The organism is Amycolatopsis sp. NPDC049868 (assembly GCF_044461365.1).
Lineage (GTDB): Bacteria > Actinomycetota > Actinomycetes > Mycobacteriales > Pseudonocardiaceae > Amycolatopsis.
In genome coordinates this window covers 516,697-573,253 of sequence record NZ_JBITKV010000005.1, presented here as the reverse complement: position 1 = coordinate 573,253, position 56,557 = coordinate 516,697, and the positions used below count along the sequence as shown (strand labels likewise).

Annotated in this window: 52 protein-coding genes (1 of these 52 cut by a window edge); 23 read left to right on the top strand and 29 right to left on the bottom strand. The window is 69.2% G+C overall.

The window, feature by feature from the left end; all coding sequences use genetic code 11:
- The 3 genes from lpdA to pip all read right to left on the bottom strand — a co-directional run.
- A protein-coding gene (lpdA, locus tag ACIBTM_RS24210; RefSeq protein WP_395879353.1) for a dihydrolipoyl dehydrogenase crosses the window boundary here: on the bottom strand, positions 1-710 show its 5' portion. 676 nt of this gene lie to the left of the window's left edge; 710 of the gene's 1,386 nt are visible here — the first part of the coding sequence; its start codon is at positions 708-710; the stop codon falls past the left edge of the window.
- A gap of 47 nt (positions 711-757) precedes the next feature.
- On the bottom strand, positions 758-1,528 hold the full coding sequence (locus tag ACIBTM_RS24205) for a lysophospholipid acyltransferase family protein (RefSeq protein ID WP_395879352.1): 771 nt from the start codon (positions 1,526-1,528) through the stop codon (positions 758-760).
- Between the two features lie 63 nt (positions 1,529-1,591).
- Positions 1,592-3,001: a prolyl aminopeptidase gene (gene pip, locus ACIBTM_RS24200; RefSeq protein ID WP_395879351.1), complete on the bottom strand. Its 1,410-nt coding sequence runs from the start codon at positions 2,999-3,001 to the stop codon at positions 1,592-1,594.
- Positions 3,002-3,039: 38 nt separating this feature from the next.
- Between pip and ACIBTM_RS24195 the strand changes: the two genes are divergently transcribed.
- From ACIBTM_RS24195 to ACIBTM_RS24175, 5 genes are all read left to right on the top strand, one after another.
- The gene (locus ACIBTM_RS24195) at positions 3,040-4,080 is read left to right on the top strand and encodes a LacI family DNA-binding transcriptional regulator (protein ID WP_395879350.1); all 1,041 of its coding nucleotides are present in this window, start codon (positions 3,040-3,042) and stop codon (positions 4,078-4,080) included.
- Positions 4,081-4,158: 78 nt separating this feature from the next.
- The gene (locus tag ACIBTM_RS24190) at positions 4,159-5,310 is read left to right on the top strand and encodes a dihydrodipicolinate synthase family protein (RefSeq protein ID WP_395879349.1); all 1,152 of its coding nucleotides are present in this window, start codon (positions 4,159-4,161) and stop codon (positions 5,308-5,310) included.
- Positions 5,310-6,116, top strand: a complete 807-nt coding sequence (locus tag ACIBTM_RS24185; protein WP_395879348.1) for a sugar phosphate isomerase/epimerase family protein — start codon at positions 5,310-5,312, stop codon at positions 6,114-6,116. The genes ACIBTM_RS24190 and ACIBTM_RS24185 overlap by 1 nt, the downstream gene beginning before the upstream one ends.
- A gap of 69 nt (positions 6,117-6,185) precedes the next feature.
- Complete coding sequence (locus ACIBTM_RS24180; protein WP_395879347.1) at positions 6,186-7,658, top strand: apolipoprotein N-acyltransferase; 1,473 nt, start codon at positions 6,186-6,188, stop codon at positions 7,656-7,658.
- A 76-nt stretch (positions 7,659-7,734) separates the two neighbouring features.
- Entirely contained in the window at positions 7,735-8,436 is a 702-nt protein-coding gene (locus ACIBTM_RS24175) for a response regulator transcription factor (protein WP_395879345.1), read from the top strand.
- Positions 8,437-8,444: 8 nt separating this feature from the next.
- Here ACIBTM_RS24175 and ACIBTM_RS24170 read toward each other — a convergent pair whose 3' ends face one another.
- Genes ACIBTM_RS24170 through ACIBTM_RS24160 form a run of 3 tightly spaced genes read right to left on the bottom strand, consistent with a single transcriptional unit; the run spans position 8,445 to position 10,728 of the window.
- A complete protein-coding gene (locus tag ACIBTM_RS24170) occupies positions 8,445-9,548 on the bottom strand; it encodes an ABC transporter permease (RefSeq protein WP_395879344.1) in 1,104 nt (367 codons plus the stop codon).
- 8 nt (positions 9,549-9,556) lie between these two features.
- Positions 9,557-10,216, bottom strand: coding sequence for an ATP-binding cassette domain-containing protein (locus tag ACIBTM_RS24165; protein WP_395879343.1), 660 nt, complete (start codon positions 10,214-10,216; stop codon positions 9,557-9,559).
- Positions 10,213-10,728, bottom strand: a complete 516-nt coding sequence (locus ACIBTM_RS24160; protein WP_395879342.1) for a lipoprotein ABC transporter ATP-binding protein — start codon at positions 10,726-10,728, stop codon at positions 10,213-10,215. Before ACIBTM_RS24160 ends, ACIBTM_RS24165 begins: the two co-directional genes overlap by 4 nt.
- A 77-nt stretch (positions 10,729-10,805) precedes the next feature.
- Here ACIBTM_RS24160 and ACIBTM_RS24155 point away from each other — a divergent pair, with 77 nt between their 5' ends.
- Positions 10,806-12,170, top strand: a complete 1,365-nt coding sequence (locus ACIBTM_RS24155) for a sensor histidine kinase (protein WP_395879341.1) — start codon at positions 10,806-10,808, stop codon at positions 12,168-12,170.
- Positions 12,171-12,390: 220 nt separating this feature from the next.
- The gene (locus ACIBTM_RS24150) at positions 12,391-13,011 is read left to right on the top strand and encodes a TetR/AcrR family transcriptional regulator (RefSeq protein ID WP_395879340.1); all 621 of its coding nucleotides are present in this window, start codon (positions 12,391-12,393) and stop codon (positions 13,009-13,011) included.
- Between the two features lie 101 nt (positions 13,012-13,112).
- Here ACIBTM_RS24150 and ACIBTM_RS24145 read toward each other — a convergent pair whose 3' ends face one another.
- A complete protein-coding gene (locus ACIBTM_RS24145) occupies positions 13,113-13,850 on the bottom strand; it encodes a TetR/AcrR family transcriptional regulator (RefSeq protein WP_395879339.1) in 738 nt (245 codons plus the stop codon).
- Positions 13,851-13,911: 61 nt separating this feature from the next.
- Here ACIBTM_RS24145 and ACIBTM_RS24140 point away from each other — a divergent pair, with 61 nt between their 5' ends.
- Together ACIBTM_RS24140 and ACIBTM_RS24135 are read left to right on the top strand one after the other, a co-directional pair.
- Positions 13,912-14,781, top strand: coding sequence for an alpha/beta fold hydrolase (locus tag ACIBTM_RS24140; RefSeq protein WP_395879338.1), 870 nt, complete (start codon positions 13,912-13,914; stop codon positions 14,779-14,781).
- 91 nt (positions 14,782-14,872) lie between these two features.
- Complete coding sequence (locus tag ACIBTM_RS24135; protein WP_395879337.1) at positions 14,873-15,355, top strand: hypothetical protein; 483 nt, start codon at positions 14,873-14,875, stop codon at positions 15,353-15,355.
- On the opposite strand, the gene ACIBTM_RS24130 is transcribed toward ACIBTM_RS24135, so the two are convergent.
- Complete coding sequence (locus ACIBTM_RS24130) at positions 15,304-16,779, bottom strand: carotenoid oxygenase family protein (protein WP_395879335.1); 1,476 nt, start codon at positions 16,777-16,779, stop codon at positions 15,304-15,306. The genes ACIBTM_RS24135 and ACIBTM_RS24130 overlap by 52 nt on opposite strands.
- 130 nt (positions 16,780-16,909) lie before the next feature.
- On the opposite strand from ACIBTM_RS24130, the gene ACIBTM_RS24125 reads away from it, so the two are divergent.
- Positions 16,910-17,875 (top strand): winged helix-turn-helix transcriptional regulator, encoded by a 966-nt coding sequence (locus tag ACIBTM_RS24125; RefSeq protein WP_395879334.1) that lies wholly within the window; start codon positions 16,910-16,912, stop codon positions 17,873-17,875.
- Positions 17,876-17,949: 74 nt separating this feature from the next.
- On the top strand, positions 17,950-18,138 hold the full coding sequence (locus tag ACIBTM_RS24120) for a DUF5302 domain-containing protein (protein WP_005162443.1): 189 nt from the start codon (positions 17,950-17,952) through the stop codon (positions 18,136-18,138).
- Positions 18,139-18,235: 97 nt separating this feature from the next.
- On the opposite strand, the gene ACIBTM_RS24115 is transcribed toward ACIBTM_RS24120, so the two are convergent.
- The 4 genes from ACIBTM_RS24115 to ACIBTM_RS24100 form a co-directional block, all read right to left on the bottom strand.
- Positions 18,236-19,306 (bottom strand): Glu/Leu/Phe/Val dehydrogenase, encoded by a 1,071-nt coding sequence (locus tag ACIBTM_RS24115; protein ID WP_395879333.1) that lies wholly within the window; start codon positions 19,304-19,306, stop codon positions 18,236-18,238.
- A 159-nt stretch (positions 19,307-19,465) separates the two neighbouring features.
- Positions 19,466-20,659, bottom strand: coding sequence for a kynureninase (locus tag ACIBTM_RS24110; RefSeq protein WP_395879332.1), 1,194 nt, complete (start codon positions 20,657-20,659; stop codon positions 19,466-19,468).
- On the bottom strand, positions 20,656-21,441 hold the full coding sequence (locus ACIBTM_RS24105; protein WP_395879331.1) for a tryptophan 2,3-dioxygenase: 786 nt from the start codon (positions 21,439-21,441) through the stop codon (positions 20,656-20,658). Before ACIBTM_RS24105 ends, ACIBTM_RS24110 begins: the two co-directional genes overlap by 4 nt.
- A complete protein-coding gene (locus tag ACIBTM_RS24100) occupies positions 21,438-22,259 on the bottom strand; it encodes a PaaX family transcriptional regulator C-terminal domain-containing protein (RefSeq protein ID WP_395879330.1) in 822 nt (273 codons plus the stop codon). Before ACIBTM_RS24100 ends, ACIBTM_RS24105 begins: the two co-directional genes overlap by 4 nt.
- Positions 22,260-22,307: 48 nt before the next feature.
- Between ACIBTM_RS24100 and ACIBTM_RS24095 the strand changes: the two genes are divergently transcribed.
- The 4 genes from ACIBTM_RS24095 to ACIBTM_RS24080 are packed head-to-tail and all read left to right on the top strand — an operon-like array spanning position 22,308 to position 26,045.
- Positions 22,308-23,033, top strand: a complete 726-nt coding sequence (locus ACIBTM_RS24095; RefSeq protein WP_395879329.1) for a creatininase family protein — start codon at positions 22,308-22,310, stop codon at positions 23,031-23,033.
- Positions 23,030-24,532: a benzoate-CoA ligase family protein gene (locus ACIBTM_RS24090; protein ID WP_395879328.1), complete on the top strand. Its 1,503-nt coding sequence runs from the start codon at positions 23,030-23,032 to the stop codon at positions 24,530-24,532. Before ACIBTM_RS24095 ends, ACIBTM_RS24090 begins: the two co-directional genes overlap by 4 nt.
- Positions 24,529-25,221 (top strand): SDR family NAD(P)-dependent oxidoreductase, encoded by a 693-nt coding sequence (locus ACIBTM_RS24085; protein ID WP_395879327.1) that lies wholly within the window; start codon positions 24,529-24,531, stop codon positions 25,219-25,221. The genes ACIBTM_RS24090 and ACIBTM_RS24085 overlap by 4 nt, the downstream gene beginning before the upstream one ends.
- Complete coding sequence (locus ACIBTM_RS24080) at positions 25,218-26,045, top strand: enoyl-CoA hydratase family protein (protein ID WP_395879326.1); 828 nt, start codon at positions 25,218-25,220, stop codon at positions 26,043-26,045. Before ACIBTM_RS24085 ends, ACIBTM_RS24080 begins: the two co-directional genes overlap by 4 nt.
- A gap of 147 nt (positions 26,046-26,192) precedes the next feature.
- On the opposite strand, the gene ACIBTM_RS24075 is transcribed toward ACIBTM_RS24080, so the two are convergent.
- A complete protein-coding gene (locus tag ACIBTM_RS24075) occupies positions 26,193-27,446 on the bottom strand; it encodes a DUF222 domain-containing protein (RefSeq protein ID WP_395879325.1) in 1,254 nt (417 codons plus the stop codon).
- A gap of 125 nt (positions 27,447-27,571) precedes the next feature.
- Positions 27,572-28,522, bottom strand: a complete 951-nt coding sequence (locus tag ACIBTM_RS24070; protein ID WP_395879324.1) for a helix-turn-helix transcriptional regulator — start codon at positions 28,520-28,522, stop codon at positions 27,572-27,574.
- A 62-nt stretch (positions 28,523-28,584) separates the two neighbouring features.
- Between ACIBTM_RS24070 and ACIBTM_RS24065 the strand changes: the two genes are divergently transcribed.
- The gene (locus ACIBTM_RS24065; RefSeq protein ID WP_016332146.1) at positions 28,585-29,055 is read left to right on the top strand and encodes a VOC family protein; all 471 of its coding nucleotides are present in this window, start codon (positions 28,585-28,587) and stop codon (positions 29,053-29,055) included.
- Here the strand turns inward: ACIBTM_RS24065 and ACIBTM_RS24060 are convergent.
- The 5 genes from ACIBTM_RS24060 to ACIBTM_RS24040 all read right to left on the bottom strand — a co-directional run bounded on the left by ACIBTM_RS24060 (position 29,047) and on the right by ACIBTM_RS24040 (position 33,796).
- Positions 29,047-29,964 (bottom strand): SMP-30/gluconolactonase/LRE family protein, encoded by a 918-nt coding sequence (locus ACIBTM_RS24060; protein ID WP_395879323.1) that lies wholly within the window; start codon positions 29,962-29,964, stop codon positions 29,047-29,049. The two genes, ACIBTM_RS24065 and ACIBTM_RS24060, sit on opposite strands and share 9 nt — an antisense overlap.
- A gap of 12 nt (positions 29,965-29,976) precedes the next feature.
- The gene (locus ACIBTM_RS24055) at positions 29,977-30,633 is read right to left on the bottom strand and encodes a histidine phosphatase family protein (protein WP_395879322.1); all 657 of its coding nucleotides are present in this window, start codon (positions 30,631-30,633) and stop codon (positions 29,977-29,979) included.
- A complete protein-coding gene (locus ACIBTM_RS24050) occupies positions 30,634-31,695 on the bottom strand; it encodes a phosphotransferase family protein (RefSeq protein ID WP_395879321.1) in 1,062 nt (353 codons plus the stop codon).
- Positions 31,692-32,444 (bottom strand): SDR family oxidoreductase, encoded by a 753-nt coding sequence (locus ACIBTM_RS24045; protein ID WP_395879320.1) that lies wholly within the window; start codon positions 32,442-32,444, stop codon positions 31,692-31,694. The genes ACIBTM_RS24050 and ACIBTM_RS24045 overlap by 4 nt, the downstream gene beginning before the upstream one ends.
- Before the next feature lie 101 nt (positions 32,445-32,545).
- Positions 32,546-33,796: a S8 family peptidase gene (locus ACIBTM_RS24040; protein ID WP_395879319.1), complete on the bottom strand. Its 1,251-nt coding sequence runs from the start codon at positions 33,794-33,796 to the stop codon at positions 32,546-32,548.
- A 259-nt stretch (positions 33,797-34,055) separates the two neighbouring features.
- On the opposite strand from ACIBTM_RS24040, the gene ACIBTM_RS24035 reads away from it, so the two are divergent.
- Complete coding sequence (locus ACIBTM_RS24035; RefSeq protein WP_395879412.1) at positions 34,056-35,012, top strand: hypothetical protein; 957 nt, start codon at positions 34,056-34,058, stop codon at positions 35,010-35,012.
- Here the strand turns inward: ACIBTM_RS24035 and ACIBTM_RS24030 are convergent.
- A complete protein-coding gene (locus ACIBTM_RS24030) occupies positions 35,009-36,643 on the bottom strand; it encodes an acyl-CoA synthetase (RefSeq protein ID WP_395879318.1) in 1,635 nt (544 codons plus the stop codon). The genes ACIBTM_RS24035 and ACIBTM_RS24030 overlap by 4 nt on opposite strands.
- A 154-nt stretch (positions 36,644-36,797) precedes the next feature.
- Here ACIBTM_RS24030 and ACIBTM_RS24025 point away from each other — a divergent pair, with 154 nt between their 5' ends.
- Positions 36,798-38,504: a bifunctional 3'-5' exonuclease/DNA polymerase gene (locus ACIBTM_RS24025; protein WP_395879317.1), complete on the top strand. Its 1,707-nt coding sequence runs from the start codon at positions 36,798-36,800 to the stop codon at positions 38,502-38,504.
- A 158-nt stretch (positions 38,505-38,662) separates the two neighbouring features.
- Here ACIBTM_RS24025 and hrpA read toward each other — a convergent pair whose 3' ends face one another.
- From hrpA to ACIBTM_RS23995, 6 genes are all read right to left on the bottom strand, one after another.
- Entirely contained in the window at positions 38,663-42,592 is a 3,930-nt protein-coding gene (gene hrpA, locus ACIBTM_RS24020; RefSeq protein ID WP_395879315.1) for an ATP-dependent RNA helicase HrpA, read from the bottom strand.
- 69 nt (positions 42,593-42,661) lie between these two features.
- Positions 42,662-43,825, bottom strand: a complete 1,164-nt coding sequence (locus ACIBTM_RS24015) for a lactate 2-monooxygenase (protein WP_395879314.1) — start codon at positions 43,823-43,825, stop codon at positions 42,662-42,664.
- A gap of 13 nt (positions 43,826-43,838) precedes the next feature.
- Positions 43,839-45,017 (bottom strand): cation:proton antiporter, encoded by a 1,179-nt coding sequence (locus ACIBTM_RS24010; RefSeq protein ID WP_395879313.1) that lies wholly within the window; start codon positions 45,015-45,017, stop codon positions 43,839-43,841.
- Between the two features lie 42 nt (positions 45,018-45,059).
- Positions 45,060-45,371: a hypothetical protein gene (locus tag ACIBTM_RS24005; protein ID WP_395879312.1), complete on the bottom strand. Its 312-nt coding sequence runs from the start codon at positions 45,369-45,371 to the stop codon at positions 45,060-45,062.
- Between the two features lie 49 nt (positions 45,372-45,420).
- On the bottom strand, positions 45,421-45,981 hold the full coding sequence (locus ACIBTM_RS24000) for a GNAT family N-acetyltransferase (protein ID WP_395879311.1): 561 nt from the start codon (positions 45,979-45,981) through the stop codon (positions 45,421-45,423).
- Positions 45,978-47,450 (bottom strand): APC family permease, encoded by a 1,473-nt coding sequence (locus ACIBTM_RS23995; RefSeq protein ID WP_395879310.1) that lies wholly within the window; start codon positions 47,448-47,450, stop codon positions 45,978-45,980. The genes ACIBTM_RS24000 and ACIBTM_RS23995 overlap by 4 nt, the downstream gene beginning before the upstream one ends.
- Positions 47,451-47,651: 201 nt before the next feature.
- On the opposite strand from ACIBTM_RS23995, the gene ACIBTM_RS23990 reads away from it, so the two are divergent.
- Both ACIBTM_RS23990 and ACIBTM_RS23985 read left to right on the top strand, forming a co-directional pair.
- On the top strand, positions 47,652-48,293 hold the full coding sequence (locus tag ACIBTM_RS23990; protein ID WP_395879309.1) for a GPP34 family phosphoprotein: 642 nt from the start codon (positions 47,652-47,654) through the stop codon (positions 48,291-48,293).
- Between the two features lie 123 nt (positions 48,294-48,416).
- The gene (locus ACIBTM_RS23985; RefSeq protein ID WP_395879308.1) at positions 48,417-49,268 is read left to right on the top strand and encodes a chitosanase; all 852 of its coding nucleotides are present in this window, start codon (positions 48,417-48,419) and stop codon (positions 49,266-49,268) included.
- Positions 49,269-49,352: 84 nt separating this feature from the next.
- Here ACIBTM_RS23985 and ACIBTM_RS23980 read toward each other — a convergent pair whose 3' ends face one another.
- Genes ACIBTM_RS23980 through ACIBTM_RS23970 form a run of 3 tightly spaced genes read right to left on the bottom strand, consistent with a single transcriptional unit; the run spans position 49,353 to position 51,526 of the window.
- Positions 49,353-50,345: a PHP domain-containing protein gene (locus tag ACIBTM_RS23980; protein ID WP_395879307.1), complete on the bottom strand. Its 993-nt coding sequence runs from the start codon at positions 50,343-50,345 to the stop codon at positions 49,353-49,355.
- Positions 50,346-50,363: 18 nt separating this feature from the next.
- Positions 50,364-50,867, bottom strand: a complete 504-nt coding sequence (locus tag ACIBTM_RS23975; protein ID WP_395879306.1) for a metallophosphoesterase family protein — start codon at positions 50,865-50,867, stop codon at positions 50,364-50,366.
- Positions 50,867-51,526: a GntR family transcriptional regulator gene (locus ACIBTM_RS23970; RefSeq protein ID WP_395879305.1), complete on the bottom strand. Its 660-nt coding sequence runs from the start codon at positions 51,524-51,526 to the stop codon at positions 50,867-50,869. Before ACIBTM_RS23970 ends, ACIBTM_RS23975 begins: the two co-directional genes overlap by 1 nt.
- Before the next feature lie 35 nt (positions 51,527-51,561).
- Between ACIBTM_RS23970 and araD the strand changes: the two genes are divergently transcribed.
- The 3 genes from araD (at position 51,562) to ACIBTM_RS23955 (ending at position 56,531) form a co-directional block, all read left to right on the top strand.
- On the top strand, positions 51,562-53,280 hold the full coding sequence (araD, locus tag ACIBTM_RS23965; protein WP_395879304.1) for an L-arabinonate dehydratase: 1,719 nt from the start codon (positions 51,562-51,564) through the stop codon (positions 53,278-53,280).
- 150 nt (positions 53,281-53,430) lie between these two features.
- Positions 53,431-55,233 (top strand): VanW family protein, encoded by a 1,803-nt coding sequence (locus ACIBTM_RS23960; protein ID WP_395879303.1) that lies wholly within the window; start codon positions 53,431-53,433, stop codon positions 55,231-55,233.
- 86 nt (positions 55,234-55,319) lie between these two features.
- Complete coding sequence (locus tag ACIBTM_RS23955) at positions 55,320-56,531, top strand: MFS transporter (RefSeq protein ID WP_395879301.1); 1,212 nt, start codon at positions 55,320-55,322, stop codon at positions 56,529-56,531.
- The last annotated feature ends 26 nt before the right edge of the window (positions 56,532-56,557 follow it).

Genomic DNA, 56,557 nt, shown 5'->3' with positions numbered 1-56,557 from the left:
TCGATCGCTTCGACCTTGGTCGAGGTCAGCACCTCGATGCCGAGCTTCCGGTAGCGGCGCGCGAGCTCCGCGGAGACCTCGGCGTCTTCGAGCGGGACCATCCGGTCGAGGTATTCGACGATGGTCACCTTCACGCCGTAGTTGTGCAGCACGTAGGCGAATTCGACGCCGATCGCGCCCGCGCCGGCGATGACGATGCTCTCCGGCAGCTCGTTTTCCATGATCTGCTGTTCGTAGGTGACCACGCGGTCGCTGCGCGTGGTGCCCGGCAGCAGGCGCGCGGTCGCGCCGGTGGCGATCACGCAGTTGTCGAAGGTGATCCGCTCGCCGTTGACCTCGATGGTGTTGGCGTCGAGGAAGGTGCCGTGCCCGTCGTATTCGGTGATCTTGTTCTTCTTCATCAGGAAGTGCACGCCCTTGACGCGACCGTCCGCGACCTTGCGGCTGCGGTCGAAGGCGGCCTGGTAGTCGAAGCTGACCTTCCCCTCGACCTGGATCCCGAAGGACTTCGCCTCTTTGGTCACGATGTGCGCGAGTTCGGCGTTGCGCAGCAGTGCCTTCGACGGGATGCAGCCGACGTTGAGGCAGACACCGCCCCAGTATTTCTCCTCCACGACGGCCGCGCTCAGCCCCAATTGCGACGCCCGGATCGCCGCCACGTAACCGCCGACACCGGCCCCCAGGACAACGACGTCATAGTGTGCACTCATACCCCGAAACCTACCCCTCACCGGGACGGTCCGAAGGGTGAGACTGCCTACTCGGGACGGGAGCCGCGGATCTCGATCAGCAGCTCGGTCACCGCGGTCATGATGCGCTTCGTGGCCTCCTCCAGCACCTCGCGGGACGGCGAGGGCGTCATGAGGTCCGAGAGGTCCACCGGCGGACCGGCGATCAGGTTCACCGTCTTGCGAGGGAAGGCGCGCGGGAGCACGGCGTCCGACGGCAGCAGGTGGTGCGTGCCCCAGTTCGCCAGCGGGATCACCGGGACCCCGGTCTCCAGCGCGATTCGCGCGATCCCGGTCTTGCCGCGCATGGGCCACCCGTCCGGGTGATCGGTGAAGGTGGCCTCCGGGAAGATCACGACGCATTCACCCTCACGGACGGCGCTGACGGCGTCGCGGTACGCGTCCGACGCCGTGGCCGCCCCGCGGTAGACCGGGATGTGCTTGCCGGAGCGCATCACCGAGCCGATGACGGGCGCGTCCCACAGGCTCGCCTTCGCCAGGTAACGCGGCACGCGCCCATGAGCGAGGCAGTACGCCGTCACCGTCGTCGGGTCGGCGAACGAAAGGTGGTTCGAGGCCACCAGGAAGCCGCCCGACGAGGGCAGGTGCTCCCCGCCGCGCACCCGGAACCGGGTGAACAGCACCAGGAACGGCCACACGACGTTGATCGCGAAGGCGAACCAGGCGCCCCGGCCGGCGCGGGCGAAGCGCCGGCCGAAGGCGATCATCTGGCGGAACGTCAGCAAGTCCCCTGAAGCGGGGCTCAGCGCGGTCCAGCGTTCACGGGGTCTCAGCACCATGGACGTAATTCGTAGCCGAACCCGCTCCGGTTCGGCTGAAACCACGCGCGAACGCGGTGCGGATCACACGCGCTCGAGCACCACCACGGGGATCTCGCGGTCGGTCTTCTTCGCGTACTCGTTGTAGTCCGGCCACACGGCGGCGAGCTTCTCCCACAGCTTCGCGCGCTCGTCGCCTTCGAGGGTCCGGGCGCGCGCGGTGAACTTGTCCGCCTTGACCTGGGCCTTGACCTCGGGGTTGGCCTGCAGGTTCTTGTACCAGCCCGGGTCCTCCGGCGCGCCGCCCTTGGAGGCCACGATCACCGGGTTGCCGGCGTCGTCGAACTGGTAGATCAGCGCGAACTTGCGGTCCTCGCCGGTCTTGCGGCCCTTGGTGGTCAGGATGAGGCAAGGGGCGCCCTTCTCCCAGTCGTGGCCCACCTCGCCGTCGGTCTCTTCGTAGCGACGGACGTGCTCGTCACCGAAAAGCATGTGTGCGTTCCTCTCGTCCTGGCGTGTACCGGCGTCCTGCCAGTCTCGCGCGAACCGGTCGGTCGCGCTGATCAACTCGTGCAGGGTGCCGGGTTCGTCGAACGCGTGACCCGAGTCGCCGACCATCACCAGTTCGGCGGAAGGCAGCATCTGGCTGAGCTCCCACGCGGTGATGGCCGGAGTGACCACGTCGTAGCGTCCCTGGACCAGAACGCACGGGATGTCCCGTAGCTTCCCGACGTCGCGGAGCAGCTGATCTTCGGCCAGCCAGCCGCCGTGCCGGAAGTAGTGGTTCTCGATCCTCGCGATCGCGAGGGCGAACGCGGGATCGCTGAACGCGTCGATCACTTCGTCCTGGGGACGCAGTTTGACCGTCTCCCCCTCCCAGCGGCTCCACGCGATCGCGGCGGGGCCGTGCACGGCGGGATCCGGATGGCTCAGCAGTTCGTGATAGACCTCGATCAGGTTCTCCTGGCGGCGGGAAAACGGCACCGGGGCCAGGAACCTCGACCACGCCTCGGGGAAGAGGAACCCCGCTCCCCCGCCATAGAGCCACTGCAGTTCCTTCACCCGCAACGTGGCCACCCCGCGGAGGACGAGTTCCGTGACCCGTCCCGGGTGGGTTTCCGCGTAGGTCAGCCCGAGCACACTCCCCCACGAGCCGCCGAAGACCATCCAGTGTTCGATGTCCAGATGCTCGCGCAAGCGCTCGATGTCGGCGACCAGGTGCCACGTCGTGTTGACGGAAAGATCCGCCTCCGGGGTGGCGCAGTTCGGCGTGCTGCGCCCGCAGCCGCGCTGATCGAAAAGGACGATCCGGTACCGCTCCGGATCGAACAGTCTGCGATGTCTCGGACTCGAACCGCCTCCGGGGCCGCCGTGCAGGAAAATCACCGGCTTGCCCTCGGGATCGCCGCATTCCTCCCAATAGATCTTGTTGCCGTCACCGACGGGCAACATCCCTTGGACGTAAGGTTCGATTTCCGGATAAAGGCCGAGCATGTCCGCCACTATGCCCCAAACGCCAGCTTGGAGGATCGATGAAGGCCCGCCCCCACGTGACGCTGGAAGATGTGGCGCGCACCGCGGACGTGTCGCTCGCGACCGCGTCCCGCGTTCTCAACGGCACCGCCACGGTCCGGGGAGATCTACGCGAACGAGTGATCGCCGCGGCGGCCGAGCTCTCGTATACCCCCAATGCTCACGCTCAGGCATTGGCCGGTGGCTCACAGCCGACCGTCGGAGTGATCTGCCACGACGTCGGCGACCCGTATTTCGCCGCGATCGCCGGCGGGATCATGCGCGCGGCGAGTGAAAACGATCTTCTGGTGATGCTCGCGAGCACGTTCCGCGATCCGGCCAAGGAGGTCGCCTACGTTTCGACGCTGCGTGCCCAGCGCGCGTCGGCCATTCTGCTGATCGGTTCCGCGTTCGAGGACAAGGCGTGGGAAAAGGCGATGGCCGCCGAACTCGAGCCGTATCGGCGCGGCGGCGGGCATGTCGCCGCGGTGAGCAGGCACCGAGGGCTCAAAGTGGACACCGTCCAGCCCGACAACCGCGGTGGCGGCGCCGAACTGGCGAAGGCCCTGCTGGACTTGGGACATCGGCGCTTCGCCGTGCTCGCCGGCCCGAAGAGCCTGACCACCGTCGTCGACCGACTCGACGGGTTCGCCGCGGAACTGCTGGAGAACGGCGTCGAACTGGCCGAGGACGATGTCTGCGAAGCCGCGTTCACCCGCGACGGCGGCTACGAGGCGATGGAGAAGGTCCTCGCCCGGCCGCGCAAGCAGTGGCCGACATGTGTGTTCGCGGTGACCGACGTGATGGCGATCGGCGCGATGTCGGCGTTGCGCGACGCCGGTGTCTCCGTGCCCGGCGAGATGTCGATCGCCGGTTTCGACGACATCCCGGTAGTGCGCGATCTCACGCCCGCGCTGACCACGGTCGCGCTGCCGCTGGAGAAGCTGGGCGAACGGGCCATGGACCTGGCGTTCAAGGCCTCCCCCGGCACCCGGCCGCGCGTGGTGAAGATGTCCGGCGAGGTCGTCCTGCGCCGTAGCACCGCGGCCCCCGGTCGCTGAAACCCTTGTGTGCGGCCCGCGGGGTGACTTAACGTGGTCTGAGAAAGCGCTTTCTCATACCCGCGCCACGGAGACCCGATGACCTTGATCGCCCTTCCCACCGCCGACGGCGGCCTGGCGGAGTGGACGCCGCGTGGGGCGGAAACGCCCGCGAAACCGGCGACGCCGCCGACCTCCCGGATCGCCTACGCGGCCGCGCACGTGGTCGCCGACCCGCTCGCCGCCGCCGACCCCGAGGAAGGCGCGGTGCTGGACTGGGACACCACGCTCGCCTTCCGCGAGCACCTGTGGTCCTGCGGTCTCGGCGTCGCCGAAGCCATGGACACCGCGCAGCGCGGGATGGGCCTGGACTGGGCCACCACCAAGGACCTGATCCGCCGCACCGGCGCGCTCGCCGCCGGACGGCCGTGGGTGGCGGGCGTCGGCACCGATCAGCTCCCCGACGGCGAAGCCACCACCGGATCCATTGTGGACGCTTGGCGCGAGCAGCTGGATCTGGTCGGCGAGGCGGGTGCGATCCCGGTCGTGATGGCCAGCCGCGAGCTCGCCGCGTCCGCTTCCGGGCCGGCGGATTACCATGCCGCGTACGGGAAACTGCTCTCCGGCACGGACCGTCCGGTCCTGCTGCACTGGCTGGGCGAGCAGTTCGACCCGGCGCTGGCGGGCTACTGGGGCCACGGCGATGTCCGCAAGGCGGCCGAAGAGCTGGGCAGGCTCTGCGCCGAGCACGCCGGCGCGATCGCCGGGGTCAAGGTTTCCGTGCTCGACGCGTCGATCGAAACGGAATTCCGCCGCGCGCTGCCCGAAGGCGTCAAGTGCTACACCGGCGACGACTTCAACTACCCGGAACTGATCGCCGGGGACGACCAGGGCCACAGCGAAGCGCTCCTGGGCATCTTCGACGCCGTCGCGCGGGTCGCCGGTGCCGCACTCGCCCGGCTCGACGAAGGCGACAAGGCCGGTTTCCATGGCCTGCTCGACCCGACGGTCGCGCTGAGCCGGGCCATCTTCCGGGCACCGACCAGGAACTACAAGACCGGCGTCGTCTTCCTCGCCTACCTCAACGGGCATCAGGACCACTTCCGCATGGTCGCCGGCCGCGAGTCGGCCAGGCCCATCACGCATCTGGCCGAACTGCTGCGCCTGGCCGACACCGCGGGCGCGCTCACCGACCCGGAGCTCGCCGTCGCGCGGATGCGGCCGCTGCTGGCCGCGGCGGGGGTGGCCTGATGGACCGGTTGAGCCTGAACCAGATCACCACCAAGGCGTGGTCGCTGCCGGAGGCCGTCGCGGGCTGCGCCGAGGCGGGCGTCCGCTGGATCGGCCTGTGGCGGGACAAGGTCGCCGAGACCGGCGTCGAGGAGACCGCCCGGTTGCTCAAGGAGTACGACGTCGGCGTGTCGTCGTTGTGCCGTGGCGGTTTCTTCACCGGGATCACCCCGGAAGGGGCCGGAGTGGACGGTGTCGCGCAGACACGGGAGGCGATCGACGAAGCCGCCGCGCTGGGCGCGGACGTCCTCGTGCTGGTCGTCGGCGGGGTGAACGGCAGCCTGACGTCGTCGCGGCAGCGGGTCGCGGACGCGGTCGGCGAGCTGGCGCCGTACGCCGGTGAGCGCGGGGTCCGCCTCGGCCTGGAACCTCTGCACCCCATGCAGTGCGCCGAGCGATCCGTTCTGTCCACTGTGGATCAGGCGCTGGCGATCGCGCTGGAGCATCCGGCCGACCAGGTCGGCGTGATCGTCGACGAGTTCCATGTGTGGTGGGACCCGCGGATCGAGGAGTCGATCGCCGCGGCGGCGGGCCGGATCGCCGGATTCCATGTCTGCGACCAGAAGGTGCCCCTGACCGACACCTTGCTCGGCCGGGCGCTGCCCGGCGACGGCCCGATCGATCACCGGCATTTGAAGGCGTGCGTCGAGGCTGCCGGGTACACAGGCCCGATCGAGGTCGAGGTGTTCGACGCCGATCTCTGGCGCCGCCCCGGTGGCGAAGTGCTCGCGGAGACCGTCCAGGCCTACCGAGACCACGTTTCCTGACGAAAGTAAGGGTTGCTCGCTGCCCAAGGTCCGCTGTCCGGGCGGCCGTGGTCTCCTACCGTTCGCGGCATGAAACCACGGCTGCTCTGGTGGCTGGGCACAGCGCTGCTCCTGCTCGCCGTCCACACCGACTGGAACGTTCCGCTCGCGGCCTGGGTGTTCCCGGTCTTCCTCCTCCGCTACGCCCGTCTGGTACCCACGCGCCGCGCGATCCTGATGGTAGGCCTGTCCCTGCTGATCGGGCAGTTGTTCTGGCTCGGGGTCACCAGTCTGCTGTTCGTGCTCTCCGGTCTGCTCGCCTTCACCTTGCTCGCCGTACTGCAGACGACGGCGTTCCTGGCCGATCGCCTGTTCGCCGACCGCGCGGGACCGTTGAGGACACTGGTGTTCCCGGTGACGCTCGTCGCCGGCGAGTACCTCTTCACGGTGATCACCGGCTTCGGGGACTTCGGCGCGCTCGGCAGCACCCAGTCCGCGAATCTGCCGCTGCTCCAAACGGCGTCCGTGACCGGTGTCTATGGGCTCACCTTCGTCCTGGCGTGGTTCGCCTCGGTGGCGAACACCGTTTGGACGGAAAGGTGGCAGCCGGTCAAACGCACGGTCGTCGTCCACCTTTGCCTGCTCGGCGTGGTGTTCGCCGCCGGTGGCGCGCGGTTGCTGTTCGACGCTCCCACGACGAAGACGGTGCGGGTCGCGGGGATCAGCCCGTCGACCGAGGCGGACCGGTCGAGTTCCGGCGCGTTGGAGCGGATCGGCGTCAAGTATTGGCGTGCCGAGGAAGTCGCCTCCGCCGACCCGGTCGCGGTCGGCGCGGCCTTCGCGCCGGTCACCGACGATCTCGTGACGAGGACCCGGCAGCATGCCGCCGCGGGGGCGAAGATCGTGCTCTGGCCGGAAACGCACGCCAGCGTGCTGGAACGCGATCAAGCGGCGCTGCTCGCCCGCGTCGGTACCGAAGCGAAGCAGGCGGGGGTCCACGTCGGACTCGCGTACGCGCTCTACACCGCACAGGCTCCGTATATCCGCAACGTGGCCGTGCTCGTCGGGCCGTCCGGCGAGGTGCTGTGGACCTACGACAAGACGCATCCGACGCCGATGGAGCCGATGACACCCGGTCCGGGAGTCGTCCCCACCGAGGATTCGCCGTACGGACGGATCGCGTCGGTCATCTGCTATGACGCGGATTTCCCCGGCCTGATGCGCCAAGCCGCGGACAAGGGGACCTCGCTGATGCTCGTCCCCGCCAACGACTGGCCGGGATTCGGCTCGCTGCACGCGGAAAAGGCCGTGTTCCGCGCGGTGGAGAACGGATATTCGCTCTTCCGGCACTCCACCCACGGGAATTCCACAGCTGTGGACAGCCAGGGCCGGGTGCTCGGGCACGCCGACTACTACCGCACGGATCAGCAGACGCTCGTCGCGGATCTGCCGGTGCAGCCGAGAACACAGACCGTGTACGGCCGTGTCGGTGACGTGTTCGCCTGGCTGTGCCTCGCCGCGGCCGCACTCTGTCCTTTATGGACATATCGAAGGAAAAGTTAGCGCCCCGTTACGGAAGACGTGGTGTTCCTAACGTCTCAGCCGAAAAGAACAGTGTTCAACGGTTAAGCTCCCCCGCATGCCGAAACTGCTGGTGGTGGAAGACGACGACGCGATCGGCGGCGTCCTCGAATCGACCCTCCGTCTGCACGGCTACGAGGTCTCCTGGCAGCGCGACGGCCGCACCGCGCTCGCGGCCGCGGCGGACGGCGACATCGACTTCGTCCTGCTCGACCTCGGACTGCCGGATCTGGACGGGGTCGAGGTCTGCCGACGGCTGCGGGCGGAGCTGCCCGGCGCCGTCCTGGTCATCCTGACCGCGCGGCAGGAGGAGATGGACGTCGTCGTGGGCCTGGAGGCCGGCGCCGACGACTACCTCACCAAACCCATCCGGCTCGGCGAACTGCTCGCCAGGGTGCGGGCGCATCTGCGGCGCGGGACGGCTCCGCCGGAGAGCAGGCCCGCGATCGCCATCGGCTATCTGCGGGTGGACACCGCCGGCCGCCGGGTCAGCGTCGGCGGCCGGGAGATCGCGTTGCGGGCCAAGGAGTTCGACCTGCTCGCCCGGCTGGCCGAACAGCCGGGCGTCGCGGTCAGCCGGGACACCCTGATGTCCGAGGTGTGGGACGCGCACTGGTACGGCTCCACGAAGACCCTCGACGTCCACATCGCGGCGCTGCGCCGGAAGCTGACCGAGTCGGCGCCCACCCCCGAACAGGCGCCCAGGATTTCGACCCTGCGCGGCCACGGCTACCGCCTCGAACAGCCCTTCGAGAGCTAGGCCGTGTCCTAGTAGTCGCGCAGGTCGGAGACCTCGTCGCGGGCGGCGAGCTGCGCGATCCGGGCCGACGCCGCCACGCACGACACGATCACCAGCACCGCCAGCAGCCCGAAGTAGCCGTGCGGCGAAGGCGCCTTTTCCACCTGCCCGACGAAGACGAACAGCACGCCGAGCAGATGCCCGGCGATCAGGCCACCACCGCCGACCACCAGCGCGTCACCCGCGATGAACGCCGCCACCTGCCGCCGTTTCCCGCCGAGCGTGCTCACGATCAGCAAATCGCGGCGTCGTTCGTTGAGCGCCGCCCCGAACGACGGCCCGGCAGCGGCCACCGCGAGGATCAGGGAGGCGATCAGATCCACCTCGGCCTCGCCGCAGCCGTCCTTGGTGAGAGCGGTCGAGATGGCAAACGCCACCGCCAGCGCGACCAGCACCACCGACCGCGCCAGGAGCGCGCTCCGCCACGAAATGGACAGCGCGAGTACGCCCGCGAGCCCCGAAACGAGCGGCCGGAGCAGCCCGCCGATCGCCCGCTTTCCCTTCCGCAGCCCCAGCTCCACCAACCGCCACAGCAGCATCGTGCCGCCCGCCCAGCCGAACAGCGGCCAGACGAAGGCGAGCGCGAGCAGGATGAAGTCGAGACCGTAGGGCGACCACCAGGGCGGCCCGCCGTCGGCCGGGACGAAATACCACTCGCGCAGCACCGGGGGCAGGATCGCGAGCGCCGCGACGAGCAGCCCGGCGAGCAGCAAGAGAACGATTTCCCGGACGACCGCTACGCCGGTGCCGGTCGAAAACCCACAGGCCACGGACAGGGTCACCCCGGCCACGCCGCCGGCGAGCCCCGCCGCCGCGGCTTCGGCGGCGGCCAGTCCGATCACCTGCCCGCCGGTGGCACCGCGGGCGCGCAGCAGATCCTGATCCGCCCGCAGCACCCTCGCCGAGGGGGCGGCCAGCAGCACCACGAGCACCATCGCGGGTATCCATCGCGGTGCCGGGGTCCAGGTCCAGTCGTGCACCGCGAGCAGCGTGGTCACGATCGCGACCCCGGCCGCGGGCACGCCGAGCCTGGCGGGGCGCACGCGCGCGATCCCGCCGACCCACAAGGCCATCGCCGCGATCATCCGGCCAGCACCAGCTTCCCGTCGACCATGGCCCACTGTTCGCCGAAGAGCCCGGCGGGGGCCGGTTCGGCCGTGGCCACCAGCAGTCCGGCGGCCAGCTGGTCCGCGGCGCGCACGAGCCTGCCGAGGAGCCGCTCGCCCTCGCGCTGGTCGAGCCAGCCCGCCGGGTCGTCGGCGAGGATCAGTTTCGGCGCGGGCGCGAGCGCCCTGGCCAGGATGGCCAGCCGGATCTGCTCGCCGGTCAGCTCACGGGGCGCCTTCTTGGCGAAGCCGTCGAGGCCCACGAGCTCCAGAGCGCTGTCGACGGCGTCACGGACCGCCGTGCCGGTCCGCCCGGCGAGCACCAGCGGCAGGGCGACGTTGAGCCGGACGTCGAGGTCGCGCAGCAGCCCGCCGTCCTGCAGCACCAGCCCGATCAGGTCGGGGCCCGGCGGCGACGGCTCGAAGGCGGGCCAGTCGACGGTGCCCGCCGTCGGCTTCTTCATCCCGGCGAGCAGGTGCAGCAGCGTGGTCTTCCCGGCGCCCGCCCTGCCGGTCACCACCGCGCGGGTCTCCTTGGCGATCACGCAGGTGACGCCGTGCACGGCGACCACCGCGGTCAGCCCGGAACCATAGGTGTGCGCCAGCTCCTCGGCGCGGACCAGTGGCGCCGTCACGCCACTCTCACGATCCGCTGCGCGGCCGCCGCCATCTCCGGGTCACGGGTGGCCACGACGACGGCCGTCCCGCGGGCCGCGACGGCGCACAGCAGATCCATGAGTTCGAGCGCGGCGAGCCCGTCGAGTTCACCGGCGGGTTCGTCGGCGAGGAGCACCTCGGGCGCCCCGGCCAGTGCGACGGCGACTCCGGCCCGCGCGCCTTCCAGCGCCGACAGCGTGTCCGGGTAGTCGTCACCCCGTCCGGCCAGCCCGACCAGTTCGAGCAGGTCGTCGGCGGCGCGGAGGGAACGGCGACCGGCGAGCCTGCCCGCCAGCACGACGTTCCGCCCGACGGTGAGGTGATCGAAGAGGTTCCCGCGCCGGAGCAGCACGCCGACCCCGGGAACGCCGATGGGGGCCTCGCCGCCTCCGGCGGGCAGCACGGCCACACACTCGCCCGGGACGGCGAACCGGACGAGGGGGACGGATCCGGGCCCCGGGCCTGCCATGACGGCGGCACGTCGGCGCATGGCCCCAAGGTAAGGCGAAGGGGGTCAACATCGCCTTGATCTCAGGTCAACGGACGGCAAAATATCGCGTCGGTTGGGTGATCCTCTCGCACTTCGGCCACACTCTGAGCGTGCGCCGCCGGATCGTCACCCTCACCGTGCTGGCCGCGGTGCTGGCGATCACCCTGTTCGGGGCGCCGCTGGCCGTCGCGGTCGCCCGGTTCCACGAGGGAAACTCGACCCACGACCTCGAACGGGTCGCCGACACCGTCGTCCTCGGTGTGACCGGCGACCTGGCCAACGGCCGGATCCCGGAACTGAGACCGGTCAAACCGGAGGAAGGCCGGATCCGGGGGATCAGGGTCGCGGTCTACACCCCGACCGGCAGGCTTCTGGTCGGCAACGGCCCGGCCAGCGAAGACCGGTTCGTCCGCGAAGCGCACTACACCGATATGGCGACAGGGATCCGCGAAGACGAGGTCGTCCTGGCCGTCCCGGTGCTCAGCGGACCGTCCCTGGTCGGCGTGGTCCGCGCCGCCCATCCCCGGTCGGAACTGGACGCCAAGATCCGCCTGACCTGGCTGAAGATGATCGTGCTCGGGGGGATCGCGATCGGCGTGAGCTGGCTGATCGGGCGCCGGATCGCCACCCGGCTGGCGCAGCCGCTGGAGGATCTGGCCGCCACCGCCGAACGGCTCGGCGAGGGCGACTTCACCGTCCGCGCCCGCCGGACCGGGGTCCGCGAGATCGATCAGGTCGCCGAAGCGCTCGACGTCACCTCCGAGCGGATCGGCGAGACGCTGGACCGCGAGCGGACCTTCTCCTCCGACGCCTCCCACCAGCTGCGCACGCCGCTGACCGGGCTGCGCCTGCAGCTGGAAGCGGCACTGGAAAGCCCTGATCGCGACCCCTACGCGACGATCCGCGACGGTATCGCCTCGGCCGACCGGCTCGAACGCACCATCGACGACCTGCTGGCGCTGGCCAAGCAGACGAGGGCCCCGCGCGCCCTGCTCGACCTGGGCAAACTCTTCGAAGAGATCCGCCAGACCTGGCACGGCCTGCTCGCCGGACGTGGCCGTGCGCTGCGGATCAGCGGCCGTGACGCCCTGCCGGCGCGGGCGGCGGACGCGGCCGTGCGGCAGGTGCTCGCCGTACTGCTGGACAACGCGGCGACCCACGGACGCGGCACGGTGTCCGTCCTCGCGCGCGACGCCGGGGACGCGCTGGCCATCGACGTGAGCGACGAGGGCACCATCGAGGACGGGCGCGATCCGTTCGTGACCGAGGACCGGACCGAGGAACACGAAGGCAACGGGATCGGGCTGCGGCTGGCCCGGAGCCTGGCCGAGGCGGAGGGCGGGCGGCTGCGGCTGACCAGCCCGGCGCCGACGACGTTCACGCTGCTCCTGCCCGCCGAACGCCCCTCACCGCGAGAAGAAGGCCCGGGCCTGGCGAGCTAGGGGGGGTTACTCGCCAGGCCGGGCCGGTAGGAGGCAAACGCGCCCCGACAGCGCGCACGGCATGCCACCTGAATGAAGACGGTAAAGACCAACGGGCCAACAGACGGTACACGCCGGATTAACTGACACTTTGCTTTTTCATGTCACAGCGCTTTTTCATGGCGAAGGGGATTCGGCCATCGTCCAGCCGGGCTGAATCGATCGTGGGAAGATTGACGGCATGACCACCGAGCCGGCACCGAGATGGCGGAGACTGGAACCGGACGAACGCAAGGAGCAGATCTTCGCCTGCGCGGCCCGCCTTTTCTCCGACCGCCCCTACTCGGAAGTGTCTACTTCGGACATCGCGGCGGAGGCCGGGGTCGCCCGCGGTCTGATCAACCATTACTTCGGCACCAAACGCGAGCTCTACCTGGAGATCATCCGGCGGGCGCTGACCGTGCCGAGGCTCGCCGTCGAGATCCTGCCGGACGGCCCGCTCGAACTGCGCGCCGACGTCGCCATCGACTGGTTCCTGGACATGGTCACCAGCCAGGAGAAGATGTGGCTGGCCGCGATCGCGCCGGAGGGCATCGGCCGCGACCTCGAGGTCGAACGGATCCTCGAAGAAGCCGATCGCGAATCGGCGGACCGGGTGCTCGAAGCCGTCGGCCTCTCCCGCGAAAGCGAACACGGGCCGGAGCTGAACGCGCTGGTCCGCGCGTTCGGCGGGATGGTCAAGGCGGCGGGCCGCGAATGGCTCGTGCGCGGTTCACTCGATCGCGCGCAGGTGCACACCTTGCTCAGCAAATCACTGGTCACGCTGGTCGGTGACGTCTTCCCCGAGATCCAGCGAGGCTGACCGGGGAGAAGCCCCCGGCACCTCGAGGGGGAGGTTGGTGCCAGGGGCTTCGGGAGCCGGTGCCGAGCACCGGTATTCCTCCACACTACGCCGATTCACTGTCACGGCTCTGTCAAATGTCCGATCGCGTTCAGCTGGGTGAGCCGGAGTTCGAGGCCGTCGAGACAACGCTGCACGGCGTAATGGTAAAGCCGCTCATAGTAACCGGCCGCGAGGTCGGGGTCCGCGACCAGCTCGGCGATCGACTCGCCGAGCGCCGCCATGCCGGGCAGGTCCTCGCGCGTGCGGTACGCCGCGTAGCCCTCACTTCGGTCGAGCTGGAGTGCCATCGCGCTCTCGCGGTCGTCCTCCATCGCGACGAACTGGCAGGCGGTGGCGAGCAGCAGGTTGTAGGCGAACGGCGCCTCGCCGCCGAAACCCGCCGCGAGCAGACGGCCGATGCCGGTGTTCATGGTCGGCACGGCGGCGTCGACCGACGGCCCGAACAGGGCGAGGCGTCGCGCCGAACCGGGATAGCGGCGCAGCACGGTGCGCACGGTCGGCAGGAACTCGTCGAACCAGTCCCGCCACGGCAGCGTCCCGTCGGGCAGGGTCAGTTCGCCGACCACCCGGTCCAGCACCGCGACGACGACGGTGTCGCGGTCGCCGACATGGTGGTAGACCACCGCGGGGTAGGCGTCGACGGCGGCCGCGAGCTGCCGCAACGTCCAGTTCTCCAGGCCCGACTCGGCCGACAGCTCCAGCGCGGCGTCGACGATCCGATCCCTGGTGACGGCCGGCCGTCCGGAAGCCGCGCGGGACCTCGGCCGGGAACCCGCGTCTTCGGAGAAAGTCGGCATGCGGGCTACCGTATCCGCATTCGGCTGGTCGGACGGCGGGGGCTTCCGGCAGGATCGGGCCATGCCCCGCGCGCGTGTGAACGGTCTCGAACTCGAGTACGACACCTTCGGCTCCCCCGCGGATCCGCCACTGGTCCTGGTGATGGGACTCGGCGCCCAGATGGTGACGTGGGAGGTCGGCTTCTGCGAACTGCTCGCCGACGGCGGGTTCCACGTCGTCCGCTTCGACAACCGCGACATCGGCCTTTCGTCCTATCTGGACGATCTCCCCGCACCGGATCTGGCCGCGCTCGCCGCGGGCGACCTGACCTCCGCGCCGTACCTGCTGTCCGATCTCGCCGCTGACGCCACCGGACTGTTCGACGCGCTCGGGTTCACCCGCGCGCACGTCGTCGGCGCGTCGATGGGCGGGATGATCGTGCAGCAGCTGGCGATCGACTCACCGGAACGGCTGCTCAGCCTCACGTCGATCATGTCGACCACCGGGGACCCGTCGGTCGGTCATCCGGAGCCCGCCGCGCTCGCCGGGCTGACGCGGCCGCCCGCCGCCACCCGGGAGCAGGCGATCGAAGACGGTGTCGAATGGTTCAAGCTCGTGGGTTCGCCGGGTCACCCGTCCGACGACGAGTTCCTGCGTATGAAGGCCACCCGCAACCACGACCGCGCGAATCACCCCGAGGGCGCGCTGCGGCAGGCCGCCGCCGTCGTCGCTTCGGGTGACCGCACGGCGAAGCTGCGCGACGTCCGCGTCCCCACGCTCGTCATCCACGGCGAGAGCGACCCGCTGATCAACGTCAGTGGCGGGAAGGCGACCGCGGAAGCGATCCCGGACGCGGAACTGCTGCTGTTCCCCGGTATGGGGCACGAACTGCCGCGGCAGCTGTGGCCCGCGATCGCCGACGCGATCGTCGCGCACGCCCGTAACGTCTGAAGGGTCAGGATTCCGTCAAGGTTCCCGGCGGGGACGTAGGGAACGCGTTCACGCCCGCGGCACGGCCGGTGACGCGGAGTTGACTGGACGGATGAGGAAAACCGAGTGTTTCGGGTTCCCGTTCGGTTGCGCCTCCGTCGTCGTCGCGGCGTCGGTGGCCGGACTCCTCGGATCGGCGCGACATCACGTCTTTTCGTTGCTGGCATTGGGTTTCGTGGTACTCGTCACCGGAGTCGTGACTCGATTGACCGCGACCGCCGGAACGGCCTTGATCGCCTGGGCCGTCCACTCCGGATTCACCGCCGGCGCGCTCGGCGAGCTTCGGTTCACCGCCGAGACCGGTGTCGCCGCGATCGTGTTCGCCGCCGCTACCGGGATCGGCGCGCTCGCCGGAGCGGTACGACGGTCCGTGCCGAACGCCGAATCCGAGTCGCCCCGCCCCCTGGAAGAGGCGACTCGGACGCGGCTTTCCGGCCCGGACACACCTGCCCACACCCCTCCGGTGGGCGAATGCGACGGGGATCATCGATCACGGGAAGGTTCCAGCTGGTCCGCTCGTACCCAGGTCGCGTGAAAACCGAGCGGGACACGCTGGGGCAACAGGACCCTGGCCACGGGTCCGGCAGCGAGATCGGCGGCGTCGAAGACGTCCAGCTCCGAGCGCCCCTCACGCTCGTCCTGGACGAAGGTCACCAGATAGCCGTCGGCTGAATCGGCGGCCGCGCCGTCGCGGGGTGCGAACGGCGCCTCACTGCCCCACCGGCCCGGACCGAACCGGTGTTCGGTCTTGGCGCCGGCACGATTGTCGTAGCACACCAGGCCGTCGAACTTGAGCGTCGAGTCCGGCGAGATGTGCACCGCGTAGGAGAAGCGATTCCGGCCGCCGACCACCCTCGAATCGACGGACGGAAACTCGGTGTTGTCGTCGTCGAGCTGGTTCTCAAGGCACTGCCCGGTCCGGAGGTTGAACCGGTAGCGATGCAGTGAGGCGTCCAGTCGCAGGTACGACAGCATCTTGGCGAGCGGGGTGCGCGCGTCTGCCGCGGGCTGCGGACGCTGGACACGGCAGACGTCGAGGACGATTTCCTCGCCCTGCTCCCAGGAATTGACGACGTGGTAGATGTAGCACGGGCTGGCTTCGAACCAGCGGATCTGGCTACCGTTACCGTAGCGAGGAAGTACTCCGAACCGGCTCGGCAGCGACCGGTCGAACAACAGCCTGTGACGGCCGTTGCGGGCCGCCTCCCTGTCCTGGACCAGCGGCAGGTCCATCAGGACGGCGTGGTTCTCGGTGATCGCCATGTCGTGCGGCAGGCGCGGGCCGGGGAGTTCGATGTCGGTCGTGCTCGCGACCTTGCCGTCCGGGCTGATCACGCCGTAGCGCAGGTACGGCGGCCGCGGCCCGTAGTCGAACCAGAACATCTCGCCGGTGCGCTCGTCGACCTTCGGATGGGCCATCATGTCGCCGACCAGCGTGCCGAGGAAGTTCTCGGCGCCCAGCGTCTCCAGCGAAAGCGGATCGACCGAGTACGGCGTGCCGCACAGGTACCAGGTGGAGAGCACCTTGCCGCGATGGAAGATCAGGTCGGTATTGGCGCTGTCCTTGACATTCAGGCCGTGCGTGTTGCCGAACGGGTTGTCCTCGGGCGACTCCATGACGCCCTTCCAGAGCGCCTTGCCCGCTTCGGATTCGGCCTCGAACGCCGAGGTGCGGACCCAGCGGTTGCGGTAGCGGGCCTTGCCGTTCTCCAGGTGGACCGCGTGGATCATGCCGTCGCCGTCGAACCAGTGGTAGCGCCCCTCCGGCGCGAACCGGGGATTGGGCCCGTTGCGCAGGTACACGCCGTTGAGGTCCGCGGGGATCTTGCCGATGACTTCGAGATCGCTCGCGTCGATCTCCTCGCCGACCGGGGCATAGACGCCCATCAGGTACGGGTTGACCTCGGGTTCCCCGGTGGCCGCTGCCACCAGGACGGGTTGCTCGGAGGTGCTCGTCATCGGTACTCCCCGGCTGGTTCGTGTTGACCGATGGCTGAGACACTATGATTTCTGTAGCCAGGTGTCAAGAGGCTTCTACTGCTGTAGTCAGTAGTACGCTGACAGCGACACCACCCTCGGAAGGAACCACGTGACAGAGGCGACGGCGCACCGCGTCCGGCCGGCGGGCGACCCGCTGCGGCGGGCGCTCGAACTGCTCGGCGATCAGTGGACCTTGCTGATCCTGCAGAGCCTTTTCCTGCGCTTCCGCCGTTACGAGGAGCTCAGGCTTCGGCTCGGCATCTCCCCCACCGCGTTGTCCGGGCGGCTGCGCGAAATGGTCGACGCGGGCGTGCTCGTCCGCACGCCGTACCGGGACGCGCGCCGCACCCGGCACGAGTACCGGCTCACCGAACGCGGCCTCGACCTGTGGCCGCTGCTGATCTCGATCTGGGCGTGGGAACGGGAATGGGTCGAGGGACGGCGCGCGGTACTGCCGACGCTGATCCACCTCGACTGCGAACTGGCCACCTCGGCGCCGCTCGGCTGCGCCTCCTGCGAACGCCGGGTCGACGCGCGCGACGTCCGCGCGTGCCGGCTCGACGACACCGGTGTCGTCGAGGCGACGGCGTCGAAACGCTTCCGCCGCAAGGACGCCGAGTCCCTCGCGGGCGATCCGCTGATGTTCTTCCCGGACACCATGGAACTCCTCGGCGACCGGTGGTCGACCGGGGTCGTGGTGAGCGCGCTGCTCGGGGCACGGCATTTCTCCGAGTTCGAACGCGAACTGGGCATCGGGCCGAGCGTGCTTTCGGGGCGGCTGTCGAGGCTCGTGGACGTCGGCGTGCTGCGGACCGGGATCGCGAAGACCCGCACCGACGCGCACGACTACCGGCTGACGGCGAAGGGGCTCGCGTTCTTCCCCGCGCTGGCCTTCATCGCCGAATGGTCACGGGGCTTCGAGGTCCCCGGTCAGGAGCCGGACATCACGCTGGAGCACGTGGACTGCGGCAACCGGCTGAAGCCGATCCTGCTGTGCGACCACTGCTGGCGCCCGCTGCTGCGGGACCGGGTCCGGTTCGGCGGTCCGGTCCAGCTGCCCGCGCCGCCCAGGTGACGTAAATCGACTCGCCAAGCCGGTCGGTTCCTGACAGGCTGGCGTGGTCACACGTCGTCACCTCGGAGGTAAGAATGACTGAACCCGCACCGTCCCCGGCGGATGGCGAAGAGGACGACACGAAGCGCAAGTTCCGCGAGGCCCTGGAGCGCAAGCAGGCTCAGGCCCGCTCCGGCTCGGCGCACGAGAACGGCGGCGGGAAGAACCTGCACGCGCACGGTCCGGCCGCGAACAAGCGCACCTTCCGTCGCAAGAGCGGCTGAGTCCCCGGCACACCCAAGTGCCATGAACGGTCCGTTCCTTGCAAATTTTGCAAGGAACGGACCGTTCATAGCGTTTTAGGGAGCTGCGTTCAGGGAGCTACACCGTCAGGATCGACCGCAGCCCGCCGACCTCGGCCATCCGGCGTTCGGCCAGCCGGTCCGCCGCCGTCGCGGGCGGGACACCGTCGGCCTTCGCCAGCGCGAACACCGCCTTGGTGGTGTCGAAGATGGCCGTCGTCTTGCGCTTGGCCCGCGCGAAGTCGAAACCGTGCCGCTCGTCGTCGACCTGGATCACGCCACCGGCGTTGACCAGGTAATCGGGCGCGAAGAGGATGCCGCGGTCGTCGAGCTGCTTGTCGACGCCCGGGTGCGCGAGCTGGTTGTTGGCCGCGCCGCAGACGATCTTGGACCGGAGCTCGCCGACGGTCTCGTCGGTGAGCACCCCGCCCAGCGCGCACGGCGCGAAGACGTCGAGTTCGGTGCGGATCAGCGCGTCGATGTCTTCGACGACCTCGACCCCGGGGTACGCCGCGCGGGTGCGCTCGATCGCCGCGGGCGAGACGTCGGTGATGACCACCTGCGCGCCCGCCTCGATCAGATGCCCGACCAGGATGTGCCCGACCTTGCCGACGCCCGCGACGCCGACCTTGCGGCCCGCGAGCTCCGGGACACCCCAGACGGCGTCCGCAGAGGCTCGCATGCCTTGGTAGGTCCCGAAAGCGGTGAGCACCGAGGAGTCGCCGGCGCCGCCGTTCTCCGGCGAGCGGCCCGTGACGAACTCCGATTCGCGGGCGACGATGTCCATGTCCTGCACGTAGGTGCCCACGTCGCAGGCGGTGATGTAGCGGCCGCCCAGGGACTGGACGAACCGGCCGAAGGCGCGAAGCAGCGCTTCGGTCTTGTGCTTCTGGGGGTCGCCGATGATGACGGCTTTGCCGCCGCCGAGGTCGAGCCCGGCGAGCGCGTTCTTGTACGCCATCCCCTTCGACAGCGCGAGGACGTCCGCGAGCGCGGCGTCTTCGGACTCGTAGGGGTAGAACCGGGTCCCGCCCAGAGACGGCCCGAGCGCCGTCGAGTAGATCCCGATGATGGCCTTCAGGCCGGTGGCCTGGTCTTGACAGAAGACGACCTGTTCATGGCCGGTACCTCGGCCGAACACTTCGGTCACTGTGGTGACTCCTTGTCCTGGAGTGCACGCTGCTTGTGGCTCACGTGCGAAGTTCCTGCAACAAGGCACAGTCCCCGACGAAGGTCGTCCGGCGGCGACGGTGCCACATCGCAAACCTAGATCGCCCCGGTCCGTTCGCCAAGCCGGGGGCGAGCCGTCTCAGCCGTTGACGACCTCTCCGAGGACGCCGAGCGCGGAATCGAGCTGCCGGTCGGACAGATACGGCGCCGGCCCGAACCTCAGATACGCGCCGCGGCTGTCGGTCCGGACGCCGCGTTCGGCGAGGGCGGCCTGCAGCGCGCCGGCGTTGGCGCACTTCAGCGACAGGAAGCCGCCGACGCGGTCCAGCGGCGTCTCGCGATCACGGGTGATGACGTCCTCGGGAAGCCCGAGCTTGTCGAAGCCCTCGGCGAGGAAGCCCACCTGGTGTCGCGACACCTCCCGCAGGAACTCGGGCGTGAGCCCGTGCTCGGCGAAGAACCGGAAGACGCGAGCGCCCCGGTAGTGGCTCGTCGGGTCGTAGGTCGCTCCGGCGAACCTGTCCGATCCGGCGGCGTAGGCGGTCTGGCCGGGACGGCGCTCGTCCGCGAGCGCGCCGAACTCGGCGTACCAGCCGGTGACGACCGGCCGCAGTTCCTGCGCGTGCGCGGGCATCCGCAGGAAGCAGTTGCCCTCGCCGAGCTGGAGGTACTTGTACCCGCCGCCGAGCACCCAGGCGTTGGTGAGCCCGAGGTCGTGCAGCGAGAACGGGACGACGCCGAGCGCGTGGTAGGCGTCGACGACGAGGTTCACCGACTTCGAAAGGCAGACGTCGGCGAGATGCGCGAGACCCGGCACGAGCCGGGAGGTCTCGAACAGCACCGCCGAGACGAGCACGGCGGCGGTGTCTTCGGTGACCTCGGCCGCGACGCGTTCGGCCAGTGTGGCGACCGGCGCCGCGGGGACGCGGACCACCTCGACGCCTTCCTCCGCCAGCCTGCCCAGCTGACGACGCAGGGTGTGGAACTCGCCGTCGGTGGTGACCAGGCGCGGACGACGAGGCAGGTCCATCGCCGAGAGGAACCGGATCACCAGGTCGTGGGTGCTGGCGCCGAGCGCGATACCGCCGTGCGGGTCACCGAGCAGGGCCCGGAACCCGGCCCGCATCTCGTCGGCCTTCGCGAAGGCACGATCCCACTTCGTGTCGACCTCTTCGGCAGCGTCGGCGAAGGCCTCCAGAAGACCTTCCCGCGCGACGTCCGGCCAGGCCTGGTGCGAGTGCCCGGTCAGCAGGATCCGGTCTGTCACACCGAATGCCTGGTAGTGCTCCGCGAGCGCGTTGGGGTCGCGGCGGAGTTCGTCGAGGTTCGTCAAAGCCTGCTCCGCACCGCCCAGAGGTCCGGGAACATCGGGGAGAAAAGCGTCGTACGCAGATAGTGCGCGCCCGACGAACCCCCCGTCCCGGTCTTGTCTCCGATAGTCCGCTCGACCATCTTCACGTGCCGATACCGCCACTCCTGCATCCCTTCGTCCAGATCGACCAGGTGCTCCGCCACGACGGACGGCCCGGTGTCGTCGCGGTAGACCCGCAACAGAATTTCTTGGAGCGCCGGAGAAGGTTCGAGTGGCTTGGTGACATCGCGCCCGGTCGGGACGTCGTACCCCTTCACCGCGAGGTAGGTGACGAAGGAGTCGAAGAGCGACGGCCGTGACATCGCGTCCGCGATCTGGGCGCGCTGCTCACCGCCCTCGGGGTAATGCGCGAACACCCGCTCGTCCCGGCGGCCGAGGACGGCCTCCAGGACACGGAACTGAGCCGACTGGAACCCGCTCGAAGCGTCGAGTCGCGCACGGAAACTGGTGAACTGGCTCGGAGTCATCGTCTCGAGCACATCGATCTGCGCGACCACCACCTTGAAGATAGTCAGGATTCGCCTCAATGTGCGGACGGCGTGAGCGGTGTTACCCGCTTCGAGTTGCTCCTGCAGGTAAAGCGCCTCGTGGAGAACTTGTTTGAACCAAAGTTCATACACTTGGTGGATCACGATGAAGAGCAATTCGTCGTGCTCGTCGGACCGCGGATGCTGTGCGTCCAGCAATTCGTCGAGCGAAAGGTAGGACGTGTAACTCAATGCGGCCTGAGTGTCGTCGGTCATTTTTCTGTCACCTCGTCGAAATGGCGTTGCGCCGCCGGGGCCAGCGCCTGATAGAGATCGTGGAACAACTCGACCGCGGCCGCCCGGCTCGGCGGAGCGGGCACCAGCCCGACGGGGAGCTCCGGATCGAGTGACGGGAAGGCGCGGAACGTGTGCGTCAGCCAGGTTCGGACCCGGAACGCCTCGGCGTCAGGCAGGTCGCCTGAATATCCGCCGAAATCTCGGACGAAGGAGTCGTAACGCGCGGCGAGGCCGTCGAGGTTCCAGGCCCGCGCGGCGAACCGCCGGACGTCGAGGCCCGCCGACGGTTTCCCGAGCATCAGCCCGGCGTGTTCGGCGACGTCCAGTTCGGCCAGGAGGGCGAGCACCTCGGCCTCGCGGTCGTGCGGGGCGATCCAGGTGCCGTCCTGGACCGGGCCGAACCCGAGGAAACGCAGCCGCCGCACCAGCCGCTCCCGGGCCTGGCGGCGGCTCTCCGGGATGCTCTGCCACAGCACGGTCCACGCCCCGACCTCGCGGTCGCGCCTGCCGAGGGAGAAGATCCGGCGGTCGCCGTCCTCCAGCAACGCGATCGTGCGACGGGTCAGCGAGTAGTGGACGAGCCTGCCCGCCTTGTGCCTCGCGAGCAGGTCGCGACGGGCGAGCCTGGCCAGCGCGATCCGCGCGGCGCCGTCGGAGAAGCCGAGCCCGGCGAGCACGCCGACCAGGCCGCCGGACCAGACACGACGGCTCTCGCGCGGCGACACGTAGGTGCCGAGCAGCGTCATCACCAGCTCTTGGGGACCTGGGTCGCCGTGGGGCGGGGCCGATTCGGGCATACGCGCAACTCTATACACCTCAGGCCGCTGCGGTGTAGCTTGATTCGAGTGACGTACTTCGCGGAGTTGAGCTCGCGTCAGGTGGCCGCGCTCGCGTCCGACGCACGCGTTCCCGTGCTGCTGCTCCCGGTGGGCGCCGTCGAGCCGCACGGACCGCACGCGCCGCTGGGCACCGATCCCCTGATCTCACGCGGGATGTGCGAACGCGCCGCCGCGCGGCTGGCGGGTGATCCCGGTGTCCGGGTGCTGATCCTGCCCGAGGTGCCCTACGGCGTGACTCGGTTCGCCGCCGGATTCGCGGGTGGCGTCTCGATCGGCGAAGAGACCCTGTACGCGCTGCTGACCGAGATCTGTGGCGCGCTCGCCGAACAGGGGCTCACCCGGATCCTGCTGGTCAACAACCATTTCGAACCGGCACATCTGGCCGTGCTGCGGCGGGTGACGGAGACGGCGGGTGCCGGCTTCGTCGACCTCGTCCGCCGCCGGTACGCCGCGCGGCTCACCGACGAGTTCCGCTCGGGTGCGTGCCACGCCGGGCAGTACGAGACGTCGCTGGTGCTCGCCGATCGGCCGGATCTCGTCGACGCCGCCGTCCAGCGCGGACTGCCCGCGGTCCACGTCGACCTGGCACGCGGCGGGGTCACGGACTTCGCCTCGGCCGGGATGACCGAGGCCTACTGCGGAACCCCCGCCCAGGCGACCGCCGAGGAAGGCGAGAAGACCTTCTCGGTGCTCACCGACATCCTGGTCGAAGCGATCCGGGAGCTGGTATGACCTTCAATCTGGCGACCCATTTCGTGGACCGTCTCCCCGGCGAGCGGACGGCGTTGCTGTGCGGCGACGAGGAGGTTACGTACGCACAGCTCGCGGCACTGGTGAACCGGGCCGGGAACGTGCTGCGCGAACTCGGTGTCCGAAGTGGACAGCGGGTCCTGCTGGCGTTGAACGACGGCGTCGAGTTCGTGGCCGTCTGGTACGCGGCGCAGAAGATCGGCGCGGTCACCGCGGAGGTCTACTCCTTTCTGCAGCCCAAGGATTACGCGTACTACCTCGGCTACACGGAGGCGGCCGTCGTCATCGCGGACGCCTCGACGTTGCCCGCGCTGCGCGAAGCCGGGGCACGGAACCTGCTGGTCGTCGGCGACGCGGAGGTACTGCCCGGCGAGCACTCGTTCGCCACGCTGATCGCGTCCGCGCCTGCCGAACTGGAGGCCGCGCCGACCACGCTGGACGACGTCGCGATCTGGAAGTTCACCACCGGCAGCACCGGTGCGCCCAAGGCGTGCGTGCACCCCGCGCGCAGCGCGCTGGAAAGCTTCGACCGGTACGCGCTCGGCGTGCTCGGGCTCCGCGAGGACGACCGCGTGCTGGCCGTGCCGAAGCTGTTCTTCGGCTACGCGCGCGATCTGACCGCGTTGTTCCCGTTCGGTGTCGGCGCGTCCGGGATCGTCTTCCCGCAGCGCAGCACCGCCGACCTGCTGTTCTCGCTGATCGAGCGCTACCGGCCGACGATCCTGGTCAACGTGCCGACCATGATGAGCGCGATGATCGCCCATCCGGCGGCGGCGGAAGTGGACATGAGTTCCCTGCGGCTTGCGACTTCCGCGGGCGAGGCGTTGCCGTCGGAGCTGCATCGCAAATGGGACAACCTGTTCGGTGTCCCGGTGATCGACGGGATCGGCTCGTCGGAGGCCTACCACATCTATCTGTCCAATGTGCCCGGCGCGCAGCGGGTCGGCAGCCTCGGCCGCGAGGTCCCCGGCTACACCGCCCGGGTGCTGGACGAGAGCGGCGATCCGTTGCCGGACGGGGAGATCGGCACCCTGGAGGTGACCGGCCCGACGATCGCGCGCGAGTACTACGGCGACGCGGAGAAGACCGCGCGGACCTTCCACGGCGACACCCTGCGCACCGGCGACCTGTTCAGCCGCGACACCGACGGGTACTTCCACCACCACGGCCGCGCCGACGACCTGCTGAAGGTGTCCGGCGTGTTCGTCGCGCCGAGCGAGATCGAAGACTGTCTCATCGGTCATCCCGCCGTCGTCGACTGCGCGGTGCTGGGGGTGACCGTCGACGGCCTCGTCGTCCCGCGGGCATGCGTCGTCCTGGCGGAAGGCGCTTCCGTCACGGCCGAGGAACTCAAGGACCACGCGCGGGCCCAGCTGGCGAAGCACAAATACCCGCGCGAGGTGGTGTTCGTGACCGAACTCCCCCGTACCGCCAACGGAAAACTCGATCGGCGCGCGCTGCGCCGGGTGGAGGCAGAGTGAGCAGGATCGTCGTCGTCACCGGCGGGACACGCGGGATCGGTGCGGCCATCGCCGCCCGGTTCCAGGCCGCCGGCGACAAGGTGCACGCCCCCGGCCGGGCCGACTGCGACGTCACCGACGAAGACGCCGTCGCGCGGTACTTCGACGGCATCGGGCCGGTGGACGTGCTGGTGAACAACGCCGGGATCTCGGCGAGCGCCCCGCTGGCGAAGACCTCGCTGGAGCAGTGGCGGACCCAGCTCGAGGTCAACGCGACCGGCGCTTTCCTGTGCACACGGGCGGTGCTGCCCGGCATGCGGTCGCGCGACACCGGACGGATCGTCACCGTCGCCTCGACGGCGTCGCATATCGGCTACCGCTACACGGCCGGCTACACGGCCTCGAAACACGCCGCCCTCGGCCTGATGCGAGCGACCGCCGCGGAACTGGCGGGCACCGGTGTCACCGCGAACGCCGTCTGCCCGGCCTTCGTGCGCACGGACATGACGGCCGCCTCCGTCGCCCGGATCCAGGAACGGACCGGCCGCGACGAAGCCGACGCGGAAGCCGCCCTCGCCGCCGCGTCGCCACTCGGCCGCCTGCTCGAACCCGACGAGGTCGCCCACGCGGTGACCTTCTTCGCGGCACCCGAAGCCGCCGCGATCAACGGACAGACACTCGTCCTCGATGGAGGTGGGATCCAGTCATGAGCCCGTTCCGCGCCACGCCGCCGATCACGACGGACTGGGAGCACTTCGAGTTCACCGTGGACGACGGCGTCGCCACGGTCACCTTGAACCGCCCCGACAAACTGAACGCGCTCACCTTCGACAGCTACGCCGACCTGCGTGACCTGCTGGCCGAGCTGCCGCATCGCGGCGACGTCCGGGTGCTGGTCATCACCGGGCAGGGACGTGGTTTCTGCTCCGGCGGCGACGTCGAAGAGATCATCGGCGAACTGCAGAAAATGGAGTCCGCGGAACTGCTGGAGTTCACGCGGATGACCGGTGCCGTGGTGAAGGCGCTGCGGGAATGCCCCATCCCGGTGATCGCCGCGGTGAACGGCGTCGCCGCGGGCGCGGGCTCGGTGATCGCGCTGGCGAGCGACTTCCGGCTGCTGGCGTCGTCGGCGAAATTCGCCTTCCTGTTCACGAAGGTCGGACTGGCCGGTGCGGACATGGGCTCGGCGTACCTGCTGCCGCGCCTGGTCGGCCTTGGCCGGGCGACGGAACTGCTGATGCTGGGCGACAAGATCGACGCCACCCGCGCGGAGGCGATCGGCCTGGCCTCGAAGGTGGTTCCCGACGATTCGCTGGCTTCGGAGGCTTCCGCGTTGGCTCGGCGTCTTGCCGATGGGCCGGCTTTGGCTTACAGCACGACGAAGGTCCTGCTGACGCGTGAGCTCGACATGGATTTGGGGAGTTCCATCGAGCTGGAGGCGATCACCCAGGCTTTGCTGATGACGGCCAAGGATCATGGGGAGTTCTATGCGGCTTGGGCGGCTGGGCGTTCGCCTCAGTGGACTGGGCGGTGAGTTCTTTTCGCTGGTGGGCGGCCACTGGGGGCCAATTGCTCGCGCGATGGTGGACTGTGTGGATTTTGGGACGTCAGATGTCCCAAAATCCACACAGTCCACCGCCGGGCATGACGAGGGGCCCGTCGCCGACGGGCTCCTCGATGTTCAGACGTGATGCAGGGTGTTACGCCGAGGTTGTCGGAGCGGGTCCCGGTATTGGGGTGGGATGAACTCGGGTAACCCGTCGGCCGCCATCCGTACTTCCCAGTCACCGTGGTGGATCAGCCGGTGATGGAAGCTACACAGCAGCACCAGATTCCGGAGATCAGTGGGTCCGCCGTCCGCCCAGTGATGAATGTGGTGGGCGTGGCAGTTCTTGGGTTTCCGGTGGCAGCCGGGGAAGGCGCAGCCGCCGTCGCGGATGTTCAACGCTCGGCGCTGGCCGGGCGTGACAAACCGTCGTAGCCGCCCCAGGTCGAGGGGCTCACCCGCAGCACTCATCACGACCGGCAACATCAGGCAGTCGCAGGCCGCCAGTCGGGCTTCCCGGGCGGTCATCGTCCCGACAAAATCCAGGCAGGCAGTGCCGAGACCGGACTTCAGCTCCTCAAGCCCGATGGTCACATGCACCAACGTGCGATAGCCACTGGTGCCCGGCTGATCCGGGCACGCGACCGCTAAGTCCAGAAGCTCTGCCCAGGCGTCTCCCATGCGCTCGCACTTCATCCGCAGGTCGGCTTGTCCGAACTCGTCGACTGGGCGTGGCTGGGCATGGGCCTCCAGCGCGGCGGCGGTGCGGGCACCGGTCTCGTCATCCAGGAGGCCGGTCAGTTTCCAGAACCCGTTCTTCCGGCGCTCCAGCGTGATTTCGCGGCGCGGTTCCTTCGGCTCTGGTTCCTTTGGTTCCTTGCCATCCGGATCCAGCAAGCCCAGTAGATTCGCCTCGGCATCGGCGAGCTGCCGCGGACCGGCACTCGGGGCAAGGTTCGCGAGGATCTGCTCCGCACCTGCCCGCTCCTCGGCCGAAACCTCGGCCGGAAGGTTTTTCAAGATCTCCAGGATCTGATCGATCCGCTCATCCCCGACCAACCCCTGAGCCGCCACCGCCGCGGTCGCGGGAGCGACAGGCGGAACCTCGGTGCCGTCCAACGCGCGGGTGGGATTCAGCGCGAGGGCCCGCTTCATCACCGCACCCGCCTCAGCGCGCGACAACCCCGCCACATCCGCAAGCCAGCTCGCCGCACTGCCATACCCATACAAATCCTTGGCACCACGAGACTCGATCTCCGCCAAGAACCGCCCCAAACAAGCGGTCGCCACCCTGATCACCTGCAACGACTGCTCCACGCCATGCGCAAGCTCCAGCTTGCCGGCGCGCCACAGCTCCTGCGGCAACTCGGGAAGGAAGGTCTCGGACACCCCTCCATAATACCGCAATCCAGTCGAACACGTGTTCGTAATTATAAGCACAAGCGAAACCGCACGAACAACACTGAAGAGTGAAACGGCCCCCAACCCCAATTCACCCCGAGCAACCCTCGCAATTAGTCGACTAAATGCGAAGCCGCACCCAGCAACCGCTCAGCCAGAACCCGGCACCGCTCCCCCAGCTCCACCGGCTCGATCACCTCGAACGCATGTCCCAGCACCACCACATGCATCAGCAGGAAATCGAGGTCCCCCGCCCCGCTCAGCACCTCGCACCGCGACCGGTCCCGTTCCCGCACCACCGCCGCCGACGCCGGAATTTGCGCCCGTACAACGGAAGCGGGCGCGTGGACCAGGAATCGTGCCTGATGCCGGTAGACCCGGCTGGCGATGTTCTCCTGCACGTAAGCCGCCGCGTCGGGTGCCGGGCGCGGGCGGAAACGCCACGATCGCGCGGAAACCTCGGTCATCTTGTCGACGCGGAAGGTGCGCCAGTCGTCGCGGTCGAGGTCGTAGGCGAGCAGGTACCAGCGTCGCCCGGAGGCCACCAGCCGATACGGCTCGACCCGCCGCGACGTAGAGCCCGAAGACGACGGGTACCCGAAGCCCGCCTCGACCTCGTCGCGGCACGCGCGGGCCAGGGTCATCAGCACGTCGGGGTCGATCGAGGCGCGGCTTCCGTCGAAGGAGACGACCGAGCCGGAGAGTGCGTTCACCTCGTGCCGCAGCCTGGTCGGCAGCACCCGGTCGAGTTTCGTCAAGGCCCGCAACGCGGCTTCCCCGCTGCCCGCGCCGGCGAGCAGCGAGACCGCGGTGGCGATCGCCTCCTCGTCGTCCAGCAGCAACGGCGGCATGTCGTGGCCGGGCCCGAGCTGGTAACCGCCGCCGACACCGTTGCTCGCCTGCACCGGGTAGCCGAGCGCGCGCAGGCGCTCGACGTCACGCCGGATCGTGCGCGGCGTGACACCGAGCCGCTCCCCCAGTTCCGGGCCGGTCCACACGGCGCGCTGCTGCAACAGCCCGAGCAGGGTGAGCACCCGCTCGGTCGTCCCGCGCTCGTCCTCCATGTCACCCACTCTGCCAGAGATAGCGGACCGATCCTGTCCGCTAGGCATGTCAGAGTGGTCCCATGAACCGCAAGAGCCGCGAATTCCAGGTCAGCTTCGACGCCCTCGACCCGAAAGCCCTGTCGACCTTCTGGCGCGACGCCCTGGGCTACGTCCACCCCGGTCCGCCCGGGGTCGAGGTGCCCGAGGGCACCGACCCGCTGGACGCGTGGGACGAGTTCCTCGAGCGGGTCGGCGTGCCCGTGGATCAGCGCAACAGCCGCTCGGCCCTCGAAGACCCGGCCGGCGAAGGGCCGAGGATCTTCTTCCAGCAGGTCCCGGAGGACAAGATCGCGAAGAACCGCGTCCACCTCGACATCCGTGCAGCTCCCGGGCTTCAGGGAGACGAGCGCATGGCGGCGCTCGAAGCCGAATGCGACCGTCTCGTCGCCCTGGGCGCGACGCGAGTGAAGCGCTTCGAGCCCGAGCAGCCGTTGAGCCTCGGCTTCATCGTGATGAACGACCCCGAGGGCAACGAGTTCTGCCTAGACTGACGTCACCGCGATCGCGTTGTCCTCCAGGGATCCGAAGTAGAGGGTCCCGGCCCGCTCGCGGACGCCGACGAGCACGTGGAAACCGTCGATCTCCCCGCGCAGTTCGTGGACCCGCTTCCCGTCCGGAGTCACCCCGCGCACCCCGCATTCCCGCGCGGGCGCGGGCTGCAGGGCGGTCGGCAACGCCCGGACACCGGCCCGCAGCGGCGCGGGGAGCTTCTGCACCAAGGAAAGCGCGGGCACCTTCGGGCTCGCCACGGTGATCCAGATCAGCCCGTCGCTGCCGGTCGAGATGTTGTCGGGATAGCCCCACAGATCGTCGACGAGGTAGTCCCGCGTGCCCGCCTTGTCGCCCGTGAGCCATACGCGCGCGACCCGGCAGGCGCCGGTCTCGGCGACGGCCACATAGGACTCGTCGGGTGGCAGCGCGACGCCGTTGGCGAACTGGAAACCGTCCGCGAGCTGCTCGAACTTCCCGTCCGGCGTACGCCGCAGGAGCCGTCCGCCGCCGGTCTGCTCGATCAGGTCGTCGCGCCATTTCTCGATGCCGAAGCGGCGCGACGAGTCGGTGAAGTACACCGTGCCGTCGGAGGCGACGGCGGCGTTGTTGCAGAACACGAAGTCGAGCCCCACCGCCGAAGTCGCCAGCGTGGTGACGGGGCCACCGGCGAGGGGCATGGTGAGCAGACCGGCCTTGGCATCGCAGATCAGGAGGTCTTCGCCGTAGAACTCCAGGCCCAGCGGACGGCCGCCGGTGTCGCCGAGGACGTCGATCCGCTTGCCGTCCGGCGTGACGCGCAGGATCCGCCCGTCGTCGACGCCGGTGTAGATCCGCCCCTGGTCGTCGACCACGACGTCCTCGGGACCGTGCCCGTTGACCGGGATGACCGTGACCTCGCCGAACGCCATCGCGTATGTCTCCTAGCGGTAGGTGAGCAGTTCCGCGGCTTCCGCCTCGAAATGCGGATGTTCGTTGAACGACAACAAGGTCACCCCGCCGCGGCCGGACACCAGTTTGGTGATGCCCGCGTTCACGGTGACCCGGTTCAGTTTCAGCAGCCCCGCCTCCGGCGTGCCCATGAGCGCGCCGCAGACCGTCGCGATCACGCCACCGGAGCTGAAGACGACGGCGTGCTCACCCTTCCCCAGCGACGCCACGACGTCGGCCAGCGCATCCTTGACCCGAGCCAGGAACTGGGGCCAGGTCTCGGCACACGGACCCGAAGCTCCCGCCGACACCCAAGCGCTCAGCGCACCGTCCAAAGCGGCCTGATACGCCCGCGAGTCGGCCTGCTGGACACCGGCGGCATGGTACTTCGCGATGTCGACGTGGTCGTACTCGTTCCAGCGCTCGTCCTCGACGACGGCGATCCCGGAACCGAGCACCTTCAACGCCGTCGCGGCCGTATCCCGTTGGCGGGCTAGGGAACCCGCTCGTGCTTGGGTGAACTCGACACCCCGCCGAAGCAGTTCCTCACCGACCACAGTGGACTGTTCGAAACCGCGCGGCGAGAGCTGGTCGTAATTCTCCGCGCCGAACGACGCCTGCCCGTGCCGGACCAGATAGATCGCGCCCATCTACGCTCGCCCTCCTCCGATGATCCGGCGGCAGCGCCCGTCGAGGTAGCCGACGAACTGCCAAAGGTCCTTCAGCGCCGGATTGGCCGTCTGCCCCGCGTGGTAGCGGTAGTAGATCTGCTGTATCACCACCGCGAGCCGGAACAGGCCGTACACCTCGTAAAACGTCCAGTCGCCGATAGCGAGACCGGATCGCTCCGCGTACCGTCGCACGAACTCCTCACGTGTGTACATCCCCGGCAGGTGCGTCGGCTGGCGACGGCTGAGCTTCATGACGTCGTCATCGTCGTCCTGCACCCAGTAGGCCAGGGTGCTGCCCAGTTCCATCAGCGGATCGCCGAGGGTGGCCATCTCCCAGTCGAGCACTCCGATGATGCCGAGATCGTCGTCGAGCACCAGATTGTCGAGCCGGTAGTCGTTGTGGATCAGGCAGATCTTCACCTCGGACGGCTGGTTCTCCTTCAGCCACGCCATCACCTCGGCGCAGTCCGGGACGTTTTCCGTGCGGGCCTTGAGGAACCGCTCCGACCAGCCGCGCACCTGGCGTTCGACGTATCCGGCGCCCTTCCCGAGGTCGGCCAACCCGGCGGCTTCGACGTCGACGGCGTGCAGCTCGACGAGCCGGTCGACGACCTTGCCGCACAGTTCGCGCGCGCTCTCCGGCGACAGGTCGAGCCCGGCGGGCAGATCTCCGCGCAGGATCAGGCCTTCGAGCCGCTCCATCACATAGAAGTCGCCGCCGAGCACGGTTTCGTCGGCACAGAAGGCGAGAACCTCCGGCACGTAAGGGAAGACCGGCCGCAGCGCCTGCTGGACCCGGAACTCGCGGCGCATGTCGTGCGCGGACGCGGCCTTGTGCCCCAGCGGCGGGCGCCGCAGGATCAGCTCGCGATCCGGATACGTCAACAGGTACGTGAGGTTCGAGGCGCCGCCGGGGAACTGGCGGACCCCGGGCGGCGAGTCGCCGAGCCCGGGCACCCGCGCGGCCAGCCAGGCGTGCACGGCGGCGGGATCGAACGAGTCCTCGCCGCGTACCTCGACGGTCTTGTCCGCGACGGTCATCCGAACTTCTTCAGCAGCGAAGCCGGGACAAGCGGGAAGAGCTTCGAGAGCACGCTCCACGGCCACGTGGGCACGAACGCCTTCGCCGTCTCGGATTCGATCGCCTTCACCAGCGCCTGCGCGCCGGGCTCCGCCTTGACCGCGCCCGGAAGCTTCGAGATGTCTTCGTTCATCTCCGATTCGATGAACCCGGGGTGCAGCGTGGTGACCTTGATCGGGGTCTTCAGCAGCTCGATCCGGGTTCCCTCGGCGAACGCCGAGATACCCGCCTTCGAGGCGGCGTACGCGGTGGTGTTGCCGGGCACGCCGCGAAGCGCGAGGAAGGAGGAAATGACCACGAGATGGCCGTCCTTCTGCTTGCGGAAGATGCCGACGGCGGCCTCGATCTGGGCGGCCGCGGCGAGGAAGTTGGTCTGGAGGGTCTGGCGGTTGGCGTCGAAGCGGCCGGTGCCGACTCGCTGCCCTTTGCCGAGCCCCGCGTTCACGATCACACGATCGAGGGAGCCGAGCTCCTCGCGGAACTCCTCGAAGACGGCGAAGACCTGGTCGTGGTCGTTCACGTCGAGCTTCCGGGTGACCACGGTGATGCCGGGGTACGCCTTCTTGAGCTCCGCGGCGAGGGCTTCGAGCCGGTCGACACGGCGCGCGGCCAATGCCAGATTGCGGCCTCTCGCGGCGTACTGCCTGGCCATTCCTTCGCCGAGTCCGGAGCTCGCCCCGGTGATCAGGATGTTCTTCCGCAGGACCATGGGCAGGAGCTTACCGGTTGGTAACAAGTCTGGGATCCCCTTGGACACGGGGCTGCCCCCGGCGCCTGGAGTTCGCCGGGGGCAGCCTGTCCGCAAGGGTCTTACTTGACCTGGAGCAGCTTGTTCGCCGTTCCACCGGTCGGGTTGCTGATCTTGCCGTCCGCGGCGGCGGCGACGAGACCTTCGGCGACCTGGGCCGGGGTGGCGTCAGGGTGCGCCGAGAGGTACAGCGCGGCGGCACCGGCGACGTGCGGTGCGGCCATCGAGGTACCGCTGATGGTGTTGGTGGCGTCGTCACCGGTGCCCCACGTCGAGGTGATGTCGACACCCGGCGCGTACAGGTCCACGACCGAACCGTAGTTCGAGAAGCTGGCCTGCTTGTCGGTCTTGTCGCTGGCGGCCACCGTGATGGCCTCCTTGACCCTGGCCGGGGAGGTGGTGCCGGCATCGGAGGACTCGTTGCCCGCCGCGAGCGCGAAGGTCACGCCCTTGTCGATGGCGCCCTTGACCGCCGCGTCCAGGGCGTCGTCCGCGCCGCCGCCCAGGCTCATGTTGGCGACCGACGGGCCCTTGGCGTTCGCCGCGACCCAGTCGACACCGGCGACGACACCCTCGGTGGTGCCGCTGCCGTTGGCGTCCAGCACGCGGACGCCGACGATCTTCACGCCCTTGGCCAGGCCGTGGTCCGTGCCGCCGATGGTGCCGGCGACGTGCGTGCCGTGGCCGTGCTCGTCGTTGGGGGTGTCGTCGTTGTCGACGAAGTCCTTGCCGCCGGCCGCGCGGTCACCGAAGTCCTTGTGCGTGCCGCGGACACCGGTGTCGATGACGTAGGCGGTGACGTTGTCGGCCTTCGTCGGGTAGGTGTACTTGCTGTCGAGCGGAAGGTCCGCCTGGTCGACCCGGTCCAGGCCCCACGAGGGCGGGTTGTCCTGGGTCTCGCTGATCTTGAACGTCTTGTTCTGGACGACGTAGGCGACCTGCGGGTCGGCGGCGAGACGCTTCGCCGCGGCCTCGTCGGCCTTGATCGAGAAGCCGTTCAGCGCCGAGCCGAACGTGCGGGACAGCTTGGTGCCGTACTGACCGGTGAGGCCCTGCGCCTTGGCGGCCACGTTCGCGGTGATCTCGCTCGCCGCGGCCACGCCCTGGCCGACCGCGGTGGGCTTGAGGACGACGATGTAGCTGCCGACGACCGCGTTGGCCGCACCCGCGCCGCGGATCTCGCCCTGCTGCTCGGCGTTGGCGGCGCCCGCGCCGAACGTGGCGACCGCCGCGGTCACACCGGCGAGGGCGACTCCCGCCACCAGGCCGCTACGGGTCTTTCGGGACTTCAGGTTCTTCCGGGACTTGCTCACTGGTTCCCTTCCTGCCGCGCCATGCGGATCACCCGGGAGGATGATCGTGCTGAGAGCCATGCAAGCCGGTGCGCTGGTGGCCGGGCAATGATTCACAGTTACCAGTACTAGGCCATCCGGAGTAACGACGCTCGTCCGGAAAGTCGTTTTCGCCTGGCAGAAGGCGCCCCTGAAGCGTTACCTCAGACTGTTAAAGTTATTCGTGTTGTTATCAACCGGGCGGTGTCAGGAACGGCAGACGGGGGCGGTCGGGCAGCATATGGTGGCGGGGAGCGCGGCGGACCGAGTGACCACGGACGATGAAGATCAACCGCGTACCGCGTTCGCCACCGCGTTGCGATCGGCCATCGCCACCAGTGGCCTGAGCCTCGACCGTATCCAAGCCCGGCTGCTCGCGCGCGGCGCGTCGGTGAGCGTGACCGCGCTGAGTTACTGGCAATCGGGCAAACGTCAGCCGGAACGGCAGAGTTCGCTGTCCGCCGTCCGGGTTCTCGAAGAGGTCCTGGCGATCCCCGCCGGTTCCCTGCTCGGCCTGCTGCCGCCGCCGCGGCCGCGCGGGGCGTCGTCACGCCGCAGCCGGGCCACCACCGAGCAGCCGCTGACCTTCCCGCTCGAAGCGCTCCAGGCGCTGCTGGAGAAGGTCGGCGCGCCCAACGCGCTCGAACAACACCATCAGCTGAAACTCGTCGGGCTGCACGATCTGTGCGAGATCGCCGAGGACGGCGGGCAGCGCGCGGTGACCGCGCGGGCGGTGTTCCAGGCGGGCGCGGACGGGCAGGACCGCTGGCTGCTGGTCTACGCCCAAGGCGATCCGGAGGCAGGCCCGCCGGCGCTGAACACGCTGCGCAACTGTCACGTCGGCCGCGCCGAGGTCGACGACGAGCACGGGCTCACGGTGGCCGAACTGCTCTTCGACCGGCCCATCGATCGCGGCGAGACACATCTGATCGAGTACTCGCTGACCAATCCGGGGCCGCCGTACCCGGAATGCCGGAACACGCATTACCGCGAGTTCCGGCGTCCCGTCCGCGAGTATCTGCTGGAGGTCCGGTTCGACCCGGGCACCGTCCCGGCGAGGTGCTGGCAGTACTCCAGGCAGGGGCAGGGCACCTCGCCGATGGACCGGAAGGAACTCAAACCGGACCAGGGCAACGGCGTCCACGCCGTCGCCCTCGACTTCGGCCCCGGCGTCTTCGGCATCGACTGGGAGTATTAACGCAGCTTGTTGCGCAGCACCTTCCCGGTCGCGTTGCGCGGTAGCTCGTCGAGGAATTCGACGTCACGCGGCACCTTGTACCGGGCGAGGTTCGCCTTGACGTACTCGCGCACGCCGTCGACGTCCAGATCCGACTTCTCGGCCCGCACCACGAACGCCTTCAGCCGCTGCCCGAACTCGGGATCCTCGACACCGACGACCGCGGCTTCGATCACGTCCTCGCGTTCGACCAGGAGGTTCTCCACCTCGATCGGGAAGACGTTCTCGCCGCCGGAGACGATCATCTCGTCGTCGCGGCCGTCGATGAACAGCAGGCCGTCCTCGTCGAAGTGGCCGACATCGCCGCTGGAGAGCAGCCCGTCGATGATCTCCTTGTTGCGCCCGTCGGTGTAGCCCTCGAAGCTCAGCCCGCTGCCGACGAACACCCGGCCGGTGACATGCGGCTCGGTGATCTTGCCGCCCTTTTCGTCGTACAGCGCCACCTTGCAGCCCACCGGCGCGCGGCCGACGGTGCCCGGCGCCTTGCGCCAGTCCTCGGGCGTCGCGACCGTCGCGACCGCGACCTCTGTGGAGCCGTAGAGGTTGTGCACGACGTCGCCGAACGCGGCGGTCGCGCGGTTCCCGAGATCCGGGGACAGCGCGGAGCCGGCGACGAAGATGATCCGCAGGCACGAGGTGTCGTACTTGGCGCGGATCTCCTCGGGCAGGTCGACGATGCGCTGCAGCATCGTCGGCACGAGGACCAGCGTGGTGCAGCGGTTCTCCGCGACCCCGCGCAACGTCTCCTCCGGCACGAACTTGCGCCGCATGACGACCTTCGACCCGAGCGCGAAGGACAGGATGAACTGCGACAACCCGGTGCCGTGGAACAGCGGCGCGCCCATGTAGGTCGCCTCGCCGGTGCGCAGCGGGATGCGGTCGAGGAACTGCGCGGAGGCGAGCGCGGAGGTGTGCGGCCGCGGCGCCCCCTTCGGCGTTCCGGTGGTGCCGCTGGTCAGCAGGATGAACCCGCCGGGTTTGGCGGGCGCGGGCCACGGACGGTCGTCGGTGCTGGCGACCAGTTCGGCGACGACCGGGATGTCACCCGGGCGCGCGGTGTCCGGATCGACCCACGCGAGATAGTGCTCGACATCGCCCTCGACGGCGTCCAGCAGCTCGGTGAACTCCTGGTCGTACACGAGCGCCGTGACACCTTCACGTTTCGCGACGTCCGCGAGCTGGGGTTTGGCGAACCCGGTGTTCATCAGGAGCAGCTTGGCGCCGAGTTTGCCCGAGGCGAGCATCGTCAGCACGAGACCGCGGTGGTCGCGGCACAGCGCGGCGATCACCGAACCCGGGCCGAGGCCGCGTTCGGACCACGCCCTGGCCAGCGCGTTCGACTGGGTGTCGAGCTGCTTGAAGGTCAGCGGTCCCAGCTCGTCGATGATGCCGGTCGCGGTCGGGTCCCGGCGGGCGGCGATCATGTTCGCCCCGGCGAACGGGCCCCATTTCCGCACCATGACCAGCGAGCGCAGGCCCTCGTCCACCCGCGGGATGGGGAGCAGGCCCGCTTGGCGCATCACGTCGATACTGCGCACGGTCTCGGTCACCTTGCCCGCCACCAGGGTGGCGAGGCCGGTGGGGTTTCTCATCCGGGCACCTCCGTTGCTGCTGCGGCGAGACACCATGCCACCGGCACGCGGTTCGCGTACCGGCGGTATGGGGTTGCTACTCGACAGTAGCCGACCGATAGCGCAGGCGCACTAACCGTCTGGTGACAGAAATGTCGGTGGGAACCACCACAATGTGAGTGTGCAGGCGATCGCAGGTCAAGAGGAGGATGGCGACTTCGCGATCGCACTTTCCGGGCAGCCGCCGCGTCGTGGCTTGAAGCTCCGGGAGTTCGTCGGCGAAGTTCGGAGCCTGGAGGCGGAGCACTCACCCCGCTGGGTGTTCCCGTCGGTCGAAGGGACATACCCCGCGCTGATCAAGGCAGGGGTCCGGGTGCGGCGCTGCCACGACCTGACACTGATCGAGGGATTGCTCCTGGCCCACGAGGGGCGCCCCCAGGAGTCGCGAAGCCTGCGCGCGGCGTTGGCCAGGGCGAACGGACAGCAGGCTCCCGCCGACGAGCCGCCGCTCTGGGCCGAGGACGACCAGCCGACGCTGTTCGAGACGCGCGGCCCGCGGCTGCCCGCCGGCGTCACGGTCGTCGACGCGGCCCGCCGGGTGCTGGCCGAGCAGGAGAAGCGGGTCGCGCTGACCGATCATCCGGAGCGGCTCCGGCTGCTCTTCGCGGCCGAGTCGGCGAGCGCGCTGGCGGCGGCCGAGATGTCGGCCGACGGGCTGCCCTGGCGGGCGGACCTGCATCTCGAGCTGCTCGCCGAGCAGCTCGGCCCCCGCGTCCCGGCCGGGCATCGCCCGAAGCGGCTGGTCGAGCTGGCGGCGAAGATCAGCGACGCGTTCGGCGGGCGCCCGGTCAACCCGGACGCCCCGGCCAGCGTCGTCCGCGCGCTCGGGCGGGAGGGCATCGAGGTCTCGTCGGCGAGGAAGTACCTGTTGCGCGACATCGACCATCCCGCCGTCCCGCCGCTGCTGGAGTACAAGGAACTCGCGCGGCTGCATTCGGCCAACGGCTGGGCCTGGCTCGACGAGTGGGTGCGCGACGGCCGGTTCCGCCCGCATTACATCGTCGGCGGGGTCGTTTCCGGCCGCTGGGCGAGCCGGGGCGGGGGCGCGCTGCAGATCCCGAAGGTCCTGCGGACCTGTGTCCGGGCCGATCCGGGCTGGAAGCTGGTGGTCGCCGACGCCGCGCAGCTGGAGCCGCGGGTGCTCACGGCGTTGTCCGGAGACCGCAAGCTGGCCGACGTCGCCGCGGCCACGGATCTGTACGCGAGCCTCGCCGAGGCGATGTTCTCCGGCGTGCGCCGGGTGCCGGTACCCGCGTGGGACGACAGGGACGATCGCGACCGGGCGAAGATCGCGATGCTGTCGGCGATGTACGGCGGCACGTCCGGCGAGGCCGGGCCGCTGCTGGCGTTGCTGCGGACCAGGTTCCCGGACGCGGTGTCCTATGTGGAGCGTGCCGCGCAGGCCGGGGAACGCGGGGAGCGCGTCCGCTCCCGGCTGGGCCGGACGTCGCCCGCGCCGTCGGAGGCCTGGCGCGCGCTGACCGGCGGGGTCGCGGAGGACGAGGCCGGTGAGCTGAAGGCACGCCAGGCGTCCCGCAACTGGGGCCGGTTCACCCGCAACTTCGTCGTGCAGGCGAGTGCGGCGGATATGACCGCGGTCCTGCTGGCGACCCTTCGCGGCAGGCTCCCCTCCCCCGCGCATCTGGTGTTCTTCCAGCACGACGAGGTCCTGGTGCACACCCCGGCCGAGTTCGCCGACGAGGTCTCGCAGTCCATTGTGGACAGCATGACCGAGGCGGCGCGGCTGCTCTTCGGCGCCGCCTGCCCGGTCCGGTTCCCGCTGCACATCGCCGCCGTGGACACCTACGCCGACGCCAAGTGAGTTCCGCCCCCAATCACGCGTGTCGTCCGCCCAATCACGCGTGTCGTCCGTTCAATCACACGTGCTCCGCTTTACCAGCCTCGGAACGTCTGTGATCAGGCGGCGAACTCGCGTGATCAGATGGACGACACGCGTGATTGGAGGCGCGACACGCGTGATCAGGCGGAGGCCGCGTCGTCCAGGGCCTTGATGACACGCTTCAGGGAGACGGGGTGGGCGGTGCCCAGCGTCTGGGCGAAGAAGCTCACCCGCAGCTCCTCGATCATCCACCGGATCTCTTGGAGTGCGGGAGAACTCGTGCCCGGCGGCAACGCGTCCAGGGCGGCCTGGTACTCGTTGCGCAGCCAGGCGATGTCTCCGGTGCGCTGGATGTCCCGGGTCGGCTCGGTCGGGAGCTTCTCCAGCCGCCGCTCGATCCCCCGCAGGTACCGGACGACGTGCTTGAGCCTGTCCTGCCCGGTTTCGGTGACGAAACCCTTGTGCACCAACCCGTCCAGCTGCGCGCGGATGTCGGCGAGCGAATCCTTCGGGCCACGCGTGTCGGCCAGCCGGGTTTCGACGTCGTTGGCCGCGCGCAGGATCTTCTCGACGTTGGTCAGCACGTCGAGCACTCCGGCGTTCAGGCCCGCCCGCACCTTTTCCAGCAGGACAGCGAATCCGGCCTCGTCCCAGCGCGGTCCGCCGTTGTCGGCCACGAGCTTGTCGACAGCGCAGTCGACGCAGTCTTCGAGCAGCGCGGCCACCGAGCCGTGCGGATTCCGGTTCAGCACGAGTTTCGACGAGTTGCCGAGGCTGCGGGTGATGAACTTCATCGGCGACGGGATGTTCAGCCGCAGCATCCGCCGCGTGCCCGCCCACATCGACTGTTCCTGCTGGCCAGGCGTGTCCAGCAGCCGCACCGCGACCGAACCGCCTTCGTCGACCAGCGCCGGATACGCCTTGACGTCGTGCCCGCGCTGCTTGCTCGCGAACACCTTCGGCAGCTCGCCGAACGCCGGCGTCGTCAGCCCCTCGCGCTCGATACTGTCGGCGGCCTTGGAGATCGTCGCGCGCACCTGGCCGCTCAAGTCTCGTTTGAGCGCCTCGATGTCCTTGCCTTCGGACACCTTCTTGCCGCGGACGTCGACCACGCGGAAGGTCATCTTCAGATGCTCGGGGACCGTCGACAGCTGCCAGGCGTCGTCGGGGATCACCACCCCGCGCAACGCCTCCAGCTCGTCGGCGACGGCGTGCAGCAGCGGCCCGTCGGCCGGGCCGACCCGCGACAACACCAGTTTCGCGTGATCGGGGGCCGGCACGAAATTGCGCCGGATCGCCTTGGGCAGCGACTTGATCAGCTGCGTCACCAGTTCTTCGCGCAGGCCGGGGACCTGCCAGTCGAAGCCGTCCGGGGTCACCTGGTTCAGCACCGGCAGCGGGATGTGCACGGTGACGCCGTCCGCGTCGGCCCCCGGCTCGAACTGGTACGTGAGCTTGAAGGTCTGCGTACCCTGCGTCCAGAAGTCGGGGTAGTCGGCCTCGCGGACACCACCCGCGGTCTCGTTGATGAGCATCGTCTTCTCGAAGCTCAGCAGGTCGGGTTCGGTGTGCCGCGCCTTCTTCCACCAGCTGTCGAAATGCCGCGCGGAGACGACGTCGGCCGGGACACGCTGGTCGTAGAACTCGAACAGCGTCTCGTCGTCGACCAGGATGTCGCGACGGCGGGCCCGGTTCTCCAGATCCTCGACCTCGTCGAGCAGCGCGCGGTTCTCGCGGAAGAAGTGGTGCCTGGTCTCCCAGTCGCCCTCGACCAGCGCGTGCCGGATGAACAGCTCGCGGCTCACCTCGGGATCGATGCGGCCGTAGTTGACCCGGCGGTCGGCCACCAGCGGGACGCCGTACAGGGTCACCTTCTCCAGCGCCATCACCGCGCCCTGCTTGCGTTCCCAGTGCGGCTCGGAGTAGTTCCGCTTCACGACGTGCCCGGCGAGGGGCTCGACCCATTCCGGCTCGATCCGCGCGTTGACGCGACCCCACAGGCGCGAGGTCTCGACGAGTTCGGCCGACATGACGAACCGCGGCTGCTTCTTGAACAACGCCGAACCCGGGAACACCGAGAACCGTGCCCCGCGCGCGCCGAGGTAGTCGCCCTTGGCCGGATCCTTGAGGCCCACGTGCGACAACAGCCCGGCGATCAGCGACGTGTGCACACGCTGCGGATCGGCCGGGCCGGTGCTGGGAGTGGAGAGGGTGATGCCGAGCGGTTTGGCCAGCTGACGCAGCTGGCTGAAGATGTCCTGCCATTCGCGGATGCGCAGGTAGTTCAGGTACTCGTTGCGGCACATCCGGCGGAACTGGTTGGTGGACAACGCCTTCTGCTGTTCGCTGACGTACTCCCACAGGTTGAGGTACGCCAGGAAGTCCGACGTCTTGTCCGCGAACCGCGCGTGCTGCTCGTCGGCCGCCTGCTGTTTCTCCGCGGGCCGCTCGCGTGGGTCCTGAATGGACAGTGCGGCGGCGATGATCATCACTTCGCGGACGCAGCCGTTGCGCGAGGCCTCCAGCACCATCCGCGCCATCCGCGGGTCCACCGGGAGCTGCGCGAGTTTGCGGCCGGTCTCGGTGAGCTTCTTGCCGTCCGACATCTCGAACGCGCCGAGCTCTTGCAGCAGCTGGACACCGTCGGTGACCTGACGGCGATCCGGCGGCTCGACGAAGGGGAACGCCGCGATGTCGCCGAGGCCGAGCGAGGTCATCTGCAGGATGACCGAAGCGAGGTTGGTCCGCAGGATCTCCGGGTCGGTGAACTCGGGGCGCGCGTCGAAGTCGTCCTCGGAGTACAGGCGGATGCAGATACCGTCCGACGTCCGGCCGCAGCGGCCCTTGCGCTGGTTCGCCGACGCCTGCGAGACCGGCTCGATCGGCAGTCGCTGCACCTTGGTGCGGTGGCTGTAGCGCGAGATCCGCGCGGTGCCGGGGTCGACGACGTACTTGATACCGGGCACGGTCAGCGAGGTCTCGGCGACGTTCGTCGCGAGCACGACCCGGCGCCCGGTGTGGCGTTGGAACACCCGATGCTGGTCCGATGAGGAAAGCCGCGCGTACAGCGGCAGGATCTCGGTGTTCCGCAGGTCTTGTTTGGACAGCGCGTCCGCGGCGTCGCGGATCTCCCGCTCGCCGGAGAGGAACACCAGGATGTCCCCGGGGCCCTCGTGCTGGAGTTCGTCGACGGCGTCGCAGATGGCCTGTGTCTGGTCGCGATCCTGGTCGGCGTCCGGGTCGTCGGGGTCGATGATCGGCCGGTAACGGACCTCCACCGGATACGTCCGGCCGGAGACCCAGACGATCGGCGCGCCGCCACTGTGTCCATCCCGGGGGGACGACCCCCCGAGCCCCCCGAAATGCTTGGAGAACCGCTCCGGGTCGATCGTCGCCGAGGTGATGATCACCTTGAGGTCCGGGCGCCGCGGCAGGAGCTGCTTGACGTAGCCGAGGATGAAGTCGATGTTGAGGCTGCGCTCGTGCGCCTCGTCGATGATCAGCGTGTCGTACTGCCGCAGCATCCGGTCGGTCTGGATCTCGGCGAGCAGGATGCCGTCGGTCATCAGCTTCACGAGCGTGTCCTGGCCGGACTGGTCGGTGAACCGGACCTTGTAGCCGACGGTCTCGCCGAGTTCGGTGTTCAGCTCGGAGGCGATGCGGTCGGCGACCGTGCGCGCGGCCAGCCGTCTCGGCTGCGTGTGCCCGATCTGTCCCCGGATACCGCGACCGAGTTCGAGGCAGATCTTGGGCAGCTGGGTCGTCTTCCCGGACCCGGTCTCCCCCGCGACGATCACCACCTGGTGGTCGCGGATGGCCTCGGCGATCTCGTCCTTCCGCTGGCTGACGGGCAGCTCTTCGGGGAACGAGATCTTCGGGACGCTGTCCCGCCTGCGGGTGATCCGGAGTTCGGCGGCCTCGATATCGGCCTCGATCTGCGCGGTGATCGACTCGGCGTTCCGCGCTTTCCGGGCACCGTCGAGCCGGCGCCGGAGGCGGTGCTCGTCGCGCGACATCAATTCGGGCAGGCGAGCGCGCAGGGCGCCGAGCGGGGAAGGTTGAGAAGCCATGACCGGCACCAGGATAGCCGTGCGTGACGATCCGGGCCTCCGAATATGCCGGAGGCGACATCCCGCTGGTCAGGAGCGGGTGAGCGAACCCGGCGTGAGGTCGGCGATCCGCCGGTGCCCGGACAGGCCCATGGTCAGGTCGAGGTCGGCGAGCAGGCTCCGCAGCACGTGCCGGACGCCCGCCTCCCCCGCGTGCGCCAGCCCGTACACCCACGGCCGCCCCACCAGCACGGCCTTGGCCCCGAGCGCGAGCGCCTTGGCGATGTCGGCGCCGGTGCGGATCCCGGAGTCGAACAGGATCTCGAGCCGGTCGCCGACCGCGGCCACGATCTCCGGGAGCGCGTCGAGCGAGGCGATCGCGCCGTCGACCTGGCGGCCGCCGTGGTTGGACACGACGATCCCGTCCATCCCGGCCTCGACGGCGCGGCGCGCGTCGTCGGGGTGCTGGATGCCCTTGAGCACGATCGGCCCGTCCCAGTGTTCGCGCAGGAAGGGCAGCCGGTCCCAGGTGCTGTCGGTACCGGTGATCATCGAGATCCAGCGCAGGATCGCCGTCGGCGCGTCCTCTTCCGGCGTCTTCTCCAGCAGGCCGCGGAACACCGGGTCGCTCAGCGGGACACCGAGCCCGACGCCCTTGATGAACGGCAGGTACGCGTGGTCGAGGTCGTTCGGGCGCCACGCGAGGGTCCAGGTGTCGAGCGTGACGACGAGCGTGGTGAAACCGGCGGCCTTCGCCCGCGCCAGGATGCTCGCGCAGACGTCGTTGTCGGTCGGCCAGTACAGCTGGAACCAGCGCGGCCCCTCCCCACCGGCCTCGGCGACGTCCTCGATGCTCGTGGACGACGCCGTCGACATGACGTAGGGCAGGCCGACCGACGCCGCGGCGCGCGCGGCCGCCGGTTCGGCGCCCTCGTGCACGATCGACTGGACACCGACCGGCGCCAGCAGCACCGGCGCCGGAAGGTGCGTCCCCAAGACCGTCGTCGACAGATCGCGTTCGGTGGCGCCGGTGAGCATCCGGGGCACCAGGCGCCAGCGGTCGAACGCCTCGCGGTTGGCCCGGGCCGTGGCGCCGGAACCGGCCGAGCCGGCGACGTACCAGAACGGTCCCGGCTCCAGGATCTCCCGCGCCGACTCCTCCAATTTCGTGGCGTCGGTGGAGCACGGCGGGAAGGTCCCGCCGAGTCCCTGCAGGTAGATCTCGTTCTGATATCCGCCGAACCGCTCCGTCACCCAGGCCTCCTCGTCACGTCACCCGGACGATACTCGCCGGTAGCAACCAGGTGAGCTTCTCGGAGCGGATGACCGCGACTGGACCGATCACGGCCAGCAGGAGGACGTAGCCCGCGACGAACGGCGCGACCCGCGAGTCCAGCCCGGCCGCGGTCGCCATCGCCGCGAGCACCAGCGAGAACTCGCCCCTGGTGAGCACGGTCAGCCCGATGTTCACCCCGGCCTGGCGATCGAACCCGTGCAGCCGCGCCGCCAGCGCGCCCGCGCCCAGGTTGAGCACGATCGTCAGCGCCACCGCGATCAGCACCGGCACGACCACCGAGCCGACCGCGCCCGGGTCGATGCTGAGCCCGAAGATGAAGAAGAACAGCGCGCCGAACGCGTCCCGCAGCGGGAGCACCAGCTTGTGGATACGCGGCGCGACCTTCGAGCCGCCGAGCATCATGCCGACCATGAACGCGCCGATGGCGTCGGACACGCCGACCGTCTCCGCGACGGCGGCGCCCATGACGGCGACCCCGACGAAGCAGACGGTCAGCAGTTCGTCGTCGGCCGAGCCGAACAGCTTCGACACCACCCGGCCACCCCAGCGCGCGAGCGCGGCCATCACGATCAGGAACGCGAACGCCTTGCCGAAATCGGCGAGCGCCGAGCCGAAGCTCCCGGCGCCGGACAGCACCGGCTGCAGCAACGCCAGGTACAGCGCGAGGAACAGGTCCTCGATCACGATGATGCCCATGATCAGCCGGGATTCGGGGTTGTTCATCCGGCGGGATTCGAGCAGGAGTTTGGTGACGATCGCCGACGACGAGATCCCGATGGCACCGGCGATGACCAGCGCCTCCCTGGTCCCCCAGCCCAGCAGGAAGCCGAAGGCGAGCCCGCCGCCGATGTTGAGGATCAGGTAGATCAGCCCGGACCAGACGAGTTTGCGCCCGCCCTTGGCCAGGTCGTCGAGGGAGAACTCGAGGCCGAGGTAGAACAGGAGGAAGACGAGACCCAGCCCGGCGAGCACACCGAGCTCGGCTGGATCGTCCACAAGGGACAGTCCGGGGGTGTTGGGACCGAAGACGAAACCGGCCAGCATGAACAGGGGGATGGTGGGCAGCCCGATACGGGCGCCGGCTCTGGCGATGACACCGGCGGCGAGGAACGCCCCGCCGACGGCCAGCAGGGCATGACCGGAACTCATGGAGACCTCCGATGGATGGCTGATGCGGGAAGAAGACGCCGATCAGCGCGGAGGTGCCCGTGCGGGTGCCTGGGGCACCGCCCGGGTGATGACGACGGGTTCGCCCTGCTCGGGGACGTGGCCCGCGCCGGGGAGGTCGACGCTCTCCGCTTCGATGGGAGCGTCGGCGAGGGGAACGGCTTGCCCGCCGTGGAAGGCGGGCAGCGGATGGGTCGCGAAGACGGCGACGGGATCTTCCTTCGCGGCCCGGCCGTGCCCGTACGGGACGGTCGGCGTGACGAAGGCGAAGACGAGCAAGATCAGCAGGAAGAAGACGGAACGGTGCCGTGCGGCGGGGGCACGGGTAGTCGTCATCTGCCCGCGACTTTACCAGTCCTTTATAGACATATCGACGAGAGATCTGTCACGGCTCGCGCCACATGGGCAGCATCGGCGGCCCGCCGCCGACCGCGAAAGCCGGCCCGTGATCGCGGAAACCCAGCCGCCGGTACAGTTTCGCGCTCTCCTGGCTGCTCGCCTCCAAGTACGCGGGCACGGGGGCGTACCGGTCGAGACCGTGTTTCAGCAACCGCGCGCCGATCCCCCTCCGCTGAGCGGCCTCGCGGACACCGATGAACTGCGCGTGGTGGTACTCGCCGCCGGGGGCGCGCTCGGTCATCAACTCGAACAACGCGGTGAGCCTGCCGATCTCTTCGCCGGTGAGCCCGGCGAACGCGTCGTCGTCCACCTCGTCCTCGCCGCCGGGCACCCAGAGGACGGCGGCGGAAAGGTCGTCGGTGACGTCGACGTGGCCGCCCGCGGCGAGCGTTCCCGACAGGACCGCCCGATGGAAGATCGGCTGCGCCACCGCGCGCCGCTCGTCACCGGGGAAGACCCACGCGCTGACCGGATCGTTCTGGAAGGCCTCGGCCAGCACCTCGATCACAGTGTCCATTTCGGACGGTTCGGCGGCGCGTACGATCATCGTCCCGTCCTCAGCTTGACCGGTTCGTCGTCCTCTTCGAGCGGGCCGCCGATGGCGGCATACGTCTCGGGATCCCTTGTCCGCAACACTTCCGCGCGCAGGAAGCCCGCCAGCACGGCGACGAGCACGAGACCGGGCAGCCCCCAGCGCAACAGGAACGTCCCGGCCGGGCCGAGCAGCAGGTCGAAGTTGAGCAGGATCAGCGCGAGGACGGCCGACAGGGCGAGGATCGCCAGCGACGGCGCGATCCAGCGGCGCCAGGCGTTTTCGGCGTGGCGGCGCCGTTTGAAGAAGCCGATCACCGAAAGCGAGACGGCGATCATGATCACCACGACACCGGTGGACGCCGTCGTGCCGAGCCAGGTGAACAGTTCGGTCACCGGGTCGCGGCCCGCGATCGCGAAGAGCGACACGACCACCATCGCGAGCGCGGTCTGCGTGAGCGAACCGGCCACCGGCGCGCCGGTGCGTTTGCTGGTCTTGGCCAGCGAGCGCGGCAGCAGCCCTTCCCTGCCCAGCGCGAAGAAATACCGGGCGACGGCGTTGTGGAAGCTCAGCAGCGCCGCGCATTGGCCGGTCACGAACAGCGTGTACGCGACGTCGGAGAACGTGTCGCCGAGATGTTCGCCCGCCAGGTTGAACAGCAGATCCGGCCCCTGGGCGGCCGCGGTCGTCACGATGACGTCCGGCCCGGTGCCCACGGCCAGCGCGAGCGACGAGACGACGTAGAGCACGGCGGTGAGCGCGATCGCCGCGAACGTCGCCCGGCCGACCGTGCGGCTGGGTTCCCGGGTCTCCTCGCCGTAGGTCGCCGCGCCCTCGAAGCCGATGAACGCGGCCGCGGAGAAGGCGAACACCGCGCCCACGCCGGTGGTGAACAGGCTCGACGGCTCCAGCGGGGCGAAGGAAACGCCACCACCGGCGGGATTCGAGAACAACGCGATGTCGACGATCGCGACGACGGCCACTTCGAGGCACAACGCCACCCCGAGCACCTTGGCGTTGAGATCGACCCGCAGCACGCCGAGCGCGCCGACGACCAGCACCATCACCAGCGCGCACAACCACCACGGCGGCGGGGATCCGGTGAGCGTGCCCAGCCAGGTCGACACCGACCAGCCGAACAGGCCGTAGATGCTGATCTGGATGGCGTTGTAGGAGATCAGCGTGACGAACGCGATCCCGGCGCCGGTGGATTTGCCGACCCCGTTGGCGACATACGGGTAGAAGGCGCCCGCGTTGGTGATGTAGCGGCTCATCGCCGCGTACCCGACGGCGAACAGCCCCAGGATCGGGGCGAGCAGAAGGAACGACAGCGGCACGCCGATACTGCCGGTGACCGCGTAGTTCGTCGGGACCCCGCCCGCGATGGCGAACAACGGACCCGCCGCGGCCACCACGAAGAACACGATCTGGGCGGCTCCGAGCCGCCGATGGCCGAGACCGCGCCGCGGTCTTTGCGTACCCATGAACCCGTCCCCCCGGACGTCGGTTTGGCGGTGAACGCGTCCGGCGCGCGTTCTTGATCTTGCGAAGCCATCCCACCCTAGGGCCGGGCACCCCCGCGAGGTACGTCCGTTCAGGCTAAAAACGGACCTCGGTTCGCAGTGGTACGCGCGCTACCGCTACTTTGGCCGTCCCGCACTACAACGCCGGAGGGCGTGCCATTCATGCGTCGGCTGACCTTGGTCGATTCCCTGTTCTTTCTCGCCCACGACGAGTTCACCGGAAAACCCGCGCTGCGCCGCACGGGACTCGGCATCGGAATGGCCGGTTCCGCGCTCTGTGATCTCCTCCTCGCCGAGCGGATCACCGTGGAGCGCAAGCGAATCCGCCCGCTGTCACGACGCGGCCTCGCCCATCCCCCGCTCGACGGGGTGTTCTCGGAAATCCTCCGCGAACGCGAACGGCACACCGTCCGGGAATGGGTCACCCACCTTCGGCACGATCTCGGGGAAACGGTCGCGGACAATCTGCTCGCCGCGGGAGTGATCGACCGCGAGACCGACCGGATGCTCCTGCGGAAGAATCACCGGTATCCGCCGCGGGATCTACTGATGTCGACGGCCGCGCGCAGCAAGGTGCGGGCGGCCGTCCTCGGCACCGAACAGCCGGATCCGCATTCGGTCTGCCTGGCCCTGCTGGCCTGGACCATCGGGCTCGACGACTTCTGCGAACCGGAACTCGACCGGGCGGGCCTGCGCGCCTGGGCAGGCTCCACTCATCGGGAACTTCCGAAGGCGCTCGCCGAGCTGATCTCGGGGGTCGACGCGGTGTGCGCCGCCGTCGTCTACACCGGTGACCGGCGCTGACCGCCGAAAATCTTCAACCGCCTTACCCCCTTGCCGGAAACTGTCACCCATGGTTATCGTGTGCGCACGCCGCAGCAACACCTGACAGAAGATGACAATTCTCTGTGGAAAGGGACACCTTTCATGAGTGACACCCTGCGGCCCGCGATGCGTCGTGCTCTCGGCGCGGTCTCCGTTCTCGCACTCGCCGTTTCCGGCCCCGTCGCGATCTCTTCGCTCGCGTCCGCCGCGCCCGTCCCGGCGTCGGCGTCGATCTTCGCTTCCGGTGGCGATCTCGCCTCGCCGGAGAAGAAGGAGATCGCGATGCAGATCGTCTCCAGCGCGGAAAACTCTTCCCTGGACTGGAAAGCGCAGTACTCCTACATCGAGGACATCGGCGACGGGCGCGGGTACACCGCCGGCATCATCGGGTTCTGCTCCGGCACCGGGGACATGCTGGAACTCGTCGAGCGCTATACGAACTCGGTCCCGGGCAATCCGCTCGCGGAATACCTCCCGGCACTGCGCAAGGTCGACGGCACCGATTCGCACGAAGGTCTCGGCAGCGGTTTCGAAAACGCGTGGCGGGAGGCCGCCGCCCGCGAGGACTTCCAAGCCGCGCAGAACAGCGAACGTGACCGTGTCTATTTCGACCCGGCGGTGAATCAGGCGAAATCGGACGGCCTGGGCGCACTGGGACAATTCATCTACTACGACGCCATCGTGATGCACGGCCCGGGCACCAGCCAGGACAGTTTCGGCGGTATCCGCTCGGCCGCGCTCCAGCAGGCCAAGCCGCCGGCCCAGGGTGGTGACGAGACGGCGTACCTCAAGGCGTTCCTCGACGCGCGGCGCGTGGTCATGAAGCAGGAAGAGGCGCACGCGGACACCTCGCGGATCGACACCGCCCAGCTGGTGTGGCTCAACGACGGAAACCTCGACCTGCACACCCCGCTGAAGTGGGCGGTCTACGGGGACCCGTACGAGATCAACTAGTGCCGGACCGCATGTCATGAAAGGGTCGTTCAGGACATCGTTTGTCCTGAACGACCCTTTCATGACACACGCGAGGGGGGCGAACTAGCCCGCCAGCAGGTCCTCGGCGGTCCGCGTGTTGATCACCCGGTCCGGCTCGATCCCCAGCTCGGTGGCCCGCGCACAGCCGAAGACCAGCCAGTCGAGCTGGCCGGGGGCGTGCGCGTCGCTGTCGATCGCGAAGTCGCAGCCCAGGTCCATCGCCAGGTTCAGCAACCGCGTCGGCGGATCCCGGCGCTCGGGACGCGAGTTGATCTCGACGGCGACACCGTTGTCCCGGCACGCGGTGAACACCGCCTCCGCGTCGAACTCCGACTCGGGCCGCTTACCGCGGCCTCCCATCACCAGCCGTCCGGTGCAATGCCCCAGCACCCGGACCAGCGGGTGCCGCACCGCGGCGATCATCCGCGGCGTCATCTCCTTCGCGGGCATCCGCAGTTTCGAGTGGACACTGGCGACGACGAAGTCCAGCCGCTCCAGCAGTTCTTCCTCTTGGTCGAGCGTGCCGTCCAGGTGGATGTCGACCTCGATACCGTGCAGGATCCGGAACGGCGCCATGGTCTCGTTCAGTTCCGCGACGACGTCCATCTGACGGCGCAGCCGCTCGGGCGAAAGGCCGTTCGCGACGGTGAGCCGCGGCGAGTGGTCGGTCAGCACCATCCATTCGTGGCCGAGCGCGCGGGCGGCCTCGGCCATCTCCTCGATCGGGCTCCCACCGTCGGACCAGTCCGAATGGGTGTGGCAGTCGCCGCGCAGCGCCGCCCGCATCGGACCGCCGTCGGGCAGCTTCGGCTCGCCGATCTTCTCGAAGTACGCGGGACGGCGGCCGGCGAGGACGTCTTCGACGACGGCCGCGGTCGCCTTGCCGATATTCGGCAAAGCGGTCAAGGTGCCCGCCGCGGCCCGTTTACGCAGGTCGTCCGGCTCGATCTTGGCGATCACCGAGGCCGCCTGCCGGAACGCCCGCACCCGGTAGCTCGGCTCTCCGGCGCGCTCCAGCCGGAACGCGATCTCCCTCAACGCCTGCGCCGGTTCCATGACTACCTGTCTACCCCGTCAGCGGCGAAGAGGCAGCTCATGCAGCGTGATGTCGCACAACTCGCCATCGCGGATCTCGGCGGTCTGATAGGTGCAGAACGGCTGCCGCCGCCGGTCGGTCGGCGAGCCGGGGTTCAGCAGCCGCGTCCCGTTCGGCGTGACGGTGTCCCACGGGATGTGGCTGTGCCCGAACACGAGGACGTCGATGTCCGGGAAGAGCTCGTCGCAGCGCCGTTCACGGCCCTGTTTGCCGCCGGTTTCGTGGATGACCGCCAGGCGGACGCCGTCGAGGTCCGCCCGCGCGATCTCGGGGAGCCGGGCACGCAGGTCCGCGCCGTCATTGTTGCCGTGGACACCGATGAGCCGCTCGCTCCGGGCCTCGAGTTCGTCCAGCAGGGCGACCTCGACCCAGTCGCCGGCGTGGACGACGACGTTCGCCTCGTCGACCTCACGCCAGACCTGATCCGGCAGTGTCTTCGCGCGAACCGGCAGATGCGTGTCGGCGATGAGCAGCAGCCGCATCAATCGCCTCCGATGGTCTCGAGGGTCCGCTCCAGGAATTCGCCGATATGGGCGCGCAGCAGCCCCGCCGCGGCTTCGGCGTCGCCCTTCTTCGCGGCCGCCAGCACCGCCTTGTGCTCGGTCCATTCCTTGCGCCAGCTGGGATTCGCCTCCCAGCCGACCACGCTGATCAGCGCGGCGCGGTCCCTGAGGTCGTCCAGCATCGAGACCATCAGCGGGTTGCCGCAGCCGCTGTACAGCGCGCGGTGGAACCGGCGGTTGAGCAGGCTGAGCGCGGCGTGATCCTTGTCCGAGATCGCCGTCGACGCCTCTTTCAGCGCTTCCGCGGCGTCTTCGAGCAGATCCGGGGAGCGGCGTTCGACCGACCGGCGCACGGCCTCGGGCTCCAGCACCATGCGAACGTCGTAAACGGACTTCGCCAGCTCGGCGTCCACCACGCACACCGAAGCGCCCTTGTACGGGCTGAACGTCACGAGTCCTGTGTTCGACAGCACCTTGAGCGCCTCGCGGACCGGCGTCTTCGAGACTCCGAGCCTGGCCGCGAGTTCGGCTTCGACCAGTGGCTGGCCGGGCTTCAACTCCCGGGTGAGGATGCCGCGGCGGATCTCGTCGAGCACCACTTCGGTTCGTGATGCGGGCAGGTTGAAGGTCGAAGACATGAGCCAATCGTATATGAGATGCCATACTCGCGGTCATGAGGAACCCTGAGGAACTCCGAAGTCATCGCTGGTTCGGCGGCGACGAACTGCGCGGCTTCAGCCATCGGGCCCGGAGCAGGCAACTCGGCTACAACCCGGAGGAGCACCTCGGGAAGCCGGTCATCGCGATCCTCAACACCTGGAGCGACGTCAACCCCTGCCATATGCATCTGCGCGAGCGGGCGGAACAGGTCAAACGCGGGGTGTGGCAGGCGGGAGGGTTCCCGCTGGAGTTCCCGGTCGCGACCCTGTCCGAGACGTTCCAGAAGCCGACGCCGATGCTCTACCGCAACCTGCTTTCGATGGAGACCGAAGAGATCCTGCGGTCCTATCCGATCGACGGCGCGGTGCTCATGGGCGGCTGCGACAAGTCGACACCGGCGCTGCTGATGGGCGCGACCAGCGCGGGGCTGCCCGCGATCTTCGTACCCGCCGGGCCGATGCTGCGCGGGCACTGGCGGAACGAGGTGCTCGGCAGCGGCACCGACATGTGGAAGTACTGGGACGACAAGCGGGCCGGGCTGATCGGCGCCGAGGAACTGTCCGAATTGGAGCGTGGGCTGGCCCGTTCTCCCGGAACCTGTATGACGATGGGGACCGCGTCCACGATGATGTCGGTCGCCGAAGTGCTCGGGCTGACGTTGCCCGGCGCCTCGTCGATCCCCGCCGTCGACTCGGCGCACCACCGGATGGCCGCGGCGAGCGGCGCGCGTGCCGTCGAGATGGTGTGGGAGGGCCTCACCATCACGAAGATCCTCGACGAGCGCGCGTACGCCGACGCGATCACCACCGTGCTGGCGCTCGGCGGCTCCACCAACGCCGTCATCCACCTGATCGCGATGGCCGGACGCGGCCGGATCCCGTTGTCCGTCGACGATTTCGACGCGATCGCGCGCCGGGTCCCGGTACTGGCGAACATCCGGCCCGGCGGCGATTGGCTGATGGAGGACTTCTACTACGCCGGCGGGCTTCCCGGGCTGCTCTCCCGGCTGACCGGCCTGCTGCATACCGATCGGATGACGGTCACCGGCCGGACCCTCGGCGAAAACCTGGCTTCGACGCGCGTGCACGACGACGACGTCATCCGCACCCGCGACAACCCTGTCGCCGCGGAAGGAGGCGTCGCGGTGCTTCGCGGGAATCTCGCGCCGTCCGGCGCGGTGATCAAGCACATCGCCGCCGAGCCCCGGTTGCTCGTCCACACTGGACCCGCGGTGGTCTTCGACGACTACAAGGACTTGAAGAAGCGCATCAACGACCCCGCTCTCGGCATCACCGAGGACTCGGTCCTGGTACTGCGCGGATCCGGCCCGCTCGGCGGCCCCGGCATGCCCGAGTACGGGATGCTGCCGCTGCCGGATCACCTGCTGGCCAAGGGGGTCCGCGACATGGTCCGCGTTTCCGACGCCCGGATGAGCGGCACCAGTTACGGCGCCTGCGTGCTGCACGTCGCGCCGGAGTCCCATGTGGGCGGTCCGCTCGCGCTCGTCCGCGACGGTGACCCGATCACCCTGGACGTCCCTTCACGACGGCTGAGCCTCGACGTCGATGATGCGGAATTGCAACGCCGCCGGGCGGCGTGGATCCCGCCCGCTCCGCGCTACGAACGTGGTTACGGCGCGTTGTACTCCGAACACATCACGCAGGCTGATGAAGGTTGTGACTTCGATTTTCTCGCGCAGGTGGGCAAAAACCCGGAACCTGACGCCCAGTGACCACCCGACGGAGTGACCCGCTCACCCAACCGGGCGAGTTGCAGGCCCACAAAACGCGCCCCGTATCTTGAACGTACGTCCGGAACGTGTGGAAGGCCCGGATGTTCGATCACGAAGCCCGGCGCTCGCCGGACCGTGGAGGGTGGAGAGTTGCCGCAGGAACCGCGCTGGCCCGAGTCCCACGCTGAGCAGACGGACATTCTCCCGGTCGTCACGCCCGGGTTCGCGGAGTCTGCCATGCCGCAGGAGCCCACGCCACCGAAGCGTCGTCGCAGCTACCGCAAGGCCGCCTTCATCGGCGGCGGCGTGTTCGGCCTCCTGGTCGTCGCGTACGCCCTCGACCTGCTGGTCTCCCAGGGCAGCGTCCCCCGCGGCGTCACCGTCGCCGGGGTCGACGTCGGCGGGATGGACCGCACGGCGGCCGAGAAGGAGCTCCGGGGCGGCATCGAACCGCGGCTGACCCGGCCGGTGAAGATCGTCGCCGGCGACGCCGAGGAGTCGCTGGCGCCGAACAACGCGGGCCTGCGCCTCGACTGGCCCGCCACCCTGGACCAGGCGGGCGATCAGCCGCTGAACCCGTTCACGCGGATCGCGTCGTTCTTCTCGACCACCGAGGTCGGCGTCGTCACGCAGACCGACGACGCCAAGCTCACCGGCGCGCTGGAGAACCTGCGCGACAAGGTCGACCGCGACCCCGTCGAAGGCACCGTGCGCTTCGAGGAGGCCAAGCCGGTCGCCGTCGAGCCGAAGACCGGGCAGAAGCTCGACCTCGAAGCCGCCAAGAAGACCATCCTGGAGCGCTGGGCCGGTGGCGAGCCGCTGACGCTCGCGGTCACCCAGACCCCGGTCAAGGTCTCGCCGGAGGCAGTCCACGCCGCCCTCGAACAGATCGCGAAGCCCGCCGTGGCGGCGCCGATGGTCATCAAGGGCGAGGGCAAGGACGCCGTCCTCAAACCCCAGGACATCGCGGGTGCGCTGACCTTCGAGCCCGTCGACGGCGGCGTGCTGAACCCGAAGGTGGACAACAACAAGATCATCGAAGTCGCGGGCCCGCAGCTGAAGTCCACCGAAAAGGAGGGCAAGGACGCGCAGATCGTCTTCGAAGGCGGCAAGCCGACCGTCCAGCCTTCCGAGGACGCCAACGTCGTCGACTGGGAGCCGAGCCTCAAGCCGGTGCTCGACGTGCTCAAACGCGCCGCGCCCCGCGAGCTGCCGGTGACCTACAAGAAGACCCCGGCCAAGGTGACCACCGAGCAGGCGAACCAGCTCGGCATCAAGGAGGTCGTCAGCGAGTTCAAGACCGGCGGGTTCGCCCCGGACTCGGGGACGAACATCCGGGTCGTGGCGCAGAAGGTCAACGGCGCCATCGTGAAGCCGAACGAGACGTTCAGCCTCAACGGGTTCACCGGGCCGCGCGGTGCCGCGCAGGGCTACGTCGAGGCCGGTGTCATCAAGGACGGCGCACCCGGCCGCGAGGTCGGCGGCGGGATCTCGCAGTTCGCGACCACGCTGTACAACGCGTCGTACTTCGCCGGCATGAAGGACACCGAGCACAAGGAACACAGCTACTACATCAGCCGCTACCCGGCCGCCCGTGAGGCGACCGTGTTCCAGAACCACAACGGCGGCAGCGTGATCGACCTGAAGTTCACCAACGACGGGGACACCGGCGTCGCGATCCAGACCATCTGGACGCCGTCGGACATCACGATCCGGCTGTGGGGCACCAAGAAGTACACCGTCGAGTCGATCCCGGGCGGCCGCACCAACCCGTCCGAACCGCCGACGAAGCCCGGCCCCGCCGAGAACTGCAAGCCCAGCAACGGCGCGCCCGGCTTCACCACGTCGGACACCCGGGTCATCAAGGACGCCGCGAGCGGCCGTGAGATCCGGCGCCACACCCGGAACGTGCACTACAACCCGCAGCCGAAGATCACCTGCGGCACGGAATAGCGCCTTCACGCGCTTCGCGGTTTCACCACCCGCGTCCGGAGCGGTACGCTGAGTGACTCACTCGACCGGGCGGGGGTGGTCACCTCGTGGAATCCAAGGCGACCTTCCGGCAGCTCCTCGCGGTCGGCGAACTGCGGGCGATCTGGTTCGCGGAACTCCAGTCCATCCTCGGCGACCAGGTGGCCAGGGTCGCCCTGTCGGTACTGGTGTTCCAGCGCACCGGTTCGGCGACGTGGCCCGCGCTGACCTACGCGCTCACCTACCTCCCCGATCTGATCGGCGGACCGTTGCTCGGCGGTCTGGCCGACCGGTATCCGCGCCGGGCGGTGATGGTGTGCTCCGACGTCGTCCGCGCGCTCCTGGTCGCGGTGCTCGCCGTCCCCGGTATCCCGTTGCCCGTGCTCGCCGCCGTGCTGGTGGTGGTGCAGCTGGCCAACGCGCCGTTCACCGCCGCGCAGGCCGCGGTCCTGCCGTCGGTGCTCAGCGGGGATCGGTACGTGCTCGGCCAGTCCCTGCTGAAGATCACCAACCAGATCGGTCAGCTCGCCGGATTCGCGCTGGGCGGCGCGCTGATCGCCGCGATCGGGCCGGGACGAGGACTGGCGCTGGACGCGGTGACGTTCGCCGTCTCGGCGATCGTCCTGCGGTTGGGTGTCCGCGCGCGGCCCGCGACGGGGGCGGAAGGCCCCGCGACGTCGACCCTGCGGCGGCTTTCGGCCGGCGCCGGGACGATCTGGCGTGACCGCCGGTTGCGCGCGCTGGTCGGACTGGCGTGGCTGGCGGGTTTCGTGATCGTGCCGGAAGGGCTCGCCGTGCCCTACGCCGCGGAGATCGGCGGCGGGGCGGCGACCGCGGGGCTGCTGCTGGCGGCGCATCCCGCGGGGATCGTGCTCGGGGTGTTCGTACTGGGCCGGCTCGTGCGGCCTGAAGTCCGGTTGCGCCTGGTCGGCGCACTGGCGCTCGGCGCGATCGTGCCGCTCGCGGTGTTCTGGTTCCGGCCCTCGCTCCCCTACGCCGCCGGACTGCTCGTGCTGTCCGGGATGTGCGCGGCCTACCAGGTCACCGCGAGCACCACGTTCATGCGGCTGGTACCCGACACCGAACGAGGCCAGGCCTTCGGCCTCGCCGGGTCGGGACTCATCGCCGTGCAGGGAATCGGGCTGATCGCCGGCGGCCTGCTCGTCGGCGTGCTCGGTTCACCGGCGACGACGGTCTCGGTCATCGCACTCGCCGGTCTCGTAGTGGCTGTTCCGGCCACCCGGGCTTGGCGCCACGTGGCCCCGCTTCACCCCCTTTGACCGGAACCGGGTATTCACCAGTTCTG

Coding starts and splice junctions, on each gene's coding strand:
- ACIBTM_RS24205 (WP_395879352.1), bottom strand. CDS start 1,528: ATGGTGCTGAGACCCCGTGAACGCTGGACCGCGCTGAGCCCCGCTTCA.
- pip (WP_395879351.1), bottom strand. CDS start 3,001: ATGCTCGGCCTTTATCCGGAAATCGAACCTTACGTCCAAGGGATGTTG.
- ACIBTM_RS24195 (WP_395879350.1), top strand. CDS start 3,040: ATGAAGGCCCGCCCCCACGTGACGCTGGAAGATGTGGCGCGCACCGCG.
- ACIBTM_RS24190 (WP_395879349.1), top strand. CDS start 4,159: ATGACCTTGATCGCCCTTCCCACCGCCGACGGCGGCCTGGCGGAGTGG.
- ACIBTM_RS24185 (WP_395879348.1), top strand. CDS start 5,310: ATGGACCGGTTGAGCCTGAACCAGATCACCACCAAGGCGTGGTCGCTG.
- ACIBTM_RS24180 (WP_395879347.1), top strand. CDS start 6,186: ATGAAACCACGGCTGCTCTGGTGGCTGGGCACAGCGCTGCTCCTGCTC.
- ACIBTM_RS24175 (WP_395879345.1), top strand. CDS start 7,735: ATGCCGAAACTGCTGGTGGTGGAAGACGACGACGCGATCGGCGGCGTC.
- ACIBTM_RS24170 (WP_395879344.1), bottom strand. CDS start 9,548: ATGGCCTTGTGGGTCGGCGGGATCGCGCGCGTGCGCCCCGCCAGGCTC.
- ACIBTM_RS24160 (WP_395879342.1), bottom strand. CDS start 10,728: ATGCGCCGACGTGCCGCCGTCATGGCAGGCCCGGGGCCCGGATCCGTC.
- ACIBTM_RS24150 (WP_395879340.1), top strand. CDS start 12,391: ATGACCACCGAGCCGGCACCGAGATGGCGGAGACTGGAACCGGACGAA.
- ACIBTM_RS24145 (WP_395879339.1), bottom strand. CDS start 13,850: ATGCCGACTTTCTCCGAAGACGCGGGTTCCCGGCCGAGGTCCCGCGCG.
- ACIBTM_RS24140 (WP_395879338.1), top strand. CDS start 13,912: ATGCCCCGCGCGCGTGTGAACGGTCTCGAACTCGAGTACGACACCTTC.
- ACIBTM_RS24135 (WP_395879337.1), top strand. CDS start 14,873: ATGAGGAAAACCGAGTGTTTCGGGTTCCCGTTCGGTTGCGCCTCCGTC.
- ACIBTM_RS24130 (WP_395879335.1), bottom strand. CDS start 16,779: ATGACGAGCACCTCCGAGCAACCCGTCCTGGTGGCAGCGGCCACCGGG.
- ACIBTM_RS24120 (WP_005162443.1), top strand. CDS start 17,950: ATGACTGAACCCGCACCGTCCCCGGCGGATGGCGAAGAGGACGACACG.
- ACIBTM_RS24105 (WP_395879331.1), bottom strand. CDS start 21,441: ATGACCGACGACACTCAGGCCGCATTGAGTTACACGTCCTACCTTTCG.
- ACIBTM_RS24100 (WP_395879330.1), bottom strand. CDS start 22,259: ATGCCCGAATCGGCCCCGCCCCACGGCGACCCAGGTCCCCAAGAGCTG.
- ACIBTM_RS24090 (WP_395879328.1), top strand. CDS start 23,030: ATGACCTTCAATCTGGCGACCCATTTCGTGGACCGTCTCCCCGGCGAG.
- ACIBTM_RS24080 (WP_395879326.1), top strand. CDS start 25,218: ATGAGCCCGTTCCGCGCCACGCCGCCGATCACGACGGACTGGGAGCAC.
- ACIBTM_RS24070 (WP_395879324.1), bottom strand. CDS start 28,522: ATGGAGGACGAGCGCGGGACGACCGAGCGGGTGCTCACCCTGCTCGGG.
- ACIBTM_RS24065 (WP_016332146.1), top strand. CDS start 28,585: ATGAACCGCAAGAGCCGCGAATTCCAGGTCAGCTTCGACGCCCTCGAC.
- ACIBTM_RS24060 (WP_395879323.1), bottom strand. CDS start 29,964: ATGGCGTTCGGCGAGGTCACGGTCATCCCGGTCAACGGGCACGGTCCC.
- ACIBTM_RS24055 (WP_395879322.1), bottom strand. CDS start 30,633: ATGGGCGCGATCTATCTGGTCCGGCACGGGCAGGCGTCGTTCGGCGCG.
- ACIBTM_RS24050 (WP_395879321.1), bottom strand. CDS start 31,695: ATGACCGTCGCGGACAAGACCGTCGAGGTACGCGGCGAGGACTCGTTC.
- ACIBTM_RS24045 (WP_395879320.1), bottom strand. CDS start 32,444: ATGGTCCTGCGGAAGAACATCCTGATCACCGGGGCGAGCTCCGGACTC.
- ACIBTM_RS24035 (WP_395879412.1), top strand. CDS start 34,056: ATGGTGGCGGGGAGCGCGGCGGACCGAGTGACCACGGACGATGAAGAT.
- ACIBTM_RS24030 (WP_395879318.1), bottom strand. CDS start 36,643: ATGAGAAACCCCACCGGCCTCGCCACCCTGGTGGCGGGCAAGGTGACC.
- hrpA (WP_395879315.1), bottom strand. CDS start 42,592: ATGGCTTCTCAACCTTCCCCGCTCGGCGCCCTGCGCGCTCGCCTGCCC.
- ACIBTM_RS24010 (WP_395879313.1), bottom strand. CDS start 45,017: ATGAGTTCCGGTCATGCCCTGCTGGCCGTCGGCGGGGCGTTCCTCGCC.
- ACIBTM_RS24005 (WP_395879312.1), bottom strand. CDS start 45,371: ATGACGACTACCCGTGCCCCCGCCGCACGGCACCGTTCCGTCTTCTTC.
- ACIBTM_RS24000 (WP_395879311.1), bottom strand. CDS start 45,981: ATGATCGTACGCGCCGCCGAACCGTCCGAAATGGACACTGTGATCGAG.
- ACIBTM_RS23995 (WP_395879310.1), bottom strand. CDS start 47,450: ATGGGTACGCAAAGACCGCGGCGCGGTCTCGGCCATCGGCGGCTCGGA.
- ACIBTM_RS23990 (WP_395879309.1), top strand. CDS start 47,652: ATGCGTCGGCTGACCTTGGTCGATTCCCTGTTCTTTCTCGCCCACGAC.
- ACIBTM_RS23985 (WP_395879308.1), top strand. CDS start 48,417: ATGAGTGACACCCTGCGGCCCGCGATGCGTCGTGCTCTCGGCGCGGTC.
- ACIBTM_RS23980 (WP_395879307.1), bottom strand. CDS start 50,345: ATGGAACCGGCGCAGGCGTTGAGGGAGATCGCGTTCCGGCTGGAGCGC.
- ACIBTM_RS23975 (WP_395879306.1), bottom strand. CDS start 50,867: ATGCGGCTGCTGCTCATCGCCGACACGCATCTGCCGGTTCGCGCGAAG.
- ACIBTM_RS23970 (WP_395879305.1), bottom strand. CDS start 51,526: ATGTCTTCGACCTTCAACCTGCCCGCATCACGAACCGAAGTGGTGCTC.
- araD (WP_395879304.1), top strand. CDS start 51,562: ATGAGGAACCCTGAGGAACTCCGAAGTCATCGCTGGTTCGGCGGCGAC.